Origin of the sequence: Halothiobacillus sp. (genome assembly GCF_028710545.1) — a bacterium.
Classification (GTDB): Bacteria; Pseudomonadota; Gammaproteobacteria; order Halothiobacillales; family Halothiobacillaceae; genus Halothiobacillus.
In genome coordinates this window covers 1-55,614 of sequence record NZ_JAQTTX010000016.1, presented here as the reverse complement: position 1 = coordinate 55,614, position 55,614 = coordinate 1, and the positions used below count along the sequence as shown (strand labels likewise).

Below are 55,614 nucleotides of genomic sequence, written 5' to 3'. Positions count from 1 at the left end.
TTTTGGAAAGAGTGGGCTGGATATGAGTTTCATCGTTTTTGGACCGGGTATAAGTGATCACCTGACGCTGAATCAGGCATTGTCGCCTTCTGCCATGCCCAGCCAGCCTCAGGCCGTTGTTCCAACGAACAGCACGCGGCGAGTCCAGGATACAGACGAAGATCACTCAGGTCATGATGCCTGGCGAGAAGAATTGCAGGGTGAAATGGCTGATGGCGCTGCGCCACGAACTTCGGCCATCGGTGCCTACGAGTCTGTGCGGCACGTTCAGAAAGAATTGGGGCCGGTGCAATTTGCCGAGCAGATCATGACATCGCCCGTTCTGAGCCTGATGCCTGATGCACCCATCTCTGAATTCCGTGCGCTCATTACCCGACGGAAAATCGGTTTGGTGCCGCTGATCGATGCACAAAAAAGGCTCGTCGGCATCGTGACCAAAGGCGATTTGACCCGGCAACGCGTACGCTACACCGATCTTGCACCAAGACCTGTGTCCACCATCGCGACGCCCAATGTATTGACAGCAACGACGAACACCAATATCCGCGAACTGGCCCGTGTGCTGCTGGCGCGGGATATTCGCGGCTTGCCGATTGTCAATGAAGTAGGCGAAGTTGTCGGTGTGGTGACGCGCGGCGATATTCTCCGCGCCCTCGTCAACTACGCGCCATTGGAACTGTGGCTGTAGCCTAGCAGCCTGTCGGACTTTAGGAATCGTAGCGAAAATCTAGCTGGGCGAGGGCAGATTTTGCCGCTTTTGCAGGGTAATAGCGGGTTCTATTGCCCAAAAAAGCGGTGAAATATGAGCCGTCCAGATGGATTTGCAGCCGATTCCCCCTAAAGTCCGACAGGCTGCTAGTGGCTCAATCAGCTCACAATATCCGCCATGCAGCGCAACAGCGCCGTGCCATCGGGTTCGGTTCCATCGCGTTGTGCACGCCAGAGCGCTTCACTCAAGCATTCCATAATCAGATGCTCAGCCCTCAGCAGGTCGCCAGTTTTGCGGCAAAGATCTTGGTACTTTTGCCGGAAACCGGGCGGTTGGTCTATTTCAACCATCTCCCGTATCGACAGATGAAATCCGAGATGAAGGAAGGGGTTGGTTTCTCCATTCTCGGGTAACCAGTCTTTTTCCAGCGCGCGTTCCGGGTCGCTCATCAGTTCATGGTATTCGGGATGTTGGCCAATCACTTCACTGATCTTGAGTTCTAGCGCTGTCATCGGCAGGCCTTCGCGCTGCTTTTTCCAGGCATCCAGAAAAGGTTGGCGCATCTGGCGGCGGTCATTGCTGTACATGGGCCGTTTCCGTGAAAAGTGAATCGGATGGGTTGTATTTGCCGGTGAACTCCGGGTTGCAGGCTTCCGATTTATGACGGTAATCACACAGGTCACAGACTATGCAGGCGCCGCAATCGGGCTTGCGTGCCTTGCAGGTATAACGACCATGCAGAATCAGCCAGTGATGGGCGTCGATCAGGTATTCTTTCGGCACATGTTTCATTAAGGCCTTTTCTACCGCGAGCACGGTTTTTCCCGGCGCAAGCCCGGTGCGATTGGCCACACGGAAGATATGCGTGTCCACCGCCATGACCGGTTCACGAAACAGGGTATTGAGGACGACATTCGCCGTCTTGCGGCCGACACCGGGCAGTGATTCCAGTGCTGCGCGATCGCGTGGTACCGCGCTGGCGTATTGCTCCAGCAGGATCTGGCAGGTGGCCAGAACATTGCGGGTTTTGGCACGATATAAACCCAATGTTTTCAGATAAGATTCCAGTTGTTCCTCACCCAGCGCCAATAGGGCTTCTGGCGTGTTGGCAACCGGATATAATCGGCGAGTGACTTTATTCACCGCCACATCCGTCGATTGCGCGGAGAGCATAACGGCGATCAGTAGCTCGAACCCGGTGTCGAATAACAGTTCAGTCGTCGGGTTCGGGCGTTGTGCGGCCAATCGCTCAAAAAAAATGCGGCGGGTATTTTTATTCATTGTGGAACTAATGGTTTCTCGCGCTATCTTCTTTAATGAAAGATCTGAATCCATCCACGATGGATTATTCTGATCAGTCTGGCTGCTTGTTTCCGTTTGATTGTAGAAGTCCGGGAATCATCTTACCCGTAAATATTGCATTCGTGGCGCCGAGCCGCGGATGATGATTGAGAGGCGATTATTATGCAGAAATTTTGGGGACGCGTCGGCGCGGCGTGGGGGGTTTTGGGGCTAACCGCACTGCTGGGTTGGGCGGTGTACCGGGTCTATCCCTTCGCACTTGAGGCCACACACGAACCATGGCGCTGGTACGAAATGGCTTTCTTCGTCTTCTGGATGGTGTTCATGCTCTATGGCGAGGGCTTCAAAGGGTTCCAGAAAGGTTTTTCGCCCCGGGTTGTCGCTCGTGCGGCTCATCTGGCTCAAAACCCGGTCTGGTGGCACGTCCTGCTGGCGCCGTTGTATTGCATGGGATACATCCACGCCACACGCAAGCGCCGTATTGTCGCCATTTCGGTGACGACGGGCATTGTTGTGTTGATTGTCGCTGTCCATTGGCTACCCCAGCCATGGCGTGGCATTGTTGATATGGGTGTTGTCGCAGGCCTGATTTACGGTCTTGGCGCCATGTGGGTTTACGCCATTCAGGCGCTGATCGGTCATGAAATCAATCACCCGACGGATGTGCCGACGAACGGCTCCATGCCCATGTCGCCACCATCAGCGTGAACGGGTCATTGATGAGCGATTCTACAGATTCCAAAAACCGCCTTTCCCGTATTGTGACGCGAACCGGAGATGGCGGGATGACCGGCATGGCGGATGGCGCGCGCCTTCCAAAAACACACCCGCGTGTCGTGGCTTTGGGTGAGCTGGATGAACTCAATGCACATATCGGCTTGCTTCGCAGTTACATGAAGCCCCTGGATAACAACCACCTCGATTCGTTTCTGGAAGTACAACAACACGCGCTGTTCGACTTGGGCGGCTTTATCGCCATGGCGAGTCTGGCCGATAGCTCCATGCTGCCGGATTTGGATGCGCTCGAACAATGGGTGGAGCAAAGCAATGCGGGTTTGCCGCCCCTCAAGGAATTCATTCTGCCGGGTGGATCAGTCACACTTGCCCAATCGCACATTGCCCGTGTAACGGCCCGGCGTGCCGAGCGGAATCTATGGGCGTTGGTGGCAGAAGATGCCTCCACCGAGCCCGTTGCGGTGTATCTCAATCGGCTTTCTGATGCGCTGTTTATTCTTGCCCGGATACTGGGTGAGGCAGACGGCAGCGTGGTCTACTGGCGCAAAGCATCTCGCTAAATGGCAGCTCTGAAATTCAAGCATTGTTTTTTTCGAGCATTGGGTGCAATTCTGCTAATCCGCCTAACCCCCCTTTTTCAAAGGGGGGAGTCAGCACTTTCTTTTGAATGGGTGCGCATCCCCCTTTGTAAAAGGGGGAACGAGGGGGATTTAAAGCGGCTATGGCATTTGTGCCGACCTTACTTACGTTCTTCCAGACAAAATCGCCGTTCGTAATTGGTCGAGTGAACGCGTCAGGGTGTCCGGCGGGCAGCCGATATTAAGCCGCATAAAACCGCTGCCCGCTTGACCGAAGCTGATGCCCGGATTGAGCCCCAACCCGGCCTGTTCGACAATAAAATCTGAAAGAGCCGCGTCATCATATAGCTTGCGTCTTTGCATCAGTTCACGGCAGTCCAGCCATAGCAGAAACGTCGCTTCGGGCGATGTGACGTTGATCCCCAGATCTTCCGCTGCAAAAAAACGGCATACCCGATCACGATTTGCTTCGAGTTGACGCATTAATCCGTTCAACCAGTCCGAGCCGAATTGGTAGGCCGCAATCAATGCGGTAATGCCAAAAACATTGCCGGAACCCAAACCCGCATTGATGACGTTTTCTTGTACCTGTAGGCGAAGCTCCTGGTTTTCAATCACGGCAAAAGCGGTGTTTAGACCTGCGATATTGAAGGTTTTGGAGGGTGCATTCAGTGTGATGCAGTTGGCGGCTATTTCGGGCGAGAGCGAGGCAATCGGGATATGCCGATTGGGTTCGTACACAAGATCGGCGTGAATCTCATCGACAAGAATCAAGACATCCGCATCGATACAAATTTGGGCCATTCGTGCCAATTCTTCGCGTCGCCAGACACGTCCAACAGGGTTGTGCGGCGAGCAGAGAATGAATAGTCGCGCCTGTCGCGCTTTTGCTGTGAAATCGTCCCAGTCGATTTCGTACCCTTCGGGTGTCCAGCGCAGTGTATTTTCCAGCAGGCGCCGATGATGGCTGACGGGCATTTGATGAATGGGCGGGTACACCGGTGTTTGTACGAGCACACCATCGCCCGGTTGACTGAACAAATGCACCAATAAACTCAAGGTAGGTACAACACCCGGCAAAGGCAGGATGGATTTGGTATCGACATCCCATCCATGACGGGTCGCTAACCAGCCCCCAATGGCAGAATAAAATTCGGGCGGGTAGATTGCATAACCATAGACGGGATGCGCTGCACGGGCTTCAAGCGCATCTTGTACGGCTGCCGGTGCCGCGAAATCCATATCCGCAACCCAAAGCGGAATGACATCAGCCCGACCGAACCTGGCCGCACGTGCATCATATTTGACGCAATCAGTACCGGCTCGGTCAACGCCCTGCGTGAAATCAGGTTTCGGCTCCGTGATCATTCTTTTGGGTCATTCTTTTTTTCCCAGATCGTCATCTCCGCGATGCTGTGCTGGAATTTACGCGCCGTTTCACGGATGACGAAGGGCACATCCTGCCGGGAAATCAGCCTGAATCCAGACTGCAGTCGCTGGGAAAGACCCTCGAAACTGGTAATCGATTCGCCGTCCTGACGAATACCACCCAACCACTGCGCCTTGGGTGTGTGTTCTTCCAGCCATGTGTAGGGTGAGGTCAGGATCAGCAGACCGCCGGGATTTAGGCGTTCTGCGGCATCGCGCAGGAATTTGCCCGGATCGTAGAGTCGATCGATCAAATTACCGGCAAAAATCAGATCGTAGCCGGTAAATTGTGGTTTAAGGTTGCAGGCATCGGCTTGCCAGAAGCTGACTTTTTCGGGTGTTGAGGCCAAATGGGCGGGCAGGGTGGCTTCGCGGAATTCAACCAACTCACCTTCCGTGGGTAAGGTGTAACGAATCCGGCCTTCGGTTTTCATCTGTTCGGCAACGCGCACGAAGCGGGCTGAGAAATCCAGACCCGTGACTTCATCAAAGACTCGCGCCAGCTCAAAGCTACTGCGACCGGTAGCACAGCCGATGTCGAGCGCACGGCGTGTGGGTTTGTCTGCCATCGCCTCAAGGCAAAGCCGCGCACATTCGGCAGGGAAATTGGGTACTTCAAAATAACGCGACCCCCAGCCGAATTCGGCGTATTGGCTCACCAATGCATCGGTTTCGTACACGCTGGCGTTAATGCGGTCGACATAATCGCTGTGCACATAGCGAAAACCGGCGTGTTGAAAGAAGTGCCGCCGAAAGGCATAACGGGCCGACTGGAGCGCCTCGTTGCCTGTGCTGATGAATGAACCACCTTTGATCAGATTGTGTTTGCCATCGAAAGTTGGCGTGGTGAAATCGTCATAAAGCGGATGAACCTCGAAGCCTTCGAAGGGATAAATCGGTGTGTTTGTCCACTGCCAGACATTACCGACCACATCGTAAAAGTCCCCCTGCCGGAAGCGGTTCACCGGGCAGGCGCTGGCCTCATAACCCAGCGCAATATTGCCCGGAGGAATGCCGTCCCAATCTCCTTGATCGGGGATATCTGTTTCATCCAGAAGCCGGTACCATTCGTCTTCGAACGGGAGGCGAATTGTTTTTCCGGTTTTAGCTGATAACCAGTTGCAGAAGGCTTCGGCTTCGAGCTGATTGACATCAACCGGCCAGTTCAGGGGCAGTGGGATTTCTGTTGCGAGTGTGCGGTAGCGGAATCCATCTGGTTGAGATGTATCTGCAATCCAGAATACGGGATGTTCGGCTTGGCGAAATTGCCGCCATGCCAAACCTTCTTCACCCCAATAAGAATCGTGGTGATAACCGCCATCCCGAACAAATTCAAGAAACTCACCGTTGCTGACCAAAAAACGGCTGGCAGAGAAGGCGGGAATTTGCGCCTCGTGGCGACCGTATTCATTATCCCAGCCGTAGAACTGATCGTGTTTCCCCAAGGTGACCTTTCCGGCAGGCACGGGAATCAGCTCGTTTGGATGATTCGGCCCCACGTCCTCGCAGACCGGCCAGTGGGCCGGTTGAGGCCGCACCGACTCGATGGGTGTCTGATGAATCAGAACAGAGGAGGTTTCCAGATGAATACGTTCATGCTCGATCCCCATCAGGATCGGCCAGAAAGGGGAATTCCAGTCGATAGGCAGGCTGAGCGGCAGTGTTCGGATGAGCTGATCGACGGCGGCCCTGACCTGCTGGCGGTAGGCTCTGGTTTCCTCGACGGTTGGCCAGTCGTAATGCGCGTCGTTCAGGTCATCCCAGCTCATCTCGTCCACACCAACAGCAAACACCGATTCCAGCCGGGGATTGATCCGTTCAGGTAGCAATTTTGCAAGAATCAGTTTATTGACGAAAAAGACCGCCGTATGGCCGAAATAGAAAATGTGCGGGTGACGCAGACGTTCCGGACGTTGATAGAACACACTGTCGTCAACGAACAGAGAGAACAACCGTTCGAAGGTATCCATTGTCGCATGCAAATAGGCGCGAATTTCTTCGCGCTTGGCTTCGACATTCGTTCCATCCAGTCGGGGAGGGCAGACAAAAGACATGCAAAAGCTCCGCGGGGCCAGAAAACCCTAAATTTATAAGAGCCTGGAGTTTAGTCGGCCCGAAGCGCCAAAACCACCGCAACCCCTGCAATATATTGGATGTTAAAAACAATGAACTTCAGTTTCATTTGTTAAATATCATTAAATTACAGATGCTTATATTTTAAAAGTGGAAGCACAGGGTTGGTGTCGATTACGGCGAATTTGAAAAATTTCTGTAGAATGCCCCTTCCGTTAGTATGTTGTTCAGCCCGAACAGTTGACTTGCCCAAGCTTCCACCAAATCACCGAATACCCACACGTCGCAAGACGACAACCATGCAGAAAGACCCCATACAACTTCAACGCTCACCTAATGTTCATGAAAAAAGCCCTTGGCGATGCTGCATCGCCCCGATGCTCGATTGGACCGATCGTCACTACCGGTATCTTGCACGGTTGATGACGCGTCACGCTCGGCTTTATACCGAGATGGTGACAACGGGCGCTTTGTTGCATGGTGATGTATCCCGTCATCTGCAATTCAACGAGTCTGAGCACCCGGTCGCTTTGCAGATTGGTGGCAGTAACCCGGTTGATCTGGCAGATTCTGCCATTTTGGGTGTCGAATTCGGTTATGACGAAATCAACCTGAATGTGGGCTGCCCCAGCGATCGGGTGCAGAACGGTTCGTTCGGCGCCTGTTTGATGGCGACTCCTGAGATAGTCGCCGAGGGTGTGCGGTCCATGCGGGAGGCTGTCGATGTGCCTGTGACCGTGAAAACACGGGTCGGTATTGACCGAAGCGACAGTTTTGAGGCGTTCTCAAGGTTTATCGACATTGTGGCTGGGCAGGGTGGTTGTGAGGTATTCATCATTCATGCCCGTAAAGCCTGGCTCGATGGGCTTTCTCCCAAAGAAAACCGGGAAATCCCGCCGCTGCGTCGGGATTTTGTCTATCGCATACAGGATGAGTATCCCGAGTTGACCTTCGTTTTGAACGGCAAACTCGAAACGCTTCCTGAAATGCAGACAGAGCTGGCGCAGGTGCCCGGTGGCATCATGGTCGGACGTGCCGCCTATGAACACATCGACTGGCTGCGGTTTGTCGATCAAACTTTATTCGATGCCGAAGCCATCGTTCCCGCTCGTTCAGTGGTGGTGCAGGCTTACAGGGCATATATGGTCGAGGCGCTTGAATCGGGTGTACCAATGCCGCCGTTACTCAAGCCGTTGCTGACCTTGTTCAATGGCTTGCCGGGCGCTCGCGCATTTCGTCGGCATGTGTCCGAGCAAGGCCCGAAGCGCAAAACCGATATCCACGTTTTGGATGAAGCGCTGGCTTTGATTCCCGATCTGGATGCCGCTGACAGCGCAGAGCTTGAATGGCGACGCTCCAGTCCCTATATCCCCGCAGACCAAAAAGCCGGTTGAAATACCGCTAACCACTTGAGATTATCAGGAAATCAATCCGGTTTTCTGCTATCTTTCGCACCCTTTTCAAGGTATTGGAGTTCTGCGTGAGCATAACCAGTTACGACGTTTTAGCCCAAAACGAGGCGCCCAACGTACCCGTTTCAACCCCGTCCATGTCCGGCCGCAAACTGCACATCAAGACGTGGGGCTGCCAGATGAACGAGTACGATTCATCGAAGATGGCGGACGTGCTGGGCGCCAATTCCGGCTTTATCGCCACCGATGATCCAGCCGAGGCGGATGTCTTGTTGCTCAATACCTGTTCGATCCGCGAAAAGGCACAGGAGAAAGTGTTCTCCCAATTGGGGCAATGGCGCCCCTTAAAAGAAAAAAATCCAAAATTAATCATTGGCGTCGGCGGTTGCGTTGCCAGTCAGGAAGGTGCTGCCATTCGCACGCGCGCACCGTATGTCGACATCGTATTCGGCCCACAAACCCTGCACCGCCTGCCTGAAATGGTCGCGGAAGTTGAGGCCAATCGAAAGCCTGTTGTTGACATTTCGTTCCCTGAAATCGAGAAATTCGACAATCTGCCCGCGCCGCGCGCGGAAGGCCCCACTGCGTTTGTATCCATTATGGAAGGCTGCTCGAAATACTGTTCGTTCTGCGTTGTCCCCTATACACGCGGCGAGGAGATTTCACGCCCGTTCGATGACGTGATTGCCGAAGTGGCTGAACTGGCGGAGCAGGGCGTGCGTGAAGTCAATCTCCTGGGCCAGAACGTCAACGCATATCGAGGCGTGATGCACGATGGGCAAATTGCCGATCTCGCCCTGCTGATCGAATACATTGCACGAATCGATTCCATCGGCCGGATTCGCTTTACCACCTCGCATCCGGTCGAGTTTACCGACCGACTAATCGAAGCCTATCGCAATGTGCCCAAATTGGCGGCGTTTCTGCACCTGCCGGTACAAGCCGGGTCGGATCGGATTCTGGCCTTGATGAAGCGGGGTCATACCGTCATCGAATACAAGGCGAAATTGCGCAAGCTCATGGCCGCCCGTCCGGGGATTTCATTGTCGTCGGACTTCATCATCGGTTTTCCTGGCGAAACCGAAGAAGATTTCGAGGCGACCATGAAGCTTGTGACCGATATGCATTTCGATCACTCGTTCAGCTTTATCTACAGTGCGCGCCCGGGAACACCGGCCGCCAGCCTGCCGGATGACCAACCCGAGGCAGTCAAGAAAGCCCGTCTGCATCGTTTGCAGGCGCAAATCACCGCGCAGGAGCAGGCCATTTCTCAAGCGATGCTCGATACGGTTCAGACCATTCTGGTGACCGGGCCATCCAAAAAGGATCCGGACGAACTGGTCGGCAAGACAGAGAACAACCGCAGCGTTATTTTCAAGGCCCGTCCGGAATTGGCCGGACTGTTCGTGGACGTGCGGATCACTGAAGTGAAGCCCAATTCGCTGCGCGCGGATTTCGTTGGTATCAACTCGATGGATTTGGCGCGCGCCAAAGCACGCAATCTGGTGGCTGCCTGATGGCCGATTCACAAATGGGCACCTCGAAAAACCGTCACGAGCATGTTCGAGTGCAAGGAGCCGCGGGCTTGCGCCAGCTGCGCATTCAGTGAACAACGAGACATATCAAGTAGATAGGCGAGGCGCGAACGAGCACGCGACGCAGCAATCGGACAGCGCAGTAGGTTTTTCGAGGTACCCAAATGACTGATTCAAAACCCGATTCTAGTATGTTGCCGATCGACCAACGTACGGCCCGGCTCGACTTCACCTTGTCCATCAATCCGGAAAGTGGCTTGGACAATGAACGATTGGTCAATCTTGCCGGTTCCTTTGATGCGCACCTGCGCGTGATCGAACGCCGCATGGGCGTGGAAATCAATCATCGCGGGGCGGATTTCTCCGTGATTGGCGAAATAAAGACCACTCAGCAGGTTGAGAAAGCGATTCGTGATTTATATGAACTCTCGGCTTCGGAAATCATCGATCTTGAACGGGTCAATCTGTTCCTGCAGGCTGCCGGCTTGCAGGACGATGCGCCCGCAGCCGCGGATGAAATTCAGATTCGAACGCAACGCGGTATCGTCCGTGGCCGGGGCGCACGGCAGATTCGTTATCTGCAATCCATTGCCCATTTCGATCTCAATTTCGGTATCGGCCCGGCGGGTACAGGCAAGACTTATCTCGCGGTAGCCAGCGCCGTTGATGCGCTTGAACGTGGTGCGGTGCAACGGATCGTGCTGGTTCGTCCCGCGGTTGAGGCAGGGGAGAAGCTGGGCTTTCTGCCGGGCGATCTGGCGCAGAAAATCGATCCGTACTTGCGACCGATGTACGACGCGCTCTATGAAATGCTGGGGTTCGACAAGGTTTCCAAACTGATCGAGCGGCAGGTCATCGAAGTGGCCCCCCTGGCGTTCATGCGCGGGCGTACCTTGAACGAATCGTTTGTCATTCTCGACGAGGCACAGAACACCACCATTGAGCAGATGAAAATGTTCCTGACCCGGATCGGCTTCGGCAGCAAGGCGGTTGTAACGGGTGATGTCACGCAAATCGATTTGCCCCGCGGTATTACCTCCGGCTTGCGGGATGCCATCGACGTGTTGAGTGAAGTGGATCCGGTTGCTTTTACGTTTTTCCAGGCCCGGGATGTGGTGCGCCACCCGTTGGTAATGCGCATCGTCAATGCCTACGAGGCGCGGGAACAGGCCAAATGAGCAATCGGGTCACGGTGATTCGTCAGAAGGCGAGTGCGCTTCGTTGCCCGACGGCCGCACGTATGCAACTTTGGGTAGAAGCGGCACTGGATGCGGCCAGTCATCAGGCGCCCGTTGCGCTGACGATCCGTCTGGTCGATGAAGAAGAAGGCTTGTCGCTGAATCAACACTATCGTCATAAAAAATATGCGACAAATGTGCTTTCATTCCCCTATGAAAAGCCAGAGCTTCCCGAAGATATGGCGGATTTAGACGAACCCAACTATCTTGGTGATCTCGTGGTTTGCATGCCGGTCGTGCTCAGTGAGGCGGTAACTCAACATAAACTGCCTGCCATTCATACGGCACATCTTGTCGTGCATGGCGTATTGCACCTGTTGGGCTACGATCACGAAACGGATGCCGAAGCCGAGCGGATGGAACAGATCGAGATTAATGCCATGCAACAACTCGGATTTGAAAACCCGTATGGCGCGGATTAGTCTGGCCGTTTGATTAGGCTTAAACGTTAACTCTCAGCTTATATTTTCAGAGGTACAAACAAGACCATGGACGAAGACTCGAGTCCTTCGCGCAGCGATGAACCTAGCTGGTTTGCTCGGCTGCGCCAACAGTGGTGCATCAATCAGATCAAGAGTTGCTCGGATATTCTGACCGTGGCCAAGGCTGCCGCAGAAAAGGAAATTATCCCGCACTCCACAGCAAGTCTGATTGATTCAGTACTCGAATTCCATGACTCGCGTGTGCGTGATGTCATGATCCCCCGGGGGCAGATGGATGTCATCAACGTGGGCTCCACTTTGCCGCAAATTCTTGCCGAAATTGCAGAAACCGGGCACTCGCGCTATCCCGTCATTCTTGAAAACCGGGATGAAATCACGGGCATTCTACTGGTAAAGGAGCTGCTGCATTTTTATGCGGGCATGCCTTCTGCCGAGGACATTGCCGGTTTCACCCTCAAAGACCACATTCGTTCCGCCTTGTATGTTCCTGAAAGCAAACGACTCGATGTGCTCCTCGCAGAGTTTCGTTTGACGCGCACCCATATGGCCATCGTGCTGGATGAATTCGGCGGCGTGGCGGGTCTGGTTACCATTGAAGATGTGCTTGAAGAAATCGTGGGCGACATCGACGATGAGTACGACACGGCCGAGCCAGTGCATATCCGGGAACAGTCTGCCAACCGATTTACAGTCCGTGCGTTGACCCCCATCGATGAGTTCAATGCCTTCTTCGGTACCGACTTCCCAGACGATGAATACGACACCATCGGCGGCTTCATTACGCATGAACTGGGACATCTGCCGCGTCGCGGAGAAGTGGTTTTTATCGGCGGATATGAGTTCAAGATTCTCGGAGCAGACAAGCGACGGCTGCATCTGCTGCTGGTCACCGTGATGACTCAAAATCAGATCGAAAATGAATCCACACCGGATCACAGCGAATGATTTCGATCGCGGCACTGCGCGACCGAATGAGTCTACGTCTTCGATTACTGACGGCCCTGATCGCAGGCGCGTTGTTGCCGCTGGCGTTCGCTCCCGTCGGCTTCTGGCCGCTCAGTATTCTTAGCCCTGCTTTATTGCTTTTGCTTCTGCCGGGGTTGTCCTTGCGCGGTGCCATTGGCTTGGGATTTGCCTACGGTTTGGGACAATTTGGCGTCGGCGTGAGTTGGCTATACGAAAGCTTTACGCTGTTCGGCGGTGCGGTGGCCCCACTGGCCGCTTTAATCACCGGTTTGTTCGTCGCCGCGATTTCCATCTACCCTGCATTGACGATGGCTTTGGTACGCTTATCGAGCGGAGAAACCGAACACCTGCTGCCCCGACACGTACTGGCTTTTGCCGGAAGCTGGATATTCCTCGAATGGTTGCGCGGATGGGTGTTCAGCGGTTTCCCGTGGCTCGATCTCGGAATCGCCCAAACGGCCGGCCCACTGAGCGGGTTCTTGCCTATTGTCGGTGAGTACGGCGTCGGCATGATCGCCCTGGTACTGGCCGGTCTGTTGGCGCTGTCGGCAGATCATCTGTTCGACAGTTCAAGGAAGTGTTTTAAGCCGATTTCGGCTTTGATCATCTCTTTAGTGCTTTTCCTTGGGGTCGGTCATTTTCTTGCGAAGGTGCAATGGACGCATCCAAGCGGAAAGCCTTTGTCCGTTGGCCTTGCGCAAGCCAATGTGCCGCAGATGCAGAAGTTCGACCCCGCTTTTCTGACCAAAACCCTGCAAACCTACGTGACCTTGACCGAAGAGATGGGCCATGTCGATCTGGTGATCTGGCCGGAAACGGCCATACCGGATGTGCTGGATGATCTCGACTGGTTCAAGAAACGTTTGCAGGCTCGTGCGGCGCAGCAGCATCAGGATTTTCTGGTTGGCACGTTTACCCAGGACAAGAGCGGGCATTACTTCAACAGTCTGGTCGGTATTCCAGAAACGGTCGGGCAACACAGCAAGGTGCATCTTGTGCCTTTCGGTGAGTACATGCCCCTGCGTCCAATTATCAATCTGTTTGCAGGACTGATCGATATCCCCATGTCCGATCTGACGCCGGGGTCGGTTGATCAGCCACTACCCGAAGTGCAAGGGGTCAAGGTTGGCGCCTCGATCTGCTACGAGGCCGATTTTGCGCGCGACATCCGCCATTCGCTGCCGCAGGCTGGTTTTCTGGTGAATGTCTCCAATGATTCCTGGTTCGGCAATAGCCTTGCACCGCATCAGAACTTACAAATGGCACAGGTGCGCGCACTGGAATTCGGTCGCCCCATGATTCGGGCAACCAACACCGGGATTTCGGCTTTCATCAATGTGCAAGGGCAGGTCACAAAGCGCATTGGTGTCGACGAGCAGGGCATTCTGGTCGGAAGCGTTCAGCCCTATGCGGGCGATACGCCGTTTTTCAGGTTACAGTCCTGGCCGATCATCGTTTTTAGTACGCTGCTGATGGGCTTAGCGTGGCTTGGAAGAAAACGTTGAGGGATCTATAGGGAGCCTCTGTACGAATCGATAGCGCCTCTGCGGGATCGCCAAGGGTGCAAATGCAAGGCGCGGCACGCAGGGAATGGCTGTCGCCATTCGCAAGTGGCGTAACGCCGCAGTTGGGGCCCTTGGCGACCCGCCCTGACGGGGCTGGCGGGTTTGTCCGCACTCGGCGTTACCGCCTCTCGCCATGCCCTGGCTTATGCGCTGGGCACGGCTTCGAGTCTCTGCCTTGATTGCGAACCCAAGCCATTTTTTGGGTGCCAGCCAGAGGTGCCATCGATTCGTGCAGAGGCTCCCTAGGGAACCTGAGCGGCTAACCTTGCTCAAAAGCGGCACTGCCCGCACGAATCATGTAAAGGAACACGATGCAACTCGATCCCAATGACCGCTCACCGGATGTACAGGCATTAGCCAAACAATCACGCCGTTTCAACCGGGCCTTTTTCGCTACCGTGTGGGCACTGGCCAAGCCATACTTTCTCCATTCGGAAGATCGCTGGAAGGCACGCGGATTTCTGCTGGCCATTATCGCAACCACATTGCTGCTGGTGTTCATCAATCTTCAGATCACCGATTGGTACAACCGCTTCTACAATGCCCTGCAAAATTACGATCAGGCCGGTTTCTGGAAGCTGCTGGGGGAATTTGCCTTACTGGCTTTCGGTGCCATTGCCCTGAGTGTGTACCAAACCTATCTTTCCCAGTTGCTGGACCTGCGTTGGCGGCGGTGGTTGACGGGAGATTATCTATCCCGCTATCTATCGGCGCAAACGTACTACCACATGGAAATTTTCCAGCGTGGGCAGGATAACCCCGATCAGCGGATCGCCGACGATCTGAACCTATTCTCGCAGTTAACGACCAGTCTGTTGACCGGTCTGTTGAGTTCGGTCGCCAATCTCGTAGCTTTTATCGGTTTGTTGTGGGTGTTGTCTTCGAAGGTGGTCATCCCTTGGGGCGGCGCCATGCACCATGTTCCCGGATTTCTTGTCTGGGTGGCCTTGATCTATGCAGTCGTCTGGACCTGGGTGGCGGCTAAAGTTGGCAACCCGCTGATCTGGCTTAATTTCAATCAGCAGCGCCTACAGGCGGATTTTCGTTTCAGCCTTGTTCGGCTGCGAGAAAACAGTGAGGCCGTGGCGTTTTACGGTGGTGAGAACAAGGAGCAGGCACAATTTCATACCCGATTCGACCGGGTGTTCGATAACTATAAACGTCTGATTTTGCGACAGAAGCGATTCAACTGGTTCAGCAGTTATTTCAGTCAGGTGGCTGTGATTTTGCCCTTTCTGGCCGCGGCGGCCGCCTACTTCAGTAAAGCGGTTCCACTGGGTTTTTTGATGCAGATCAGCTCGGCCTTCGGCAATGTGCAAAGCTCGTTCGCCTACATCGCGCAAAGTTATGACAATTTCGCCCAATGGCATGCGGTGGTCGACCGTTTGCATGGTTTCAGGAAACTGGTGCAGAAGGTCGAGTTGTTGCACGAGACCGAAGTCAAAATCGAGCATAGCCCGAGTTCGGGCGATGATGTCGTGCTCGGTGTTCATCAGTTGTCGATTAATCTGCCGGATGATCGTCGTTTGCTCAACCATGTCGATTTCACGCTGGGCGCGGGGGAGCGACTATTAATCATGGGCCGTTCGGGATCGGGCAAGAGCACCTTGTTGCGCGCCTTGGCCGGCATCTGGCCGTTCGGTGAGGGGCGAATTGAATTACCGGAAGGGAGCAAGACGTTGTTCCTGCCACAAAAGCCGTATTTGCCACTCGGCAGTCTGCGGGAAGCCGTGTTGTACCCGCAAGCGGCCCAGGATACGAGCGATGAAGTGCTGGGTGCGGTGCTGAAGGCAGTAGGATTGGGTACGCTTGTGCCCAGCCTGGATTCAATCGAGCCCTGGTCGATGATTTTGTCACTCGGTGAGCAACAGCGGCTTGCCTTCGCCCGAGTGCTGTTGCAGCAACCTCGGCTCGTGTTCCTGGATGAAGCGACCTCAGCGCTGGATGAATCCAGTGAAGCCGCGCTTTACGAATTATTGATTGCCCAGAATCCACAAATGACCGTGGTCAGCGTCGGTCACCGCTCCAGTTTGCGTCACCTGCACAGCAGGCGCTGGACGCTGGAAGGAGCCCAGTTCGTGGAGACCCGGGAAATCTGATCCTGAGAATGAGGCAGTTATTGCCGGGCTTGGCGGTTCGTCTCAAGCCACAATCCACTCGGGATTCAAGCGCGTACGTCGAGTAAGCTGCCGACACTGCCGGCTGATGGAACTGGTTTGGGACTGTTTTGAACAACGGCATCCAGCAGCGGCAGAATGCTCTGGGCCTGAATATCCTGTGACCTTTTCAGCATCGCAAACTGGGCCACTTGCTGCACCTGTGATTGGTTTGATGCTTGTGCATAGTTTTGAACCAATGCTGCAATGCTGGAAATAGTGCTACTCATAATGACTCCTGATATGTTGCTCCGTTCTTGGGAGAACTCAGATCGTGGGCGGTAGAAGGTTCTTCGTGTATCAATACATCGGCACCGGGGAATATTTCTTGAATCTTTTCTGCAACCTCGTCGCCGATAACGTGTGCGTGTGCGAGATCGAGATCATTTTGCAGGTAGATATAAAGCTGGATGATCATGGTGCGCCCGGCCATGCGTGTGCGTATATGATCGGCCGCTTCCACCCGCGGGTGACTGACCGCAATGGCGTGAATACGCGCCTCACTGCCGTCCAGCACTTCCCGATCCATTAATTGATCCAACGCCTTGCGACCGACAATCCAGGCGCTGAACAAGATAAACCCACCCACTGCTGCACCAAAAATCGGGTCAATCCAGTGCACCCCTTGCTGCGCCAACCACAAAGCCGCGATTGTGGCGGCATTGACCAGAAAATCCGATCCGTAATGCGCTGCATCGGCCTGGATGGCAGTGGATTGGGTGACACGAATGACGTGGCGCTGAAACAGAACCAGAAACCCGGTTGCCACCATCGACAGGAGCATCACGGCGATACCCAGGTCGACGGTTTCTACCGTTTGGGGCCGAATCAGGCGCTGAACGGCCTCAAGCAACAAGAATGCGCCTGAACCCGCAATGAACGTAGCTTGGGCCAATGCAGCCAATGGTTCAGCTTTGCCGTGACCGAAACGGTGATCTTCATCCGGGGGTTGCAGCGCGATTCGAACTGCGGTCAAGGTAACGAGAGAGGCGAAAAGATCCATTGTCGAGTCGATCAAGGACGCCATCATACTGATTGCGTTGGTACTGATCACCGCCACCAGTTTCAGCGTGATCAACAGGATCGCGACACCGACAGAGGCGAGGGTCACTCGTCTCAATAGCTTCTCTTCCCGAAGGGACATGGCATTACCTAAATAAAAAAATTAGATCGGTCTAAATAAATAGAACACAACCTGTTGATTTAATTGTATCATTCTTATTGTTGGTTTGTGGGTTCCGGGGTTATTTCCTACGATTTTTTCAGAAAAATACCGTCAGAGTACTTCCAAAAATTTTTCGAGGTGCCCGTATAAATAATGAGATCAAATACCCTCATCGTTATTCGCTGCGTGGAATACTTTCAGAAAGTTTGAGGTTTTGATTTTCTGAAAACCCCGATATGGCCTGTTTTTTGCTAATTTAGCCAAGTATTAATTCAATGAGGCTTTTATGTATCCCCGATTACAAACCATCACAGATGGGCAAGTTATCGCCCAATGTGAGCATTTCACTGTGCGTTCCGCATTTCAACCGATCGTCAGCGTAGCGCACCAGCGTATTGTCGGATACGAGGGTTTGGCACGGGTTTTTGATGCCGATGGTTCTCCACGTTCGCCAGCCGATTTGTTCCAATCCATCACGGATCTCGAATTTCTGGTTCGAGCAGATCGGGCGTGCCGGGAAGTGCACTTGAAGAACTTCATGCACGCCAATCTGGAGTCGCGCTGGTTGTTTCTGAATGTGCATCCGCTTGTAGCCATGCATGGACTTCAGTTCGGTTCTTTTTTTGCACAACTTCTGCAAACACTTAATGTAGAAGGCTGGCGCATTGTGATTGAAGTGGTCGAATCGGAGCTGCCCGATGAAACTCAACTGATGGATTCCATCGAGTTTTATCGTTCACTCGGGTGTCTGATCGCGCTTGATGATTTTGGAATAGGTGGCTCGCAGTTCACCCGCTTGTGGCGCATCAATGCGGATATCGTCAAACTGGACCGTAGTTTGATCGTCGAATCCGAGCACTCATATCGCGCGCAGCGCACGCTGCCCTCATTGGTCGCCATGATCCACGAAGCGGGCAGCATGGTGTTGCAGGAAGGGATCGAAACACCCAAACAGTTGGCCATTGCCCTGAACTCGGGGGCGGATCTGCTGCAGGGATTTGGCCTGGCCAAGCCTGCTCTGCTGGATCAAAAGGAAGCGTTTGATCGCGATTTCCTTGATCAGGGGTTGAAGGATAGTTCGCTTGAAATGGATCGAGCCGATTACAACCTTCATCAACAGATCGTTTCAGTCACCGAACGTTTTGAGGATATGCTGGTTGCACTGGAACGGGGCGAATCCCTCCAGAATGCTTCCCGTGCCTTATTGTCGATGGCGATCGTTGCGCGCGTATTCGTGCTCGATGCCAGAGGTTATCAGGTGGAAGAAACCATTCATGGTGCATTTGCACCGGCTTCGATCAAGAATCGCTTTCGCCCCCTGGCACAAGCCGAAGGGGCGTGCTGGGCCAAACGACCTTATTTCCGCCGCGCCATGATCGAGCCCAGCATGGTCCAGATCAGTCGACCTTATCTGTCGGTTGCAGGCGGGAACTTATGCCGCACGTTGTCGTACTGTCGTGGGCATGCACCCGATAATGGCATTAAAGTCGTTTGCTGTGATATCAATTGGTTGGACGATTAAAGCCCTTTTTTCTCAGGGCACGAATAGCTGGTTCCCGCCCATATCAAGTGAGTGTCGTAGAATGGGACTATTGGCGGCCTTGAACCTGTGTTGATGATTTGGACGATTATCGATTCTGCTTTCGAGGCCACTTGAGAAAATACGGGTAGCGACAGGCGGTATCGAAATTGAGTCCACTTCCATTTGCAAGCGCTACAACGACCCGGATTGGCATTACCGGCCTTTCTCAGGCGGGAAAATCCACCCTGATCACGTCGATCATCAATCATCTTGAAAATGCCCGCAGGGGTTCGCTCATCCAGCAAGCGGTTTTAACGGATGTTGCGCACGGTTTGTGGCGGCGGGATGCGCCACATGCCTTCGATTATGATGCGGGATTACAAGCGCTCACGCATCGCCCGCCATACTGGCCGGCTTCGACCACCGACTGGTCGATTGCTCGGATCGAACTCACGATGGCGCGCTCATGGTATTCCCCAAAACCACGTAAAAGAATTATCGAACTGTTCGATTACCCCGGTGAGTGGCTCATGGATCTTGCCCTGCTCAATTGGGATTTTCCCCAGTTTTGCCAAGCCCTGTGGGGATGGTGCAGCCAGTCGCCGCGGTTGGAACTGGGCGGAGTGCTTATTCAAGAGTTGTCTGCAATCGATCCAATGACACCCGTGGATCGAACCTATCTTTTGCAGTTGCAACAGCGCTGGGCAGAATTTCTTGCCGATTGCCGGTTACCGCCACATCAACTCAGCCGAAACCTTCCGGGCCGGTTTCTGTTGGCGGGTGCCGATTACAAACCCGGTGACAAACCCTTCGTGCCACTGTTTTCCACTAAGCTGGCAGGTGGCGCGGTGCCAGACAAATTCCCCGCCCAATCCTGGGGCGCCGTGTGTGCGGAGCATTACAAGGCGTATCGGGATCACGAAGCACGACCGTTTTTCGAACAGCATTTCAAGCAGCTTGACGCGCAGGTGATTCTCATCGATCTGTTGGGCGCCATGACTGCCGGGCAGGAAGCGCTCAAAGACATGCGTGCCGCGCTCGACAGCGTGTTACAGCCATTCCGCTACGGGCAGGATCATTGGCTTGGCCGGTTGTTCCGTCGCCGAATTCGGCGAGTCGCGGTTTGTGCGACCAAGATCGATCACCTGTTGCCCGAAGATCAGAAACGGATGCAGTCCCTGTTGGAGTCTTATCTCTACGAAACGGTACAGCGATTGGCGGCGGAAGATATTGATGTCAACGTGATGGCCATCGCTGCCGTTCAATCGGCCAAGCTGCATGAGCCTGCTGATCACGTGCAAAGCCTGATTGGTCGGGATAAACGTACGGGGGAGCGTATCCGCTTCACACCGCCGCATCTGCCCGACAATCTACCGCATGCGCTCAATCTCAAAATTGAGGATTTGCCACAACTTTCACCACCGGAAGGTCTCGATCGGGTGCAGGCTTTTCCCGCACGTCGCATCGATCAGTTACTTGCCTTTCTTCTGGCTGAATAAGAGTTTGATCAAACGATGAATGAACAAGACAACGATTTGCGCACGATCATACATGCCATGGGTGATGACGTACCCACAATCGATGCGGCTGACATTCGAAAGGATGCTATACCCGAAATTGAACCTGAGCCCCTTTTGCCCCCGGCCCGTAGCCATTGGCTGAGCCGATTGATCGCGACCGCTTTGCTCGTCTGGATGAGTGTGGTCTGGAGTCAGGCCGTGGTTTGGGGTTGGTCACTCAACCCGTGGGCGGGTGCGGCTCTGCTGGCGGCTGGAAGTGCAATCATCCTCGGGTTCCTGATACTGGCGTGGCAGGCTCACCGGGCCAGACGGCAGATCGATGAAATTGCCCGTATTCAAGCCTATTTCAAGCAGGCAATCAGCAATCCCTACGCGACTCAAGGCAGCTTGAATGAATGGCTGCAAAGAATCAAACACCTCTATCGGCGAAGTCCGCGCCGTGATGACCTATGGGAAGGGTTGGCCGAAGTGGATGAGAGTTGGAGCACCAAGGAACTTGCAGATCATCTCAGCCGCTGGTACGGGGCGCAGGATACCGAGGCCGCGCAACTAGTAAAGCGTGAATCGACGCGAACGGGGGTATTTATCGCCGCCAGTCCCTATCCCGCACTCGATCTGCTCCTGGTGGCCTGGAGAAATGCGGCCATGGTTGAACGTGTGGCGGCGATTTACGGGCTGAAATTATCCGCCACCGCACGCTGGCGCTTGTATCAGATGATTCTGAAAAACATTGCCTTTACCACGGTCACCGAGACAATGCTCGATTCGGTCAGCCAGAGCTGGCTATCGAATGTCCTGCTGCAAGTCGGCGTACGGGCAGGGCAGGGGGTGGGCGTCGCCTTGTACTCGATTCGTATCGGCCATCAGACAATGAAGCTATGTCGGGTCGTGCCTGAAGATCGACCTTTGGTTGATCGGAACATTGCCAAGATGGTTGTTGATGCGGTTCGAGGCAAGGCGTAATTGCGCACCAAAATGGACGATGCCCCAGGCCTGTGATCCAATATGGTGCAAATTGAATGGTTGTATGGAATGTGTTTTTCCAAGAAATCTTCGTTGGTAGATTAGCAACTACTTATCTAATTGATATTTTGATGGATGTATAGATACCGTCCATTTTGGTCTGTTTTTTGCTGATAACACAGGGTGAGCTGAAACCTTTGTGAGTGAGCAAAAATGTCATCCCTAAAAAGTGAATCCATGGCCTTGTCGTCCTCCGAGCGGCGTTGGTTGCCTTGGTTTGGTGCTAATAATTTATTCGGCCTGAAGTGGTCCTGTTTTCTTAATCGAAAAATGTATCCCGTGATCGAGCGTACCTTTGAGGGAATTGCCGCCACGCGGGTCAAACTAATCCAATCGTGGGCCGAAAGCCATTGGGCTCATTTGTCGCATTTGGCTGATGATCTAACGTATTCCCTGAACACAATTACTCCGCAGATTTTGCAGGAAAAAAGATTGGCAATGCCGGATTTCTCCGAGCTTTTCTTCATTGATACTGATGGTGCGGTCGTCGTTTCCAGTTATACCCCGCGTCTTGGCGTTCGTGATCTGGATTATCGAGCGGTCCAGAAGGGCCTGCGTTTGCCGTTCCTTCACGGGCCATATGCGGATCAGGCAACGAATTCCATCGGCGCATCAACCTCGCGGTTTCACGATGAAGTGACATTGATGTTCTACCAGCCCGTAAAACAAAACGGTGAGACCATCGGTTGTCTGTGTGGTCGCATACCCAACGATGTGCTCGGCGATTTGATCCAGCGTGAGGCCGGGCATATCTATCCTGAATCGGGTGACAACTATGTGTTCATGGTGGAGTCGAATTTCAACCCGACCGTTAGCGTCGGTACGGCACTATCCCGATCACGGTTCGAAGACGATACATTTGCCCACGGTGAAAATCTTAAAAGTGGTGTGCATACCCAGTGGGGGACGGTGAAGGTCCAAAAGCACACCGAGCTTGAGCTTCGCTTTACGGATCCGGCCACGGGGCAGCTCCATCCCGGTGTTCGAGAAACCATAAGGAAGGGGCAGAATCTCTTTGTCACTTACCCGGGGTACTCCGATTACCGCCACATCCCCGTGATCGGAAAGGGGGTTACGTTCCAGTTGCCAGGCTCTCCCGATCGTTGGGGGATGATGTGCGAAGCGGATCTGGCGGAAGTGTACCGGCGCCGATCAATCAGCTTCAAACTCATGAGCCTGTTTCTGCTCATTATGGGAGTGGTTGCAGGGGCCGGCGCGTTGATCGAAATGGCGGCTACGCAATTCATGCCTGATTTACCCCACTCGATAACGACAGGACTCAAGGTCTCGCTGTACCTTCTGGGCGCACTGGTTTTCTACCGTATGGGCCCTTCACGGACTTCAAAGAAAATAGATGAAATGACCGAAGTTATCCGTACGATTGCAGAAGGTGGTGGGAATCTACGGCAAAGATTGGAGTCGCAAAATCTTGCGAACGACCAAACCGGGGACATGGGGCGCTGGATTAACAGTTTTATTGATAATCTGGATGGCATCGTCGGGCACGTCATCAACGCAGCCGGAGAGGTCAAGCAGACCAATCAGCAGATGTTCGAAAGAAACAGCATGGTTTTGAGCACTTCGGCAGCCGTGTCTGAAACGGCCAAACAGATGTTGAATCTCATCGAGCAACAGCTTGGTGAAATCGAACTTTCCTCGCAGACGGCCGAACGAATGAAACAGACAATGGCCAAGGTCGTTGAGGATGCGCGATCCCAGTTCGAATCCGTGCGTACAGGCACGCAAACGATTCGAGATGTTGTGGAGACTTCCGCTCGCACCGTTCAGTCGCTTGATAGCCGCACGGTAGAAATTGGGAATATCGTGCAAGTCATTTCAGATATTGCCGATCAGACCAATCTGCTGGCCCTGAATGCGGCCATCGAAGCGGCCCGTGCAGGTGAGCATGGCCGCGGATTTACGGTCGTCGCTGAAGAGGTCAGAAATCTTGCCCTACGAACCGCAAATGCGACTCAGGACATTGGATCGATGATTCAGAGCATACAGAAGGAAACCCGGGATGCCGTTTCGTTCATGGAAGGTGGCGTTGGCGGCGTTGATAAGAGCTTGCGGTTGGCCGAGTCCGTATCGTCGGAAAACAGCGAATTGCAGGATGTTGTTGCCTGTTTGTTCGAGCGAATCGAGCGCATCGAGTCGGGCAGTCGCCAGTACGGGCAAACCATCCGTGATGTTTCTGCGATTACGGCGGATATGAATCAGTCCATTGTCGGCATGCAGGTGAGTGCGGATCAGGTGCGTCACACGGCAGACAAGTTGCATCGACTGGTTGGACAATTCCAAGTGAGTTGAGCGATGAAATGTCTTGTGATGGGCAATGATTGATTCAATAAAAAACCAGCCATCCGGCTGGTTTTTTGATTGGCGGACAATCCTGTAGAAAATCAGCCAATATCACCCACAGCCAGGTACTCTGCGACATCCAGTGCGGCATAGGTCAGAACGCCGTCCGCGCCCGCTCTACGGAAGCCCATCATGGTTTCCAGCAGACATTTGCGCCAATCGAGCCAGCCGTTGTCGGCCGCTGCGCGGAGCATGGCGTATTCCCCGGAGACATGGTACGCAAAGGTAGGCACTTTCAGTTCGGTCTTGATGCGCCGTACGATGTCGAGGTAGGGCATCCCCGGCTTGACCATGACCATATCCGCACCTTCGCTCAAATCCATCGCCACTTCATGCAGGGCTTCATCGGAATTGGCCGGGTCCATCTGGTAGGTTTTTTTATCGGCTTTACCCAGATTTCCGGCTGAACCGACGGCATCACGGAATGGACCGTAAAAGCTTGAAGCATACTTCGCACTGTAGGCCATGATGCGGGTATGGATGTACCCGGCGGATTCCAGATGTTGGCGGATTGCGCCAATGCGGCCGTCCATCATGTCTGAGGGGGCCACAATATCGGCACCTGCCGCGGCGTGTGACAGCGCCTGTTTGACCAGAACTTCCGTGGTTTCGTCATTCAGCACATAGCCATTGGCATCGGTGAGGCCATCCTGTCCATGCGTGGTGTACGGATCGAGCGCGACATCGGTCATGATGCCCAGATTCGGGAATGTGTTTTTTAGTTCACGGATTGTGCGTTGAACCAAGCCATCCGGGTCGTAGGCCGCTTCGGCATTGGGCGATTTGGCGCTCAATGGCGTGACCGGGAACAGGGCGAGGGCAGGGATGCCCAGGCTCTGTGCCCGATCGGCTGTATCCAGTAGCAGATCGATACTCTGCCGATACACGCCCGGTAAAGACCCAATCGGTTCCTGCGTCCCTTGCCCTTCGAGAACGAACACCGGGAGAATCAGGTCATTCGCCGAGAGGGTGTTTTCCTGCATCATGCGCCGACTGAAATCATCCCGACGCATACGACGCGGGCGGTGGGCGGGGAAAGTGCGATTAATCATTTTCGTTTGCTCCTGAAGTTTGATGTCACTCGGGCGGTGCGTATGCCGCCCGCGACATCGTTCCGAGACTGCGTGCCGATTAAGGTTTTCAGCATCCAGTTATGCTGGATCACACATTGAACAGGAAGTTCAGAATATCCCCATCCTTGACGACATATTCCTTGCCTTCCGCCCGCATTTTTCCGGCTTCCTTGGCGCCCTGTTCGCCCTTGTACTGGATGAAGTCTTCATAAGCGATGGTTTGAGCACGAATGAAGCCCCGTTCGAAATCGGTATGGATGACGCCCGCGGCCTGTGGGGCCGTGTCGCCTTTGTGGATGGTCCAGGCGCGCACTTCCTTGACCCCGGCCGTGAAATAGGTCTGCAGGCCGAGGAGGGCATAACCCGCGCGGATCACGCGGTTCAGGCCCGGCTCGGACTGGCCGATTTCGGAGAGAAACTCATCGCGGTCTTCGTCATCGAGTTGCATGATCTCGGCTTCGAGCGTGGCACATACCGGCACGACAGGTGCGTTCTCTTTAGCTGCGTGGGCTTCAACAGCTTCCAGGTAAGGGTTGTTGGTGAAGCCATCTTCGCTGACGTTGGCGATGTACATGATGGGTTTTACGGTCAGCAATTGCAGATCGCGAATGACTGCGAGTTCTTCACTGCTCAAGCCCAAGGCTCGAACGGGTTGGACTTCATTCAGTCCGACCATGACTTTTTCAAGCACGGCCTTGCGGGCGATGGCTTCCTTGTTGACGCCGGACTTGCTCGCCTTGATGGCCCTGTCCAGATTGCGCGTGACGATATCAAGATCGGCAAGCACGAGTTCGGTGTTGATGATGTCGATATCGCTCAAGGGGTCTACCTTGCCCGCGACATGGATGATGTCGTCGTTGTCAAAGCAGCGAACGACCTGGGCGATGGCATCTGTCTCGCGAATGTTGGTCAGGAACTGATTGCCCAGTCCTTCGCCCTTGGAAGCACCCTTGACCAACCCCGCAATATCGACGAATTCCATCGTTGTCGGCAGAACACGCTCTGGCTTGACGATTTTTGCCAGTGCATCAAGGCGAGGGTCGGGCATGGCGACAATGCCGACATTGGGTTCAATGGTGCAGAACGGGTAGTTTTCCGCCTGAATGTTGGCTTTTGTCAACGCGTTGAACAGTGTGGATTTGCCCACATTCGGCAGGCCGACGATGCCGCAATTAAAACCCATGGAGTCTCTCCGAGAACGGTAAAAAATAAAAAAGGTGGGCCATTATAGACGCCAGAGCCTTTATGCGGGTATTTAAGCTTCCGCGGTGAATGCGTTGATTCGTTGTGTTGATTTTGCCGGGTCGATATCCAGCAGGGCGTCGATCTCGTCCACGGCGTGGCGAATGCTGGCATCGATGAGCTTGCGTTCAGATGCGGGCGGATTGGTCAGTACGAAACCGATGACCTGATCCCGGTGGCCCGGGTGGCCAATGCCAAGCCGTAAACGCCAGAAGTCAGGAGTGCCCAACTGGGCCTGAATATCCTTAAGACCATTGTGCCCACCGTGGCTGCCGCCGATCTTTAACTTCATTTTTCCCGGCGGTAGATCCAGTTCGTCGTGAACGACCAGAATGGACTCTGCGGGAATCTTGTAGAAATTTGCAACCGCGGCGACAGATTTGCCAGAAAGGTTCATGAAGGTTTGCGGCTTGATCAATCGTCGATCGACCTGTTTTATTGAGACGCGGAGCATATCGCAGTGGAATTTGGTTTCTGAGCTGAGATGACCGCCCCAGTCTCTGGCCAGTTCATCAATGAACCAGAAACCCGCATTATGGCGGGTCGATTCATATTTGCTGCCAGGATTTCCCAGCCCCACAATAAGTTGAATCGTCATGAGGTCACCTGATGCGCTCTGATGAGCGCGTTGATGAATGAACAAGTTTAATAAAAAAAACCGCCGCATCTTTACTTCACCAAGTGAAGTCAGAGGCGGCGGTTTATGTCAGGGTTTAACCCGGATTATTCTTCTGATTCGGCTTCAGCAGACTTGTCCACTTTCGGCGCATGAATCGCAACAACACTAACGTCATGATCTTCACCCAGCATCAGGGTGTGGTTGCGAACGCCTGCTGGCATCTTGATCTGGCTCAGGTGAATTGAACCACCGATGTCCAGATCCTTCATGTCCACTTCGATGAACTCAGGCAGTTTGTCTGCGGTGCAGTCCACTTCAACTTCAGTCAGGATGATATTCACTATGCCGCCCGCTTTTGCACCCACGCAGGTTTCCTTGTTCAGGAAATGCAGGGGAACAGTGACACGCAGGGTCTCGTTGGCAGATACGCGCTGGAAGTCAGCATGCAGCACCAATGGCTTGTAGGGGTGGCGGTGCAGATCACGCAGGATAACCTTGCTGGTTTTGCCATCGATATTGAGATTCAGCACATGCGAATAGAACGCTTCATGTTCCAGGTGCTTGAGGATTTCGTTATGCAGGATAGTGACTGACTGAGGGGCTTCGCCACCGCCATACACAATGGCAGGAATTCGGCCTTCGCGACGCAGGCGGCGGCTCGCACCCTTCCCCTGATCGTCACGACGTACGGCGTCGAGCGCAAATGTTTCTTGAGACATGAAAATAACTCCAAAAAATAAAAAATCGTCGGGCCTGATTAATCGGTGTGTTTAACCCGGACCAACGCAATGGGGCTGTTCGCGACCAAACGGCCCCTCATCCCTGTTGAGCAAACGGCTGCAACAAGGCGCGAGATTATAAGGGAATGGACGGGTTAATTCCAGAGCGTTGTTTTTCGGTTCTGGAAAGAGATGCGAATTAATCGTTATACAGTGAACTGACAGATTCGTCGGTATGGATGCGGCGGATGGTTTCCGCCAACATGCCCGCGACTGAAAGCACGCGGATTTTCTCGCATTGTTCAGCTTCAGGCTTGAGTGGAATTGTATCGGTGACGACCAATTCATCCAGGTCTGAATTGTTGATATTGTCGATTGCCGCACCCGAGAGGATAGCGTGAGTCGCATAGGCTACGACTTTCCTGGCACCATGCTTTTTGAGCGCGCCTGCAGCCTTGCACAGTGTGCCGGCTGTATCGACCATGTCGTCGACAATCACGCAGGTCTTGTCATTTACTTCACCGATGATATGCATCACCTGAGATACGTTGGGGCGAGGGCGGCGCTTGTCGATAATGGCCAAATCGGAGTCGTCCAGGCGTTTGGCAACAGCACGGGCGCGAACAACACCGCCAACGTCTGGCGAGACGACGATCAGATCGTTGTATTTCTGGCGCCAGATATCGCCGAGCAGAATCGGGGAGGCATAGACGTTATCCACGGGGATATCGAAGAAGCCCTGAATCTGGTCTGCATGCAGGTCAACGGTGAGAATCCGGTCCACGCCCACGCTTTGCAGCATGTTGGCGACTACCTTGGCGCTGATCGGCACACGTGCGGAACGCACGCGACGATCTTGCCGGGAGTAACCGTAGTAGGGAATAACCGCCGTGATGCGATAAGCCGAAGCACGACGGAGTGCGTCCACCATCACCATGAGTTCCATGATGTTGTCGTTGGTGGGGTCGCAGGTTGGCTGAACGATGAAGATGTCACGTCCGCGAACATTTTCCAGGATTTCAACGTAGCTTTCGCCATCGCTGAAGCGGGAAACTGTGGCTTGCCCGAGTTGAATATCAAGACTTTCAACGACGCGCTCGGATAGTGCCCGATTAGCGTTGCCGGAAAATACCATCAGTGTTCTTTGGATTGTCATCGTTCTGCCGATTGTTTGGCTGGGCCGCAAGGATTCGAACCTTGGAATGCTGGGATCAAAACCCAGTGCCTTAACCAACTTGGCGACGGCCCAAACGAAAGAGGAGCGCATCTTAACGAAGCCCTTTGCCTTTGCCAAGTGCTTTCCTCGTTTTTTTTTATTTTCATGTTTCCCGGCCTGTTTGTCCGGCAGTGCCTGGGCGATGATCACTCGTTGAATCCGCGGTTGGTCACGAATCAATATATCAGCAACTTGCTGTGCTTCTGCCTGGTTTTCCATGAGCGAAAACAGGCAGGCACCACTACCTGTGAGACGAGAAAATCCGGCAGCATTACGAAGCGCCTTGTCGCAGGCAGCGATGGCTGGATCTTCAGCAAGTGCGACCGATTCGAACGCGTTGTAACCAGATTGCTGCCACTGATCGATCAGGTCTGCGGGTTCAAACTTCGCTTCGTTGCGAATGAGTTTCGGATGTGCAAACCCCCGGGCTGTAAGGGTACGTGTATCCGGCACGACAATCAGAAACCATTTCCCGGCTACAGGGCTGGGGTAGGGCAGGATTCGATCACCGATTCCCTCTGCCCAGGCATTGGTTTGATAGAGAAAGAATGGTACGTCAGCCCCAAGCTGGCGTGCGAGTGTTACCAGATTCGCTAACGGCAGATGAATGTCCCAGAGTTGATTGAGCGCCAGGAGCGTCGTCGCCGCTGCAGATGAGCCACCGCCGAGGCCACCACCCACCGGGGTGTTCTTCGTGAGTGTTATGTGCGTGCCTCGCCTGGGATGCCCCTTGGCGGCTGCGGCTTCCTGAAGCAGGGCGGCTGCTCGATAGATCAGATCATCATGATCGTGTACGGGTTTGAAAGCGATAGATTCGGCGCCTTCCTGCCACCGCACTGAGATATTGGGTTCATCGGTGGTTTCGAACGTCAATTCATCGCCGTAATCGAGTCGCTGGAAATAGGTTTGCAGCTCGTGATAACCACGAAATGCCCCTTCGGATATCTTGCCGTTGATATGCAGGAACAGATTGATTTTAACGGGCGCAAGCCAACAAGGTGGTGCGTCTGTAGTCATCGGGGCGGCTCAAGTGTTCCGTGAGTATTCATCTGCCATGATTCAACGATGAGTCGCAACCGGATGTCGTTGCGGCTGACGGAGATTTTCCTTGGCATATCCAGATCGAGTCCGGGCACGGGCATATAGGATTCGTAGTCGATCAGCCAGCCATCGTCACTTAATGTGCGCAACCGGCCAATCTCATTGAGTTGAATCATGGCGTTCTTGTCGTGCGGCAGTCCACGAATCCAGTCGGGCAGGGCGGTGATGGGGATTTTCCAGCCGGTAAGCTGTTCGATGCTTGCCTCAGGGTTTGAAGTCAACCGGCGATGACCGGCGGAATCGGTGATCAGCATCATGTCCGGGCGCCCGACCAATTCGACGGTACCTTGATTCAGAGGGGCATTCAGAACGATTTTCGCGGTTTCTCCCGCCTGCTGCCAGTTGAGGTTGACGGTTCCGCCTTGGTTTTCGGTGCGGATGGCTATTCGACCGATGCACTGCCAGTCAGCAACTTGGCGGACAGCTTCCTCGTGTGCCTGCCAGGCCGGGTTGAGCCGGTTTTGTATTGACGAGGCCTGATCAAGACTTATCGGTTGTTGAGCACATCCACCCAGTAATGTCGTTATGGCGATTCCAGCCATCAGCAGGCGAGATCGAAACGAGAATCTGGTCATCATGGTTGGTCTTGATTCTGCTGTGTCTCTGTGTCGTCATCGTCCATAAGGTCGGGGGCGTATTTCTGAATGGTCTGCGTCAGTACGGGGTGATCCCCATGTAGCAGCAGTGCGCGTTTCCACACATCCCTGGCTTCTTCATGTTTATCAAGGTGCCAGAGGACAGCGCCCCAATGTGCGCCCACTTCCGGGTCGGGGGCAAGTTTGTACGCCTGTTGAAGCGTTTTCTCTGCCTCTTTGAACTGACCCAATCGATATTGCACCCAGCCGAGACTGTCGAGATAAGCGGCATTTTCAGGATCGCTTTGCAGTGCTTTTCGAATCATTTTTTCCGCTTCGTCCAGATCCCGGTTTTCATCGGCAAGCGTGTAGCCCAGCGCATTGAGCGCTGTCGCATTTTCTGGATCTTCCTTAATGACCTGCCGAAGGACTTCTTCAGCCTCGAAGTTTCGGTTGAATTTGAACAAGATCATGGCGCGCTGCAACTGAAGATCATGGGCATTGGGCCAAATCGTAACCGCTTCGTTGAGCGTGGTCAGGGCTTCCTGATCAAGTCCTTGCGATTGCAGTAAGCCCGCTTTGACCAGAGTAAGACGCTGCTTGTCGGCCACGTCAATAGGTCGACTCAGGGCAATATCCAGACTCTGCAGCGCGCCGGTCATGTCGTCTGACTGAGCGTAAGCCGCCGCCATCAGGATTCGTGCCTGGGCATAGTGCTCGCTGTTTACCGATACCCGGTTGAAATGGCGGATGGCTTGTTGAAGTTCGTTCGACTGCGCTGCGAGGCGACCAAGCAGCAGTTGGGCAAGATCATGCTGATCGGGCAACTGATCCAGCTTAACTAAAGCCTTCTTCGCCAGGGTAGGGCGATTGATCTGCAGAGAAAACACCGCAAGATTACGCAGTTGACCCGGATCCTTCGGTGGCTTTTTAAGTGCGGCTTCAATTAGCTTGCCAGCCTCGATGTGATTACCTTCCCGAATGGTGGATTCAATCAAACCGGAAAGATAGCGATCCGTACCGGGAAACTGTGCATGGGCTGATTTCAATGCCTTCAAAAGCGCCGTGTTATTGCCGGCCTGACTCAGTGCAACGATGAGGATGTCTCGTGCGGTTTTACTCTGGGGTGCGATTCCAACCGCGCGATTGGCGGCATTGACCGCTGATTGAAGCCGGTTGAATTTAAGATCGAGTTTGGCGACCACGATCTGAGCCGTGAAGTTGTTTGGATAACGTTCCGCCAGATGATCGATGTAGGTTATGGCTTTATCTTTGGTTACGTTGTTTTCAAGATAGGCACCAAGCTCATTAAAGACTGCTTGATTATCTTGATTGACCTGCGTGAGCCAGTTCTCCAGAGCTTTGTCTGCCGCTGCTGTATTTCCCAGCTGGACCTCACTGACAGTCAAGGTGGCTGCGGCCTTGATGGACTTAGGTTCCAACGCTATCCAGCGTTTGGCCATGTTTCGAGCCATTTCGTACTTTTTGGCAATCAGTGCTATCTGGCTTGCACGTTTGATAACGGACAACTCATTGGTTTTTTCTGCCGCAGCATAATAGTAATCGGCCGCTTGGGGCAGATTGTTCGCCTGTCCTGCCAATTCACCGGCCATGACCAGGAATACCGGGTTTTGATCGATTTTCTGCAAACGAGCCTGTTCCTGCGCAGGCGTCAGGATGGAGACATTTGTGGTCTCGGTGGCATCTTTCACAGGTCCGGTTGGTTGGGCTGATACCGTTATGGCGCTGCAACCGGTTGTCGTGAGTGTAATGACCACGGCGATGGCTGAGACGAGGGCAGAAACAGTTGATTGAGGGGTAACCAAGGTGTTTGTCGATGAAATGGCCTTGATTTGCCCCAGATGTCGTCTGGGGTTCAGCGAAGATACACGCATGGCGTCACTGTCTCTGGAAATATAAATTGAGGTAATCGAAGACATTCAGTCTCAATGATCAGTGTAGCGTTTCGCGGCGGAATTCGCTTGCTCATCTAAATAAAATTGGAAAGACGAAAACGGAGCAGCCGGTGTGATTTTGCATTCTCACCATAGCCGCCCCGAAAGGATTTATTGATCGGTTTTAACCTGATTCTGACGATGCGTTCAGGTGGGTTGACCTGAGACCCGCGCCTTTTTCTGTTCCTTGATTTGAATATCCAGCTGCCAGAAATAGTACAGGATGGGAATGACCACCAGTGTCAGCAGTGTGGAGGCGAGCGTCCCGAAAATCAGGGAAACTGCCAGGCCACCAAAGACGGGATCGGTCACCATGACCGCAGAGCCGAACATAATCGCCAATGCCGTCAGGAGAATGGGGCGGAAGCGGACCGCACCTGCCGTGATAACGGATTCCTTGAGGTCAAACCCTTCTTTGCGGTATTCAAGAATGAAGTCGATCAAAAGAAGGGAGTTTCGAACAACCACGCCGGCAAGTGCGATGAAACCAATCATTGAGGTGGCGTTGAATGGCATGTCAAACAGCCAGTGGCCGGGGAAAATACCCACCAAGGTCAAAGGGATCGCCCCCATGACAATGACCGGAAGCATGAAGGACTGATAATAGGCCACCAGCAAGAGGTAGATGAATATCAGTGCAACGATGAATGCGGCACCGAGGTCACGGAAGACATCCAAAGTCAGACGCATATCACCGCCCCACAACAGTTGATATTTTTCGAGATCATCGGGTTGCGCATCGGTAAAACCGAGGTTGGCCGTGGTTAACGTCACATTACCATTTAGCTTCATGTCATCGAGCCACTTGTTCAGCGTCAAGGTGGCGTAGACGGGTGAGCTACCGAGCAAATCACCCTGTACATACACGACTTCGTGTTGATCCTGATCAAGAATCGGCTTGGCGACACTCGATTTCACGATGTTGACGAAGCTGCTGATCGGTATCTGTTTGCCGCCTGCTCCGATAATTGTCAGATCACGTACCTGTTGAATGGTTGCGCGATCGGCGATCGGAAGTTGCAGGACGATATTGATCGGTTCGGCCGAATTGGATTCGTGCAACGAGCCAACCGTGACTCCGCCTACATAACTGTGAATCAGCTGGGCGATTTGAGCGGGCATGACGCCGGACTGCATGGCCTTCTGGCGGTCGACCTCGATCAAGTATTCCGGTGCAGTCGCTGTAATACTGTCGTCGACGTTGATCATGCCGTAGACATCATTGAACTTGGCTTTGACATCATTGGCGATTGCGCGCAGCTCGGTGTAGTTCGGGCCATGGATACGCGCCAAAATCTGTGCGCGAACAGGGGGACCCGGCGGGGTGAGGAAGAGCTTGATCAGAGCAGGACGAGACATTTCACGTACGGTCTTAAGCTCCTTCCAGATGTCGGTAGCCACCACTTCGGTATCCGGCCGATCGTGCAAAGGCACGAGATTGACCCGGATCTGAGCGAGATTGCTGCCTTGGCGCATCATATCGCCGCGAACCATGCCTGCAAACGTGAGCGGGCCCGTGCGCCCCAGAAACGTCTGGTAGTTGGTCACATAAGGGCTTTGCGATAAAACATGGGTCACGTTATTGACAATGCGACCGGTCTCGTCCAGAGCTGTTCCCGCCGGTGTGTCCACTTCAATCAGGAACGTGCTGACGTTCCCTTCGGGCAGCATTTTAAGGCTGACGCCCGCAGGGCTTAGGGGGCCATTCATGCCGCTGGCTCGAATGAATTGCCATGCGGGCATCAGCATGGAAGCCACCATGAGAACGAGTACTAAAATCAGGAAGAACAACGAAAGTCCCCGACTGCCAAGCAGCGGGCGAATCACACGGGTATAGCCGCTTTGCAGCCAGTCCTGGCGATGAGAATCTTCGGGATGTGCGTCGTGTGCCGCCATCTCTTTTTGTGCCTTGCCACGCAACCAAAGGTTCGCCGTCCAGGGGACGACGATGTACGCCAGAATAAGAGAAGCGACCATCGCAATAGGAACGTTGATCGGGATGGGGAGCATGAACGGCCCCATCATGCCGGTAACAAACGCCATCGGCACGAACGCCAGAATGACGGCGATGGTGGCAATGTTGGTGGGGTTGCCGATTTCGTTGGTCGCGCGCACCAATAAATCAGCAAACGACTTTTCCTTGCCTTCGTGGATGTGACGGTGGATGTTCTCGATCACGACGATGGCAGCGTCAACCAACAAACCCAGCGACAGAATCAACGCGAACAACGATATTCGGTTGATGGTCTGCCCGATGACGTAACCGACACCCAGCACTACAAATAAAGTGAGCGGAACGGTGAGGGTGACGATGAGCGCTTCTCTCCAGCCGAGGAAGAAGAACAGAATGATGAGCACCACCAGAACGGCGATCATCAGGTGTTCCATCAGCAAGTTGACGGCATCGTCCGCTCGTTTGCCGTAGTCACGTGTCACGGTCACATGCACGTTCTGCGGCACCATTTGCTGCTCAACAACCTTGAGTTTAGCCAGAACGCGTTCGGTTACCGTTACCGCATTCGCGCCGGCCCGCTTGCCGATGTTCAGGACAACCGCAGGATCGGTGCCGCCAATCGCATAACCTTTGGGATTACCTTTGCCGTAGCCGAATTGCGAGTACTGCTCGTTTTCTTCCGGCGCCATTTTGATGTCTGCCACGTCACGCAGAAAAACCGGTCGTTGATCATGCGTGCCGATGATGATTTCACCGAGCTCCCCGGCATTGCTGAATGCGGCATTGACGCGCAGACTGGTCTGCTCGTTGTTGTTGACGATATGACCGCCAGGCATAACGACATTGGATGCTTTGAGTAAATCGAGCAGTTGACTGAGTGATACGCCTGAACTACTCAGCTTTTGCGGGTTAACTTGCACGGAAAGAATCTGACGGTGACCGCCGATGACCCCACTGTTGCCCACATCCGGCACACTTTGAAGCTGATCGAGCACACGCTGACCGAGTTCACGCAGTTCGACCCCGTTCATATCGGGTGAACTGAGCGTTATTGTCATGACGGGCACATCGGTAATGCCGATGCTTTTTACTAACGGCTGGCTCGTGCCGGGCGGCAGTTTGTCCATATTGCGCGAAAGCTGGTTGTAGAGCAGAAGCAGGCTCCGCTCTTCATCGCTGCCGACTTTAAACGCCACAGTAACGATGCCCATGTCATTAACGGCATAACCGTAGGTGTGATCGACACCCTTGATGCTGGCCATGATGGCTTCAAGGGGTTTGACGACCTGCTCCTGAATCTGTGCCGCACTGTTGCCGACGCGTTGCACCAGAATCTGCGCACCGGGCACCACGATTTCCGGGTTGTATAACCTGGGCGTGATGAAGAAGGCCATCAGGCCGAATAATGTTAGCGCCACCATGATCAAGGCCGTGATCTTGGAGTGCAGGAAGGCACGTGCCAGCTTGCCGGCCAGGTTGATATTGAGCACGGGTGCGTCTTTGGGCGTGTTCTTCAGTTCGCTCATGATGCAGGCTGTTCTTTGGCGGCAGGCGCATTGGTGATGACGATACCGTTTTGCAGGCGATCATCGGATTGAGTTACGAGTCGTTCTCCCGGTACGAGGCCGGACAGAATCACTTGCTTGCCATCGATAACGTGGCCGAGGCGCACCATCCGGAACCAGGCACGGTTCTGATCGTCGAGCACGAATACACCCCGAATGCCACCGCGGTCATGAATTGCCGTAAGCGGGACCAGCATACCTGTTTCGTGGGCCACCGCGATCTGGACAATTACGTAATTACCGCTGCGTACATTGACGTTTTCCGGCACACCGATCTTGACGGTATGCGTGTGTGTTACCGGGTCGGTGGCGTCGACCATCCGTTCAACCGTTCCTTGAAACTGATGTTGCTCACCCTGAAAGTCCGTGTAGCGGACGGTAACCGGGTCACCCAGTTTCAATGTGGCGAATGCCTGGCTGCTGAGTTGGACTTCAACTTGCTTTTGGCCACTGCCTTGCAAGGTCATCAGGGGTAATCCAGGCGTCGCCATTTGGCCTGGATCGACAGACCGGCTCGTGATCGTGCCGCTGAATGGGGCGGTAATCTTTACATAGGTCAGTTGTGACTTTGCCTGTTTTAATCCGGCAATTGCGGCGGAATAATTACTCTGCGCGACTTTATAGGCTGTCTGCATCTGTTCGAACATTTGCTTGGGCACAGCATTTTCTTTGTACAGATTGGCATACCGTTCATAGTTGTTTTTGGCGTCAGCCAATGCTGCCCAGGCCTTGTTTACGGCTGCCTGCGCCTGATTGATTGCGCCGGTAACGTCAGTAGAATCAATGGTGAGCAGAGTATCGCCTGATTTGACGGTCTGTCCTTCATGTACATCCACACTGCGCACATAGCCCATGACCCGGGATGAAATCGAAATCTGATCGGAGGTGATTACCGAGCCCGGGAACAGTGCGAACACAGGCAAGGACTGATTTTGCACCTTGAACAACTCAGCCTGTGTTTTCAGTTCGGGTTGTGATGAAGCCAAAGCCGGGTGCTCATCGTGCCCGCCGCAAGCGGAAAGTACGGATGCAATGGCGAGGAGGGCGGCAACACCAACTGTTTTTTTCGCGAAAGCACGATTATGGTCGGACATGTTATTGAGGCACCTTGGAAACAGAAAGAACGGCGGGCTGTGCATGGGCAGAACGCCGCGCGTCGGGCAGTGATGATTGGGTGGTCAGCGGTGTGGCTGAAATGGCGTCCGGTTCGAGTTGGCCGGTCGTCAATAGTAAGGTGGCACGTTGCAGGATCAACTCATACTGAGCCTGAACAAATTCAGCGCGTGATTTATCCAGCTCCGCTTGCGTTTGCAGCAAGTTGGTCATGGTGGAAATCCCTTGCGCATACCGCAGTTTTTCAAGGCGTGTAGCTTCTTCGCTCTGAGAAATCGCCAGTTTTTTCAACTCCAGCCGATACTCCGCCAGTTGCGCGGCTCGCCAGGTTTCACCCACTTGCGACATCAGTGTGTTGATCGCCATTTGTTGTTTCGACTGGGTAGCATTCAGCCCAGCGACGGCCCGATCAACCTGGCCTGAGCGGGCACCGAAATCGAGTATCTTCCAATTCAATACGGCACCTACCGTATAAGAATCGTTCTTGATTCCGAGGTTTTCGCTGTTCCAGTCCTGCTGTGCCATCAGGTTGACGTGCGGTTTGTAGACCGAGCGCGCAGAGGATACCCCGGAACGAGCGGCATCTATCTGTTGGTCCATGGCCAGAATCTGCGGATTGTTGCGCAGTGCTAAATTGCGCGCTTCTTCCAGGGTGCCGGACAGTTTATTAATGCGAATCAACTCATTGATTTCAAATTGTTGATTGCGTGGCACCCCCATGACGATGCGCAATGCGTCCTTGGCGTTGGCCAATTGATCCAGTGCTTGTTGGTGGCGGAGTCGAATATCACCCAGATTGACTTCTGATTTCAGTAGATCACTTTTGGAAACAACGCCCTGCAAATACATTTTATTGCTCAAATCACGGTAGGATTTCGCCGCTTCAACCGCCTGCTGTGTGACTTTTACAAAAGCGTGTGCCGCATCAATGCCCGCATAGGCGGTAACGACCTGCAAGATGAGTTGCTGTTTTGCCGCACGGTCACCGGATTGGGCCGCACGTAACAAGGCTTCTGCCTGTGCTTTCATCCCGCTTATTTTGCCGCCATTATAAATAGGCACCGACAGCTTCAGGCTGGTCTGAAAATTATGGTGCCAACCGGGGTGGTTGAGGCTGTCGGGTGGTGTGCTGTTGGCGGCTGCCAGCGCCTCTGGCGTGGGCGCGCCGGATAAAAACCCGGATTGCGCCAAATATTGCTCGACACCAAAATCATTGAATGTGGCCTGTCCCTGGTTCAGCTTCATGCCGAAGACATTCAGTGCATTGTTGGAAGCCATGCCTCCGAACGAAAGATCCAGTTGCGGCAGGCGATTTCCGCTGGCTTCCTGAATCGCACCCTGTGCCTGATCAATCATGGCCTGGGATTGCTGCATCATCGGGTTCTGCGTCAGCGCATTCTGGATTGCTTGCTGAATGCTCAGTCCTTGCGCATTCTGTGATTTTGTCTCGCTGGCTTGGCCGCCAAGAACAGGCAAGGTTTGGCAGAAGCCTGATGATTGCGCGGTGATCAGAAGGAATGCAGTCGTTGCCAGAACGGAGCTCTTCACCATAAACGGACCTCTTTTGCATTTGGCCTGAAGGGAATTTGTTGTTCTGATTCTATGGGTTGCCACGGATAGTTCACCTGTCGATCAAAATTCATCGTGCTGCGGGAAAGAGGTCGTCTGTGCGTCAATGATTCTACTAGGGAAGCGCTGATTTATTCAGTGCTTCCCGCTTGGGGCAGGATGCCCCAACACGAATAAAGACGTAAGTCTTTGATTCGTGTGAGCCATCGCGGGCGTGTACCGCGATGAGCGAGCTGATTTGTTCCATGGATGGAATAAATCAGCATTTACCTATGGCGCTTGATTGTAAATAAATTAAGTGCGCATACAAGTTATTTATTAGTATTTCCTAATATGCCTTTCGTTTGAAGTGTGATTGCCGGATACACATTGATGGTGTGTTGCATTCAGGTACATGATTCAGTGTTGATGCTGATCTTTGGGTAAGATGCGCGCTATTAAACGTATCAAACCATGCTGAAAATACCATGCCTCGCATCGCACTTACCCTTGAATATGACGGATCCCGCTATCATGGTTGGCAGCGCCAATCGGAGGTTGACTCAGTTCAGGCGCGACTTGAAACCGCGTTGTCTCGCGTGGCCGATTCGCCTGTGGAAGTGGTCTGTGCCGGGCGAACCGATGCGGGTGTGCATGCCAGCCATCAGGTTGTTCACTTTGATACAGAGGCGATTCGTTCCGAGCGGGCATGGCTGCTCGGTGTCACCCAGGCTCTGCCGTCAGACATCAGCATCTTGTCTGCCCAGGTTGTTGATTCTGAGTTTCATGCCCGATTCAGTGCAACCGCACGTAGCTATCGCTACATTATCTTGAATCGAATGACGCGCTCTGCACTGCAACGCGGACGGGTCACGTGGTGGCGCGGTTCGCTCGATGAGGGTGCCATGCACGAGGCAGGTCAATATTTACTGGGTGAGCATGATTTCAGCAGCTTCCGTGCGAAGGATTGTCAATCCGTCAGCCCTGTGCGCCATATTGAATCCTTAAGTTTTCGTCGTCAGGGCGAATACGTTTATATGGACATTACAGCCAACGCCTTCCTGCATCACATGGTGCGCACTATTGTGGGCACGCTGTTGCCGGTGGGGGCAGGGGAGCAGCCCGCTGATTCGCTTCGGGATATTCTTCTGGCCAAGCATCGTTCGGCCGCGGGTATGACAGCGCCCGCGGATGGACTGTATCTGGTCAATGTTCGTTATCCCGATTCGTTTGGCATCAAGCAAGCCGGGTCAAAACCGGTATTTTGGGCCTCTAGCTGCGAAATGCAGTCGGGTTGCTGCTAGAATCCTGCCTTTAATTGACGTATTGAGGATTAATTTCCCCATGGCCCTTAAGATGGCCCTATCCATACCGACGGCTCAATCGAGCACTAGATCAGCTCGCTTTGCAGAGGACGCCTCTTTCGTTCGGCAGGAGCGTACGCGGGTGAAAATTTGCGGGTTGACTCGGACGGAGGATGTGGATGCGGCCGTTCAGTATGGTGCGGATGCGGTCGGGTTCGTGTTTGTGCCTGCAAGCAAGCGGAATCTCGCGCCTGAAGCGGCTTTGGCGTTATTCGATCGTGTACCGCCGTTCGTGCAATCGGTAGCACTTTTCCTGGATGCCGACGAGTCGCTGGTCGAGACCGTCATCAGCAAGCTCTCGCCCGACCTGCTGCAATTCCATGGACATGAAACCGGTGCGTACTGCCGTCAGTTTGGCCGCCCGTATATCAAGGCGCTCGGCACGGATTTGTTTGTCGATCCATCAAGTGATTTGCTTGGCCATGCATTGGCAGATCACGCGACAGCGCGTGGTTTTCTGCTGGATAGCCATGCCACCGGCGCACTGGGCGGCACAGGCACGCGTTTCGATTGGCAACATTGGCCGCAAGGCCAATATCCATCGGTACCTTTCATATTGGCAGGAGGGCTTGATGCCACCAACATAGGCGAAGCGATCAAGAGCTTGCAGCCTTACGCGGTTGATGTTTCCAGCGGCGTTGAAACAGCACCCGGCATCAAGTCAGCTAAAAAAATTCAGGAATTTATGAACAAGGTGAACCCAATTGGATAACCCCGAAAATCGAAAAATCAACCCAACCATAGCGGCCTTTGATGCAGCTACCTTCAATTTCGCACAATATCCGGACGAGCATGGTCGCTTTGGTGAGTTTGGCGGCAAGTACGTCGCGGAAACACTGATGGAAGCGATTCAGGAACTTCAGGATGCGTATGCGAAATTTCGTAACGACCCCGAATTAATCCGTGAATTTGAAACCGACCTGAGAGATTATGTTGGCCGCCCTTCGGCCATGTATTACGCCGCACGCATGAGTGAGGCGTACGGTGCGCAAATCTGGTTGAAGCGAGAAGACTTGAACCACACCGGTGCACACAAGATCAACAACGCGATTGGTCAGGCACTGCTCGCCAAACGGCTGGGTAAAACGCGCATCATCGCGGAAACCGGCGCCGGTCAGCATGGGGTAGCCACTGCGACGGTAGCTGCACGCCTTGGCCTTGAGTGTGTGGTGTATATGGGCTCAGAGGATGTCGCCCGTCAGCAGCCCAACGTTTTCCGTATGAAATTACTGGGCGCGAAGGTGGTTCCTGTCGAATCAGGCACCCGCACACTTAAGGATGCGTTGAACGAAGCCATGCGTGACTGGGTTACGAATGTCGATAACACGTTCTACATTATCGGCACCGTGGCAGGGCCGCACCCCTACCCGCAGATGGTTCGGGATTTCCAGTCAGTTATCGGCAAAGAAGCGCGTGCACAGATGCTTGAGAAAACCGGACGTTTGCCGGACGCCATCGTTGCTTGTGTTGGCGGTGGCTCGAACGCCATCGGTATCTTCCACGCCTTCCTCAACGATAAGGATGTGGCTCTTTATGGCGCGGAAGCGGGGGGTGACGGTGTAGCAACCGGTCGTCATGCGGCGCCGTTGACGGCGGGACGCCCCGGTGTGCTGCACGGTAATCGCACCTATCTCATGGAAGACGAGAATGGCCAAATCATCGGTACACACTCCATTTCCGCAGGTTTGGATTATCCGGGCGTGGGGCCGGAACACAGCTGGCTCAAGGATCTTGGGCGGGTGACCTATGACGCGATCACAGACGCCGAAGCCATGAGCGCGTTCCATGATGTCATGCGTTATGAGGGAATCATTCCAGCGTTAGAATCTGCACATGCCGTTGCTTATGCCAAAAAACTTGCCCCCCAATACGGCAAGGACAAAATCATTCTGGTGAATTTGTCCGGTCGTGGTGACAAAGACATCAATACCGTGGCCAAGATGGAAGGGATCAACCTATGAGCCGTATCAGTCCGTTATTTGAACAACTGCGGCAGCAAAACCGTACCGCTCTGATCCCGTACATCACCGCGGGCGATCCCCATCCTGATGCCACGGTCGGCATCATGCACGCCCTGGTCGAAGGTGGTGCTGACATGATCGAGCTTGGTGTTCCATTTTCCGACCCGATGGCCGACGGCCCGGTGATTGCCGCAGCGCATGAGCGCGCATTGGCGCACCATGTGGGTCTGATCCATGTCCTTGATATGGTCAAATCATTCCGCGAGACCAATCTAAAGACACCGGTCATTCTGATGGGGTACCAGAACCCGATTGAGGCCATGGGAACGGATCGTTTTGCCGAGCTGGCACAAGCGGCCGGGCTCGATGGCGTGTTGACAGTCGATTTGCCTCCAGAGGAAGCCGAGCCCGCTTCCAAGGCCTATCGTGCCGTTGGCATCGATCCCATTTTTCTGATTGCGCCGACGACCCATGCCGAACGCGTGCGTCACATCGCGAAAGTGGCTAGTGGCTTTATTTATTATGTTTCACTCAAGGGTGTAACCGGTGCCAGCAACCTGGATACCGATGCGTTGGCCAGTCGATTGCAGGAAATCCGCAGCGATTGCGGCCTTCCTGTTGGCGTTGGGTTTGGTATCAGAAATGCAGAAACGGCTGCCGCTGTCGGCAAAGTGGCCGATGCCGTGATTATTGGCAGTGCGTTGGTGCAATTGATCGCTGATTCCGCAGCCGTTACCAACACGGATAATTGGGCCACGCTCCGCCAGAAACTCCAGGATTTCATGGCGCAGATTCGGATTGCGCTTGATAAAAAAACTCAAAATTAACAACAGTTTGGTGAATGGACTGAACTTGAGGCAAAGACTATGAGCTGGCTGGAAAAATTATTGCCATCACGTATTCGTATCCAAAGCGCAGAAAAACGCGGTGTACCGGAAGGACTATGGATCAAGTGCGAAGGCTGTGATGCCGTGCTGTACCGCGATGAGCTCAAGCGGAACCAGCAGGTATGCCCGAAGTGCGGACATCATATGCGGATTCCCATGCGGGAACGTCTGGATCATTTTCTGGACGAAGCGGGACGAGAAGAACTGTTCGCCAATATCTCTCCTGTGGATATGCTCAAATTCCGTGATCAGAAAAAATATCGCGACCGTATCTCTGCTAGCCAGAAAGCGACCGGAGAGCAGGACGCGCTGATTGTGATGCGCGGTCGGCTGAATGAATTGCCCGTTGTGGTAGCTGGATTCAATTTCGCCTTCATGGGCGGATCGATGGGTTCTGTGGTTGGCGAAAAATTCGTCCGGGCTGTTCAGACTGCAATCGAGCAAAAAACTGCGCTTGTGTGCTTTACAGCCTCCGGTGGCGCACGAATGCAGGAAGCACTGTTTTCATTGATGCAGATGGCAAAAACTTCGGCTGCACTGACCCGGCTCAGCAAGGAAGGTTTACCCTATATCGTGGTATTGACCGATCCGACCATGGGGGGCGTTTCCGCATCCCTGGCGATGCTGGGCGACATTCAAATCGCCGAACCGAACGCACTGATTGGTTTCGCAGGACCGCGGGTTATTGCACAAACCGTGCGTGAAAAACTGCCTGACGGATTCCAGCGCAGCGAGTTCCTGTTGGCGCACGGTGCGATCGACCTGATCGTTCCAAGGCAGCAACTCAAGGAAAAAATCGCTGATCTGGTCGCCATCATGCAGCATCGTGACGCGCCAGTCGCCAAAGCCTGACGTCATCATCAGTGAATCCTGCCCCCGCCCCAAAGGCGCCTTTAGCTGAGTGGTTGTCGTGGCTTGAGGCGAGAAATCCCGCACGGATCGAGCTGGGGCTCAATCGAGTCGCCGAAGTCTGGCGAACACTCAAACTGGAAGGCAATCTGGTTGTGCCGAAGGTGATAACCGTCGCCGGCACGAATGGCAAAGGTTCTTCCGTTGCCCTGCTCGAAGCCATTTTGCTGGCGGAAGGCTATCGCGTCGGCGCCTACACATCCCCGCATATCGAGCGCTTCAACGAGCGCATCCGCCTCATGGGTGCAGACATTACAGACCATCAACTGGTTGACGCCATGCACCAGCTCGCAGCCACGGAGGGTTCCGCGGCGCTTACCTACTACGAGTGGGCCACGCTGGCCGCCTTCCTTGCGTTCTGCTCTGCCAATCTGGATATATGGATACTGGAGGTTGGTCTGGGTGGGCGTCTTGATGCGGTCAATATTCTGGATGCTGATCTTGCTTTGATCACAAACATAGGACTCGACCATCAAGCTTATTTGGGCGATACACGCTCGCAAATCGGCTACGAGAAAGCGGGTGTGCTGCGAGCAGGGCGGGCGGCGGTCTATGCCGATCCCGACCCGATTGAGTCCGTTATCGAACATGCGAGAGCCATCGGTTGCCCTTTGCTCGTTCGAGGAAGGGACTTTATGGTCGAAGCTGATGCCACGGGATGGCGGCTAGTGCTGGGCAATCACACTTCCTACTGGCCACTGCCGGGTATGTTCGGTCGTGCTCAGGTCGATAACGCGGCAGGGGTTGTTGCCTTGCTACAACATCCCGAAAGCCCCCTTGGTATCAGCTCGTCTTCGATTGAAGAAGGGCTTCGGTCTGCAAAGAATCCGGGGCGGTTTGAGCAATGGTTGCACGAAGGGCGTCTGGTCATACTCGATGTGGCGCACAATCTGGAGTCTGTCAGAGCCCTGCTCGATAACCTGCATGCCGTGGCCACGCCATCAAAACGGTTTGCCGTTTTTGGTGCGCTTGATGATAAGCCGATAGAAGCGATGGCCTCACTTTGTCGCCCAGAATTCGATGACTGGTATGCCGGAAGGCTCGATTCTGTTCGCAGTGCATCGGTCGCCAGGCTGTCATCCGCGCTCGAACAACCCCTAATCCGTGAAACGAGTATCACAAGCGCGTATAATGCCGCCTTCGCACAAAGTGCAGTCGGCGATCAGATTATTGCTTTCGGTTCGTTTTATACCGTAAGCGCCATAAGACACGTTTTGAGTCAATCAGGTGCGCATCTTGTCTGAACATGAACAACAGCCCAAATCCACGAATCGACTCAGGCAACGGCTTGTGGGTGGTTTGGTCGTGCTGGCTCTGGCCGTGTTGCTTCTGCCTTTGTGGCTGGATGGTGGCGGACTGAAAACACCCAGTGTGCAGCCCGTGCCGAAAGCACCAACCATTTCTCAGCCTGCGCAAATTACTATTCCTACGCCACCGCCTGCCCAGCAGCAGATTCTGGAAAATCCGCCCGCTTCACCTGTTCCAGAGACAGAGCCGAAGCCAGCGGACACGCAGGCATCCTCTGGTGTAGCACAACAGCCGTCCAAGGTTCCCGCGACTTCTGCGGAATCGACTGCGCCGACCTCAACAAAGCAAACGCCAGAAGCATCTGTTCAAGGCGATCCTCCCAAAAAGCCCACGGCTCCGGCACCGGTGGCGCCGGCAACGCCAGTTGACAAAACACCTGCGCCCAATACCGATAAACCCGCAGCGCCCAGCCCTGCTGCGGTTGCCGGTAATCAGTTGTGGGTAGTCCAATTGGGTAGTTTCTCGGATGAGCTCAATGCCAAGGCATTGGCACGATCCGTTTCTGAATCAGGTTTCAAGGTGGAAATTACCCCGCTTTTCGCCAAGAAGGGGACGGTATGGCGGGTGCGGGTTGGGCCCTACGCAAGTCGCGAATCGGCGGTTAAGGCAACCACACAGCTCCGTGAAAAACTGGGTCGTGATGGCTTGGTAATGCCAAAGTAGTCTGCGGCCTTTTGAGCTGATTTTCTGAATGGATAGGTAATTTATGGTTGTTCTTGATTGGGTCATCGTTGCCGTCGTACTGGTTTCCACCCTGATTTCTCTGGTGCGTGGTTTCGTCAAGGAAGTTCTTTCCCTGTTGACCTGGATTGCGGCTTTCGGTATCGCGCTTGGGTTTTCTCAACCTGCCTCTGCCTATATTCCGCAGGCAGTGGATATTCCTTCCGCCCGAGTGGCACTTGCCTTCCTTGCCTTGTTCGTTCTGGTGCTGATTATTGGCGGAATCATTAACTGGGCGGTTTCTACCGCCGTCAATAAAACGGGATTAAGTGGCACGGATCGCTCTGTCGGTATGGTTTTTGGATTGGCTCGGGGTGTTTTCATCATTGCCATCCTGGTATTGCTCGCGCATTTGACCGCCATGCCGAAGGAGAGTTGGTGGCAGTCTTCAGTGCTTGTTCCACAATTCCAGATCGTATCTGACTGGATTCTGGCATTGCTGCCTGCCGACATTGCACAACATTTTCAGTCGTAACGCATTGATTTAAATAGTGCGTCTTGACGCTAAATTTTTCTATCGGGGTTGATCATTCATGTGTGGCATTATCGGAATCGTGGCCAATGGTCCAGTAAATCAGATGTTGTTTGATGGCTTGACGCTGCTGCAGCATCGGGGACAGGACGCCGCTGGCATTCTGACCTGTGAATCGGATCGGCTCTTCTTGCGCAAGGAAAATGGCCTCGTCAAAGATGTGTTCCATACCCGTCACATGCGTCAGTTGCATGGTCATATGGGTATCGGACATGTGCGCTACCCGACAGCAGGTTGTGATTCATCCGCAGAAGCGCAGCCGTTTTATGTGAATGCGCCTTTTGGGATTGCACTCGGCCACAACGGTAACTTGACCAATGTAGACGAGTTGCGGGCATCGGTGCAAAAGACCGATCACCGGCATATCAATACCAACTCCGATTCTGAAGTCCTGCTGAATGTGTTCGCACATGAACTCTCTGCGGTAGCAGGTGATGAGCCCAAGGTCGAAGATGTGTTTTCCGCCATAAGCGGTGTACACCGACGAGCCAAGGGCGCTTATGCCGTTATCGGCCTGATTGCGGGGCGCGGTATTTTTGCATTCCGTGACCCTTGGGGGATTCGCCCCGTATGTTACGGCCAACGCAAGCATGAATCGGGAAAGACCGAATACATGATCGCCTCCGAGTCAGTGGCAATTGAAGCGAGCGACTTTGAATTGGTCCGTGATCTGGCACCCGGTGAGGCCATCTTCATCAGCCCGGAAGGGGAGGTGAGTTTCAAGCAGTGCGCAGAGCACTCGCAATACACACCGTGCATTTTTGAATTCGTTTATCTTGCCCGCCCGGATTCCATCATAGATGACGTCTCCGTATACCGCGCCCGGATGCGCATGGGTGAAAAACTGGCAGCCAAAATCCTGCGCGAATGGCCAAACCACGATATCGATGTCGTGATTCCCATCCCCGATACCAGCCGGACTGCCGCCCTTGAGATTGCATTCAACTTGAATCTCAAATATCGCGAAGGTTTCGTCAAGAATCGCTATATCGCGCGCACCTTCATCATGCCGGGGCAGGAAATGCGCAAGCGTTCCGTCCGCCAGAAGCTCAACGCCATCGATCTCGAGTTCCGGGGTAAAAACGTGCTGCTTGTCGATGATTCGATCGTCCGTGGCACCACCTCGAGCGAGATCATCCGCATGGCGCGCGAAGCGGGTGCAAACAAGGTGTATCTGGCTTCTGCTGCGCCGCCGGTTCGATACCCCAATGTATATGGAATCGACATGCCGACCGCGAGTGAATTTGTAGCCCATGATCGAGATATAGAACAGATTCGCCAGGCTATTGGGGCAGATTATCTTATTTATCAGGATCTTGATGATCTGATCGAATCGGTTCGAGCGGGTAATCCTTCATTGAAATCATTCGATTGCTCCTGCTTCACCGGCGATTACATCACCGGCGATATCGATCAGAAGTATCTTGATTTACTGTCCAGCCGTCGCAGTGATCATTCCAAGAATCCAACGAGCCAGAAATCCAGAGATATTGTTGCCGTAGGTTTATACAATGTTCAGTGATCGGTTTAGTCGTGCGCTGCAACGCGTGTTGCTTGCGGGTTTGCTTCTATTAACTGCTGGCTTCGACGCACAGGCTCAGGCAATGAATCCAAGTACCGCAGTAATTCCCTCTTCGGTTGTTACAGCACAAAACCATGTGCATGGTCTGCTGATGAGCAGTGGGGCAGGGGATGCGCCTTTCATCATTGTTGACGCATCAGATCAGAGGCTATATCTGTTCGAACGCAATCAACTCAAATTTGAATTTCCCGTTTCAACCTCGGCTGTGGGTGTCGGTTCGGCAGAGGGCAGCAACCGAACCCCATTGGGGCTTCATCGAATTGCCGAAAAATTCGGTGATGGCGAACCCATCGGCATGATATTCAAGGCGCGCCAGCCGACAGGTAAATTGGCAGCCATACAAACCAAGCCCATCAAGGGCGATGGTGATGATGTAACCACGCGCATCATGTGGCTCCAGGGCATGCAACCGGGCGTCAACGAAGGGAAGGGCGTGGATTCCCACGCGCGCTATATTTATATTCACGGCACACCGGAGGAAGGGTTGATCGGCCGCCCCGAGTCTCATGGTTGTATTCGCATGAACAACACACAAGTGATTGAATTATTCAATCAGGTGCCGGTCGGCACGCTGGTTGATATTATTAAGTAAGCTCTGAATAATTCCATCCTGGAATTTTCAGAGGGCGGCACGTCCTTGTGCCGCACGGAATCTCAAATTAAGTCAAAGATTCCTTAAATAAACCAATTCATTCCCAGGAGGAATCCATGCCCGCTTACCGTTCCCGTACGACAACGCATGGCCGCAATATGGCAGGTGCCCGAGCCCTGTGGCGCGCCACCGGCATGAAAGAAGGCGATTTCGGCAAACCCATCATTGCAATCGCCAATTCGTTCACGCAGTTCGTTCCGGGGCACGTGCATCTGAAAGATATGGGGCAACTGGTTGCGCGTGAAATTGAAAAAGCGGGCGGTGTGGCCAAGGAATTCAACACGATTGCGGTAGATGATGGAATTGCCATGGGTCACGGTGGCATGCTCTACAGCCTGCCATCCCGCGATCTGATTGCCGATTCGGTCGAGTATATGGTCAATGCACACTGCGCCGATGCGCTGGTCTGTATTTCAAACTGCGACAAAATCACACCGGGCATGCTCAATGCGGCATTGCGTCTGAATATTCCCGTTGTCTTTGTTTCGGGTGGCCCGATGGAAGCGGGTAAGACCCGTTTGGCTGGAGAAATAGTCAAGCTGGATCTGGTCGATGCGATGGTTCAGGCAGCCGACGATTCTGTGAGCGATGCGGATGTAGAAGCCATTGAACGTTCCGCCTGCCCAACTTGCGGTTCGTGTTCCGGCATGTTCACTGCCAACTCCATGAATTGCTTGACTGAAGCTTTGGGGTTGTCACTTCCCGGTAATGGCTCACTGCTGGCCACCCATGCGGACAGAAAAGAACTGTTCCTGGGTGCAGGGCGCCTGATTGTTGAACTTGCCCGTCGATATTATGAGCAGGATGACGAATCGGTTTTGCCTCGCTCGATTGCCAGTTTCGGTGCATTCGAGAACGCCATGGCGCTTGATATCGCCATGGGTGGATCGACGAATACCGTCTTGCACCTGTTGGCGGCCGCCAATGAGGCCAAGGTCGAATTCACCATGAGTGATATCGACCGGATGAGTCGTCGCATTCCAAATTTGTGCAAAGTTGCCCCCAGTACGCCGCAATATCACATGGAAGATGTACATCGTGCCGGCGGTGTTATGGGTATTCTCGGTGAGCTGGACCGCGCTGGCCTGCTCAATAGCGATTTGCCAACGGTACACAGCGCGAGCATGGCCGCAGCGCTGGATGACTGGGATATAAAACGTCCGTCGGCAAAAGACTCGGTCAAGACATTTTATGCAGCGGGACCAGCGGGTATTCCCACGCAAACGGCATTCTCCCAGGATACACGCTGGCCCAGTCTGGACGAAGATCGTCAAAAGGGTTGCATCCGCAGCATTGAGCACGCCTATAGTCGGGAGGGTGGTCTGGCTGTCCTGTTCGGGAATATTGCCCGTGATGGCTGCATCGTCAAAACGGCGGGTGTTGATGAGTCCATTTGGCAATTCACCGGACGCGCCCGCGTGTTCGAATCACAGGAATCCGCTGTTGAAGCGATTCTCGGAGATCAGATCGTCGCCGGTGATGTGGTTGTTATCCGTTATGAAGGCCCCAAAGGTGGCCCAGGCATGCAGGAAATGCTGTACCCAACCAGCTACCTCAAGTCCAAAGGTCTTGGAAAACAGTGCGCTTTGCTCACTGACGGACGTTTTTCCGGTGGTACATCTGGTTTGTCGATCGGCCATGCGTCACCAGAAGCTGCCGCAGGCGGTGACATTGCACTCGTAGAAGAAGGTGATGTCATCGTGATTGATATCCCCAACCGAAGTATCAATGTTGCGTTGGATGAATCGGAACTGGCTACGCGCAGAATTAAAATGCATGAGCGCGGCGAACTGGCGTGGCACCCCGTGCACCGCGACCGGATCGTCAGTCAGGCGCTGAAAGCGTACGCACTGATGACCACTTCAGCCGATCGCGGTGCAGTTCGTGACCTGGATCAGATTACAAGCAAGGTGCATTCGAATTTCTAAATGTCGGATACGGTTGGAGATCAGGTGCAGACTGAGTGTATTTACTTCGAATGACAATAAGGAACTCGAGCGCGCGGCAAACGTTGCGGCTGTCGCTTTCCTACACGTTAAAAGCCCAACCTTGGGCGGCATCTGAAAGTGACAGGCCCGCATCAACGAACCGCAAGGCGTACACCGTGCCAGAACCGTTGAAGCCAGGTTTGACACTTTTGCAGCCAGCGAACGAAGCGGCCTCGGGCGAATCGGTGGAAAGTGTCGAAGTATCATCGGCTTGCCCTTTGGTGGCCGTATTTGCTGCTTCGCATAATAGATATTATGTTAAATAGGGCCGGTGAGTTTAGTGGTCCTCTTGTATGGTTCTTATGATCGGCGTACTCCGTTGCGTCGTTTCGAAGTAAACTTCTCATCACCCGCCAGATAGCCCGCCAGATAGTAATTATCATTGCAGCGACCATGTCAAATGGCGGCTCGCGATTAATTCGAGCTGAACTAATATCAAGGATTGGTGACGACGATGGACACACATTCATTCGATCATAGAACATCATCAGACGGACTGGACGCACAGCCAGTGAATTGGGAGCTCGCGGCGGCTTCAATGGAATCCGTTCTCTCCCAGTCCTCTGCTCATCGCAAAACCCGTCTTGTGGATTTGCTGGTTCAGGCCGAGAACATGCTCATGGATGCGCGTCGAATTCGTCAGCCGCAGTTGGCAAATGCTTTGGATCGCCTTTTGCACGCCATCCAGCAGGAATTGATTGCGCCCGCTGAGGATTTCAGTCGTCTGATTCGACTGATTCGGCACATTGATCGGATTATCAAGAACATGCTCCTTATCTCTCATAGAGATGCCCTGCCCGTTGCTTTGATTATCGGCACCCAGGAACCTTCCGATGTATTGAGGGACGCCTTGTCTCGATCTGGGTTTGCGCCTCGGACAATCAATGCCCAGGCGGTAGATCATGCCAAGGTTAAAGTACTTGCAGCTGAGGCTGAATTGATTATGCTCCTGGTTCAGGGTGATGAGTCTGTAGCCAGCCTAGATATCCCCTTTCAGTTGATCGAGAATGAACTTCGGCATAAGACATCGCTCCTGATTTCCAGCAAGGACTCTTTTCAGATCCGTGCCGCAGCCGCCAAGGCTGGTGTCTCGCATTTCCTTACAGAGCCGCTGGATGTGAGTCGTCTCAATACGTTACTGCAATCATCTCGCATTTTGGATGAAGATGATAAGCCACTGAAAGTGCTTATGGTTGATGACATGGTGACTGCCGGTGTCTATTGGGGGAAGCACTTCCAGAAGCAAAACATCAATTTCCGTTTTGAATCGAAGCCCGAGCAAGCCTATCGCAGTGCGGTCGAGATGCAGCCTGATATCATCCTGCTTGATCTTTATATGCCCGATATCGATGGAATCGATTTGGCGAAGATTTTTCGAGAGCACCCTCGTTTGCGCGATGTGCCGATTTTATTCATGTCGACCGAGGAAAATGATCGCCGACGCATGAACGCCAAGATTCAAGGCGGTGACGATTTCCTCAATAAAACGATTGCGATCGACGATCTGCTGAAAATGGTTCGTTATCGAGCTTTGCGCTATCGCCAGTCAATGGCTGAAAAGCGCAGCGATTCTCTGACCGGTTTGCTGAACCACAACGCCATCAAGGATCTGGTCGAGGCTGAAATCGATCGCGCTAACCGCCAGAATCAGCAGTTGTCTGTCGTTCTGATTGATATCGATCATTTCAAGAATGTGAACGATACCTATGGCCACCAAGCGGGCGACATCGTCATCAGAAAGCTATCGAATCTGTTGAATACGCGGCTGCGTCGGTACGATGGCGTCGGACGCTATGGTGGCGAAGAATTTATGGTCACCCTGCCAAACACAGACGAGCAAACAGCCGCGCATTTGATCAATCGGCTTAGAGTGCAATTCGGTCAGTCAGGCACGCTTACAGAGAACGGCAGCAACCTGTTCTGCACGTTCAGTGCCGGTATTGCGAGTTTTCCACGCTTTCTTGACCTGACATCTTTGATTGAAGCGGCAGATCAGCATTTGTACGTGGCCAAAGCAAATGGTAGAAATCGGGTTGTTTGTAGCGAAGAGGCGCTTGGCGCGTCTACCTTAGGTAAATGCTGATTTATTCCATCCTTGGAATAAATCAGCTCGCTCATCGCGGTACACGCCCGCGATGGCTCTCACGAATCAAAGGCTTATGTCCTTGTTCGTGTTGGGGCATCCTGCCCCAAGCGGGAAGCACTGAATAAATCAGTGCTCCCTTAGAGTCCGACTGAATTCGCAATGCCCCTATCATGGGTCTACAATGTTTAGAAATTTTCACACCGAGGTATCTATGGACGTTCTTGAGCGTATTGACCAGTTTGTTAAACAAAATCCCGTTATTATTTTTATGAAAGGCACACCGCAGTTTCCAAGCTGCGGTTTCTCCAGCCGCACAGCTGAAGCGTTAAAGGCCTGTCAGGTGCCATTTGGCTATGTCAATGTATTGGCTGACCCGGAGATCTTTGAAAACCTACCCCGTTACCGCGATTGGCCTACATTTCCGCAAGTTTATGTGAATGGCGAACTCATTGGTGGTTGCGACATTACGTTGGAAATGTTCGAGCGTGGAGAGTTGCAACCTCTGGTTGAAGCTGCCGTTAAAGCTCAAGAAGGTAATCAGGACTGAGTCAGTTCGATAATCTCCCGAAGCAAAGCGGTCGCATAGCTTCCTGATTCCAACGCAAACGACAGATTGAGGATGCGGCCGCCCTCCTCTGTCTTTTCTTCACACTGCAAACCGGTTACCGGTGCCATCAAAGCGCGTCGGTCATGATCAACACGCCAGTCATGCAAATGGCTTGACCAGTTTTCAGCGCCATAACGCGACAAAACCTCTGCCGCGATTCGGTTTTCCTCGGCCTGAACACACTCCCCGGCAGGACTCGGCCCCTTGCCCCAAAGTGGCCCCGTGAGCCAAATATCTTTAATATCAATTCGTTGCTGCGCGTTGTTCAATTCTTCATCAACAACCAAAAACCAACTATTCGTGCCCGCAAGGCGAGCCAGATCGCCAGCTTTGGCGGTGGCTTCCGTACTCCGGGACAGACGATCGGACAAGACCCGGTTGAAGATTTCAGCTCTGAGCGTCGAAATGCCCCAGTTTCGATCAGCGCGACTGATTGAACGGGCGTTCGATAATCGTCCCAGCTTTTCGAGCAACGCATAGTTGCCGCCAGCGTGCCCGAATCGCTGCTCGGCAAAGTAGTTGGGGAAACCTTGCTCTTCTAACCTGTCCAGCCGTTGCACAAATTCCGGGTCATCACCGATCACATTGCGAATCGTTATCGAAAAACGATTGCCTCTATGATTACCACGGCGCAACTTCTTGCGATGCAGGTTCCAGCGAAGTACTACCACGTGATCTGGTAATGCATCGATCCAGTCCGGCGGGTTCTCTGGTGAATGGGATGGCATCAGAGGCAGGCTTACCCACTGAGTGGTAACCGCGAGTTTGTCCTTCATGCCACAAAAACCGATGTCTCTCTCAGCCATTCCGGACAATTTGGACAGCGCACCCAGCATCTGCCCCGTGGTTATTCCCGTTTTCTCGATCAGAAACAGACCGTGAGTGCCTTCTCCATCCGGTTCAAATCCGAGGATTTCATCAACGCGGAAGTCTGCTGGAGACTGTTTCAACTGCCCTTTCAGAATGGGCGGAGCGTCGCGATACGACAACTGATCCAGTGGCCCGGAGCTGATACTCATTCGAGCAGCTCGAACCGCCAGGCGATTGACTCACCCGCGCGTAAGGGCACAAGGCGCTGATTGTCTTCTACAGGGAAGCTGTCGGGTACTTGTGTGGTGGTTCGCGTCAGCCGTACGCGTTTTTCATTGATGGGCAGCCGGTAAAAAAGCGGGCCATTCAGGCTGGTAAAGGCCTCCAGTTGATCCAATTTGCCTACTTCATCAAATGCTTCGGCATACAACTCCAAAGCAGCGTAACCGGTAAATGCACCGGCACAACCACAAGCAGATTCCTTGCTAGATTGCGTGTGTGGTGCCGTATCGGTACCCATGAAGAATTTTGGATTACCGGACGTGGCGGCATTCAGCAGGGATTGCCGATGCGTTTCGCGCTTGAGTATGGGCAAGCAGTAATAGTGTGGCCGGATGCCGCCGACAAGCATGGCATTGCGGTTGTACAGCAAATGATGTGCCGTGATGGTGGCCGCAACCCGCTCCGATTGGCTCATGACAAACTCGACCGCTTGGGTTGTCGTGATGTGCTCCATCACCAGTCGCAAATCAGGGAATCGATTCAGAATGGGGGTAAGTACACGGTCTATGAACACCGCTTCACGATCGAAAATATCGATGTTCGGATCAACCACTTCGCCATGAACCAGCAAGGGCAAACCGGAACGAGCCAATTCACCCAACAGGTGATCGATGCTCAATGGATCACGCACACCTCGGTCCGAGTTGGTTGTCGCCCCTGCCGGATACAATTTGACGGCATGAACATAAGGGCAGGCAGCTGCGGCGGCCAGTTCCTCAACGGTTGTCTGCTCGGTGAGATACAGCGTCATCAACGGCTCGAAAGATATTCCTTCCGGAATGGCAGCCAAGATGCGGTTTCGATAAGCCATGGCCTCGGCAACTGTTGTCACGGGCGGAACCAAATTGGGCATGATGATCGCCCGATGGCATTGTTTTGCGGTAAATGGTGCGACTGCTTTAAGCATTGCACCATCGCGCAGATGTACATGCCAATCGTCCGGTTGCCGGATCACAAGTTCATTCATAAGGGAGCTTCGGTCTTAAAGAAAATAAGTGGGCCATTTACCATGCAATGTACGCCCAGCCTTGCTCCTGATACTCCATCAGTGCAGCGGCACCGACCTGGCGAATCTTGGCGAAGGAGCGCATATCGCTATCCTTGTAGCCGACGGTGTGCATGGTGTTGCCACAGGCCACAAATTGCACGCCGTAGTTTTCTGCGAAGCCCTGAACCCGCTCGTAGATCAGCTTGTCCACCGGGCGTTTCGGGTCTTTGGCCAGAATGTGGATGCCCTTGGAAAAGGCAACTACGGCCAATTGGATATTGCCGCCGAACTCGGTGAGCAGCGCGCTCATGGAGTTGAGGATGTGGGTCTGGTACTCGGTATCGTCCTGATTCAACTGAAAGACAAGATGGTGCTGGGGCTTGTCTCCGGGGAATCTTAATTCATCAGCCGCCTGTGCGCTTTTCACGCCGAGGGCCAATGAACTGGCGCCTGCCATCGCCGTAATGAACTGACGACGATTTTTAAGAATATCCGACATACTGACACTCCTGATACTTCATTCTGAC

Annotated in this window: 46 protein-coding genes, 1 tRNA gene and 1 pseudogene; 27 read left to right on the top strand and 21 right to left on the bottom strand. The window is 53.6% G+C overall.

Annotation, left to right across the window (positions count from 1 at the left end; genetic code table 11):
* The coding region (locus PHD44_RS04900; protein WP_300188667.1) for a CBS domain-containing protein at positions 1–688 on the top strand (688 nt) is incomplete at its 5' end.
* A gap of 179 nt (positions 689–867) precedes the next feature.
* On the opposite strand, the gene PHD44_RS04895 is transcribed toward PHD44_RS04900, so the two are convergent.
* Both PHD44_RS04895 and nth read right to left on the bottom strand, forming a co-directional pair.
* Positions 868–1,296 (bottom strand): DUF1841 family protein, encoded by a 429-nt coding sequence (locus PHD44_RS04895; RefSeq protein ID WP_300188665.1) that lies wholly within the window; start codon positions 1,294–1,296, stop codon positions 868–870.
* On the bottom strand, positions 1,283–1,990 hold the full coding sequence (gene nth / locus PHD44_RS04890; RefSeq protein WP_300188662.1) for an endonuclease III: 708 nt from the start codon (positions 1,988–1,990) through the stop codon (positions 1,283–1,285). Before nth ends, PHD44_RS04895 begins: the two co-directional genes overlap by 14 nt.
* 183 nt (positions 1,991–2,173) lie before the next feature.
* Here nth and PHD44_RS04885 point away from each other — a divergent pair, with 183 nt between their 5' ends.
* The gene (locus PHD44_RS04885) at positions 2,174–2,719 is read left to right on the top strand and encodes a hypothetical protein (protein WP_298220798.1); all 546 of its coding nucleotides are present in this window, start codon (positions 2,174–2,176) and stop codon (positions 2,717–2,719) included.
* An 11-nt stretch (positions 2,720–2,730) separates the two neighbouring features.
* Entirely contained in the window at positions 2,731–3,306 is a 576-nt protein-coding gene (locus PHD44_RS04880; RefSeq protein WP_300188660.1) for a cob(I)yrinic acid a,c-diamide adenosyltransferase, read from the top strand.
* Positions 3,307–3,489: 183 nt separating this feature from the next.
* Here PHD44_RS04880 and PHD44_RS04875 read toward each other — a convergent pair whose 3' ends face one another.
* The gene (locus tag PHD44_RS04875) at positions 3,490–4,692 is read right to left on the bottom strand and encodes a pyridoxal phosphate-dependent aminotransferase (protein WP_300188657.1); all 1,203 of its coding nucleotides are present in this window, start codon (positions 4,690–4,692) and stop codon (positions 3,490–3,492) included.
* On the bottom strand, positions 4,689–6,806 hold the full coding sequence (gene ovoA, locus PHD44_RS04870) for a 5-histidylcysteine sulfoxide synthase (RefSeq protein WP_300188654.1): 2,118 nt from the start codon (positions 6,804–6,806) through the stop codon (positions 4,689–4,691). Before ovoA ends, PHD44_RS04875 begins: the two co-directional genes overlap by 4 nt.
* A 222-nt stretch (positions 6,807–7,028) precedes the next feature.
* Between ovoA and dusA the strand changes: the two genes are divergently transcribed.
* From dusA to PHD44_RS04835, 7 genes are all read left to right on the top strand, one after another.
* Positions 7,029–8,219: a tRNA dihydrouridine(20/20a) synthase DusA gene (gene dusA / locus PHD44_RS04865; protein WP_367182005.1), complete on the top strand. Its 1,191-nt coding sequence runs from the start codon at positions 7,029–7,031 to the stop codon at positions 8,217–8,219.
* Positions 8,220–8,374: 155 nt separating this feature from the next.
* On the top strand, positions 8,375–9,754 hold the full coding sequence (miaB, locus tag PHD44_RS04860) for a tRNA (N6-isopentenyl adenosine(37)-C2)-methylthiotransferase MiaB (protein ID WP_300188672.1): 1,380 nt from the start codon (positions 8,375–8,377) through the stop codon (positions 9,752–9,754).
* 182 nt (positions 9,755–9,936) lie between these two features.
* A complete protein-coding gene (locus PHD44_RS04855) occupies positions 9,937–10,950 on the top strand; it encodes a PhoH family protein (RefSeq protein ID WP_298219737.1) in 1,014 nt (337 codons plus the stop codon).
* Positions 10,947–11,432: an rRNA maturation RNase YbeY gene (gene ybeY, locus PHD44_RS04850; protein WP_300188650.1), complete on the top strand. Its 486-nt coding sequence runs from the start codon at positions 10,947–10,949 to the stop codon at positions 11,430–11,432. Before PHD44_RS04855 ends, ybeY begins: the two co-directional genes overlap by 4 nt.
* Positions 11,433–11,498: 66 nt before the next feature.
* Positions 11,499–12,398: an HlyC/CorC family transporter gene (locus PHD44_RS04845; protein ID WP_300188648.1), complete on the top strand. Its 900-nt coding sequence runs from the start codon at positions 11,499–11,501 to the stop codon at positions 12,396–12,398.
* A 26-nt stretch (positions 12,399–12,424) separates the two neighbouring features.
* Entirely contained in the window at positions 12,425–13,924 is a 1,500-nt protein-coding gene (lnt, locus tag PHD44_RS04840) for an apolipoprotein N-acyltransferase (protein ID WP_300188645.1), read from the top strand.
* 371 nt (positions 13,925–14,295) lie between these two features.
* Positions 14,296–16,083, top strand: a complete 1,788-nt coding sequence (locus PHD44_RS04835) for an ABC transporter ATP-binding protein/permease (protein WP_300188642.1) — start codon at positions 14,296–14,298, stop codon at positions 16,081–16,083.
* Between the two features lie 65 nt (positions 16,084–16,148).
* On the opposite strand, the gene PHD44_RS04830 is transcribed toward PHD44_RS04835, so the two are convergent.
* Both PHD44_RS04830 and PHD44_RS04825 read right to left on the bottom strand, forming a co-directional pair.
* A complete protein-coding gene (locus tag PHD44_RS04830) occupies positions 16,149–16,370 on the bottom strand; it encodes a putative motility protein (RefSeq protein WP_300188640.1) in 222 nt (73 codons plus the stop codon).
* Complete coding sequence (locus tag PHD44_RS04825) at positions 16,367–17,284, bottom strand: cation diffusion facilitator family transporter (RefSeq protein WP_300188637.1); 918 nt, start codon at positions 17,282–17,284, stop codon at positions 16,367–16,369. The genes PHD44_RS04830 and PHD44_RS04825 overlap by 4 nt, the downstream gene beginning before the upstream one ends.
* A 307-nt stretch (positions 17,285–17,591) precedes the next feature.
* On the opposite strand from PHD44_RS04825, the gene PHD44_RS04820 reads away from it, so the two are divergent.
* From PHD44_RS04820 to PHD44_RS04805, 4 genes are all read left to right on the top strand, one after another.
* Positions 17,592–18,827: an EAL domain-containing protein gene (locus PHD44_RS04820; protein ID WP_300188634.1), complete on the top strand. Its 1,236-nt coding sequence runs from the start codon at positions 17,592–17,594 to the stop codon at positions 18,825–18,827.
* A gap of 167 nt (positions 18,828–18,994) precedes the next feature.
* The gene (locus PHD44_RS04815; RefSeq protein ID WP_300188631.1) at positions 18,995–20,326 is read left to right on the top strand and encodes a YcjX family protein; all 1,332 of its coding nucleotides are present in this window, start codon (positions 18,995–18,997) and stop codon (positions 20,324–20,326) included.
* Between the two features lie 15 nt (positions 20,327–20,341).
* The gene (locus tag PHD44_RS04810; protein ID WP_300188630.1) at positions 20,342–21,310 is read left to right on the top strand and encodes a DUF697 domain-containing protein; all 969 of its coding nucleotides are present in this window, start codon (positions 20,342–20,344) and stop codon (positions 21,308–21,310) included.
* 498 nt (positions 21,311–21,808) lie between these two features.
* Complete coding sequence (locus tag PHD44_RS04805; RefSeq protein WP_300188628.1) at positions 21,809–23,680, top strand: methyl-accepting chemotaxis protein; 1,872 nt, start codon at positions 21,809–21,811, stop codon at positions 23,678–23,680.
* Positions 23,681–23,772: 92 nt separating this feature from the next.
* Here the strand turns inward: PHD44_RS04805 and hemB are convergent, their stop codons facing one another.
* The 12 genes and pseudogenes from hemB to PHD44_RS04750 form a co-directional block, all read right to left on the bottom strand.
* A complete protein-coding gene (gene hemB, locus PHD44_RS04800) occupies positions 23,773–24,783 on the bottom strand; it encodes a porphobilinogen synthase (protein ID WP_300188625.1) in 1,011 nt (336 codons plus the stop codon).
* Positions 24,784–24,892: 109 nt separating this feature from the next.
* Positions 24,893–25,987, bottom strand: coding sequence for a redox-regulated ATPase YchF (gene ychF, locus PHD44_RS04795; protein WP_300188622.1), 1,095 nt, complete (start codon positions 25,985–25,987; stop codon positions 24,893–24,895).
* Between the two features lie 72 nt (positions 25,988–26,059).
* Positions 26,060–26,644: an aminoacyl-tRNA hydrolase gene (gene pth, locus PHD44_RS04790; RefSeq protein WP_300188619.1), complete on the bottom strand. Its 585-nt coding sequence runs from the start codon at positions 26,642–26,644 to the stop codon at positions 26,060–26,062.
* 125 nt (positions 26,645–26,769) lie between these two features.
* The gene (locus PHD44_RS04785) at positions 26,770–27,384 is read right to left on the bottom strand and encodes a 50S ribosomal protein L25/general stress protein Ctc (RefSeq protein WP_300188617.1); all 615 of its coding nucleotides are present in this window, start codon (positions 27,382–27,384) and stop codon (positions 26,770–26,772) included.
* 199 nt (positions 27,385–27,583) lie between these two features.
* On the bottom strand, positions 27,584–28,540 hold the full coding sequence (locus tag PHD44_RS04780; protein ID WP_300188615.1) for a ribose-phosphate diphosphokinase: 957 nt from the start codon (positions 28,538–28,540) through the stop codon (positions 27,584–27,586).
* A gap of 16 nt (positions 28,541–28,556) precedes the next feature.
* A tRNA-Gln gene (locus PHD44_RS04775) sits at positions 28,557–28,633 on the bottom strand.
* Positions 28,634–28,789: 156 nt separating this feature from the next.
* Positions 28,790–29,617: pseudogene (ispE, locus tag PHD44_RS12720) on the bottom strand (4-(cytidine 5'-diphospho)-2-C-methyl-D-erythritol kinase); the annotation flags it as partial.
* On the bottom strand, positions 29,614–30,279 hold the full coding sequence (gene lolB, locus PHD44_RS04770; RefSeq protein ID WP_300188613.1) for a lipoprotein insertase outer membrane protein LolB: 666 nt from the start codon (positions 30,277–30,279) through the stop codon (positions 29,614–29,616). The pseudogene ispE and the gene lolB, both read right to left, overlap by 4 nt.
* A complete protein-coding gene (locus tag PHD44_RS04765) occupies positions 30,276–32,216 on the bottom strand; it encodes a tetratricopeptide repeat protein (protein ID WP_300188611.1) in 1,941 nt (646 codons plus the stop codon). The genes lolB and PHD44_RS04765 overlap by 4 nt, the downstream gene beginning before the upstream one ends.
* A 162-nt stretch (positions 32,217–32,378) precedes the next feature.
* Positions 32,379–35,711, bottom strand: a complete 3,333-nt coding sequence (locus PHD44_RS04760) for an efflux RND transporter permease subunit (protein ID WP_300188608.1) — start codon at positions 35,709–35,711, stop codon at positions 32,379–32,381.
* Entirely contained in the window at positions 35,708–36,844 is a 1,137-nt protein-coding gene (locus PHD44_RS04755; protein WP_300188606.1) for an efflux RND transporter periplasmic adaptor subunit, read from the bottom strand. The genes PHD44_RS04760 and PHD44_RS04755 overlap by 4 nt, the downstream gene beginning before the upstream one ends.
* Position 36,845: 1 nt before the next feature.
* Entirely contained in the window at positions 36,846–38,414 is a 1,569-nt protein-coding gene (locus PHD44_RS04750; RefSeq protein ID WP_300188603.1) for a TolC family protein, read from the bottom strand.
* A 485-nt stretch (positions 38,415–38,899) separates the two neighbouring features.
* On the opposite strand from PHD44_RS04750, the gene truA reads away from it, so the two are divergent.
* The 13 genes from truA (at position 38,900) to grxD (ending at position 52,947) form a co-directional block, all read left to right on the top strand.
* Positions 38,900–39,715 (top strand): tRNA pseudouridine(38-40) synthase TruA, encoded by an 816-nt coding sequence (gene truA / locus PHD44_RS04745; protein WP_300188601.1) that lies wholly within the window; start codon positions 38,900–38,902, stop codon positions 39,713–39,715.
* A gap of 142 nt (positions 39,716–39,857) precedes the next feature.
* Positions 39,858–40,487, top strand: a complete 630-nt coding sequence (locus PHD44_RS04740; protein WP_300188599.1) for a phosphoribosylanthranilate isomerase — start codon at positions 39,858–39,860, stop codon at positions 40,485–40,487.
* A 28-nt stretch (positions 40,488–40,515) separates the two neighbouring features.
* Positions 40,516–41,736, top strand: coding sequence for a tryptophan synthase subunit beta (trpB, locus tag PHD44_RS04735; protein ID WP_300188670.1), 1,221 nt, complete (start codon positions 40,516–40,518; stop codon positions 41,734–41,736).
* The gene (gene trpA, locus PHD44_RS04730; protein ID WP_300188597.1) at positions 41,733–42,563 is read left to right on the top strand and encodes a tryptophan synthase subunit alpha; all 831 of its coding nucleotides are present in this window, start codon (positions 41,733–41,735) and stop codon (positions 42,561–42,563) included. Before trpB ends, trpA begins: the two co-directional genes overlap by 4 nt.
* Positions 42,564–42,602: 39 nt before the next feature.
* Entirely contained in the window at positions 42,603–43,475 is an 873-nt protein-coding gene (gene accD / locus PHD44_RS04725; protein WP_300188596.1) for an acetyl-CoA carboxylase, carboxyltransferase subunit beta, read from the top strand.
* Between the two features lie 11 nt (positions 43,476–43,486).
* On the top strand, positions 43,487–44,776 hold the full coding sequence (locus PHD44_RS04720) for a folylpolyglutamate synthase/dihydrofolate synthase family protein (RefSeq protein WP_300188594.1): 1,290 nt from the start codon (positions 43,487–43,489) through the stop codon (positions 44,774–44,776).
* Positions 44,769–45,503 carry an SPOR domain-containing protein gene (locus PHD44_RS04715; RefSeq protein ID WP_300188591.1) on the top strand — a complete coding sequence of 245 codons (735 nt, stop codon included), beginning with the start codon at positions 44,769–44,771 and terminating at the stop codon, positions 45,501–45,503. Before PHD44_RS04720 ends, PHD44_RS04715 begins: the two co-directional genes overlap by 8 nt.
* A 43-nt stretch (positions 45,504–45,546) precedes the next feature.
* On the top strand, positions 45,547–46,035 hold the full coding sequence (locus tag PHD44_RS04710; protein ID WP_300188588.1) for a CvpA family protein: 489 nt from the start codon (positions 45,547–45,549) through the stop codon (positions 46,033–46,035).
* A gap of 58 nt (positions 46,036–46,093) precedes the next feature.
* A complete protein-coding gene (gene purF, locus PHD44_RS04705; protein ID WP_300188585.1) occupies positions 46,094–47,614 on the top strand; it encodes an amidophosphoribosyltransferase in 1,521 nt (506 codons plus the stop codon).
* Entirely contained in the window at positions 47,604–48,266 is a 663-nt protein-coding gene (locus PHD44_RS04700; RefSeq protein ID WP_300188583.1) for a L,D-transpeptidase, read from the top strand. Before purF ends, PHD44_RS04700 begins: the two co-directional genes overlap by 11 nt.
* A gap of 116 nt (positions 48,267–48,382) precedes the next feature.
* Entirely contained in the window at positions 48,383–50,254 is a 1,872-nt protein-coding gene (gene ilvD / locus PHD44_RS04695) for a dihydroxy-acid dehydratase (protein WP_300188580.1), read from the top strand.
* Positions 50,255–50,768: 514 nt separating this feature from the next.
* Positions 50,769–52,397, top strand: a complete 1,629-nt coding sequence (locus tag PHD44_RS04690) for a diguanylate cyclase (RefSeq protein ID WP_300188577.1) — start codon at positions 50,769–50,771, stop codon at positions 52,395–52,397.
* A 214-nt stretch (positions 52,398–52,611) separates the two neighbouring features.
* Positions 52,612–52,947: a Grx4 family monothiol glutaredoxin gene (gene grxD, locus PHD44_RS04685; RefSeq protein ID WP_300188574.1), complete on the top strand. Its 336-nt coding sequence runs from the start codon at positions 52,612–52,614 to the stop codon at positions 52,945–52,947.
* On the opposite strand, the gene truD is transcribed toward grxD, so the two are convergent.
* From truD to PHD44_RS04670, 3 genes are read right to left on the bottom strand one after another with little or no spacing between them, the layout of a single operon-like run.
* Positions 52,938–54,026: a tRNA pseudouridine(13) synthase TruD gene (truD, locus tag PHD44_RS04680; protein ID WP_300188571.1), complete on the bottom strand. Its 1,089-nt coding sequence runs from the start codon at positions 54,024–54,026 to the stop codon at positions 52,938–52,940. The two genes, grxD and truD, sit on opposite strands and share 10 nt — an antisense overlap.
* Entirely contained in the window at positions 54,023–55,066 is a 1,044-nt protein-coding gene (pyrC, locus tag PHD44_RS04675; protein ID WP_300188568.1) for a dihydroorotase, read from the bottom strand. The genes truD and pyrC overlap by 4 nt, the downstream gene beginning before the upstream one ends.
* A 37-nt stretch (positions 55,067–55,103) precedes the next feature.
* Positions 55,104–55,586: a DsrE family protein gene (locus tag PHD44_RS04670; protein ID WP_300188566.1), complete on the bottom strand. Its 483-nt coding sequence runs from the start codon at positions 55,584–55,586 to the stop codon at positions 55,104–55,106.
* Positions 55,587–55,614: the final 28 nt, after the last annotated feature.

Excerpts from the sequence above, each read along its gene's own strand:
- PHD44_RS04880 (WP_300188660.1), top strand. The coding sequence starts at position 2,731 with ATGAGCGATTCTACAGATTCCAAAAACCGCCTTTCCCGTATTGTGACG.
- hemB (WP_300188625.1), bottom strand. The coding sequence starts at position 24,783 with ATGATTAATCGCACTTTCCCCGCCCACCGCCCGCGTCGTATGCGTCGG.
- dusA (WP_367182005.1), top strand. The coding sequence starts at position 7,029 with ATGCCCCTTCCGTTAGTATGTTGTTCAGCCCGAACAGTTGACTTGCCC.
- PHD44_RS04690 (WP_300188577.1), top strand. The coding sequence starts at position 50,769 with ATGGACACACATTCATTCGATCATAGAACATCATCAGACGGACTGGAC.
- PHD44_RS04765 (WP_300188611.1), bottom strand. The coding sequence starts at position 32,216 with ATGTCTTCGATTACCTCAATTTATATTTCCAGAGACAGTGACGCCATG.
- PHD44_RS04835 (WP_300188642.1), top strand. The coding sequence starts at position 14,296 with ATGCAACTCGATCCCAATGACCGCTCACCGGATGTACAGGCATTAGCC.
- PHD44_RS04755 (WP_300188606.1), bottom strand. The coding sequence starts at position 36,844 with ATGTCCGACCATAATCGTGCTTTCGCGAAAAAAACAGTTGGTGTTGCC.
- PHD44_RS04845 (WP_300188648.1), top strand. The coding sequence starts at position 11,499 with ATGGACGAAGACTCGAGTCCTTCGCGCAGCGATGAACCTAGCTGGTTT.
- PHD44_RS04820 (WP_300188634.1), top strand. The coding sequence starts at position 17,592 with ATGTATCCCCGATTACAAACCATCACAGATGGGCAAGTTATCGCCCAA.
- purF (WP_300188585.1), top strand. The coding sequence starts at position 46,094 with ATGTGTGGCATTATCGGAATCGTGGCCAATGGTCCAGTAAATCAGATG.
- PHD44_RS04750 (WP_300188603.1), bottom strand. The coding sequence starts at position 38,414 with ATGGTGAAGAGCTCCGTTCTGGCAACGACTGCATTCCTTCTGATCACC.
- pth (WP_300188619.1), bottom strand. The coding sequence starts at position 26,644 with ATGACGATTCAACTTATTGTGGGGCTGGGAAATCCTGGCAGCAAATAT.
- ychF (WP_300188622.1), bottom strand. The coding sequence starts at position 25,987 with ATGGGTTTTAATTGCGGCATCGTCGGCCTGCCGAATGTGGGCAAATCC.
- PHD44_RS04805 (WP_300188628.1), top strand. The coding sequence starts at position 21,809 with ATGCCGGATTTCTCCGAGCTTTTCTTCATTGATACTGATGGTGCGGTC.
- PHD44_RS04810 (WP_300188630.1), top strand. The coding sequence starts at position 20,342 with ATGAATGAACAAGACAACGATTTGCGCACGATCATACATGCCATGGGT.
- grxD (WP_300188574.1), top strand. The coding sequence starts at position 52,612 with ATGGACGTTCTTGAGCGTATTGACCAGTTTGTTAAACAAAATCCCGTT.
- miaB (WP_300188672.1), top strand. The coding sequence starts at position 8,375 with ATGTCCGGCCGCAAACTGCACATCAAGACGTGGGGCTGCCAGATGAAC.
- PHD44_RS04760 (WP_300188608.1), bottom strand. The coding sequence starts at position 35,711 with ATGAGCGAACTGAAGAACACGCCCAAAGACGCACCCGTGCTCAATATC.
- accD (WP_300188596.1), top strand. The coding sequence starts at position 42,603 with ATGAGCTGGCTGGAAAAATTATTGCCATCACGTATTCGTATCCAAAGC.
- PHD44_RS04710 (WP_300188588.1), top strand. The coding sequence starts at position 45,547 with ATGGTTGTTCTTGATTGGGTCATCGTTGCCGTCGTACTGGTTTCCACC.
- ovoA (WP_300188654.1), bottom strand. The coding sequence starts at position 6,806 with ATGTCTTTTGTCTGCCCTCCCCGACTGGATGGAACGAATGTCGAAGCC.
- nth (WP_300188662.1), bottom strand. The coding sequence starts at position 1,990 with ATGAATAAAAATACCCGCCGCATTTTTTTTGAGCGATTGGCCGCACAA.
- trpA (WP_300188597.1), top strand. The coding sequence starts at position 41,733 with ATGAGCCGTATCAGTCCGTTATTTGAACAACTGCGGCAGCAAAACCGT.
- truA (WP_300188601.1), top strand. The coding sequence starts at position 38,900 with ATGCCTCGCATCGCACTTACCCTTGAATATGACGGATCCCGCTATCAT.
- PHD44_RS04875 (WP_300188657.1), bottom strand. The coding sequence starts at position 4,692 with ATGATCACGGAGCCGAAACCTGATTTCACGCAGGGCGTTGACCGAGCC.
- PHD44_RS04700 (WP_300188583.1), top strand. The coding sequence starts at position 47,604 with ATGTTCAGTGATCGGTTTAGTCGTGCGCTGCAACGCGTGTTGCTTGCG.
- PHD44_RS04895 (WP_300188665.1), bottom strand. The coding sequence starts at position 1,296 with ATGTACAGCAATGACCGCCGCCAGATGCGCCAACCTTTTCTGGATGCC.
- lnt (WP_300188645.1), top strand. The coding sequence starts at position 12,425 with ATGAGTCTACGTCTTCGATTACTGACGGCCCTGATCGCAGGCGCGTTG.
- PHD44_RS04855 (WP_298219737.1), top strand. The coding sequence starts at position 9,937 with ATGACTGATTCAAAACCCGATTCTAGTATGTTGCCGATCGACCAACGT.
- PHD44_RS04785 (WP_300188617.1), bottom strand. The coding sequence starts at position 27,384 with ATGTCTCAAGAAACATTTGCGCTCGACGCCGTACGTCGTGACGATCAG.
- PHD44_RS04885 (WP_298220798.1), top strand. The coding sequence starts at position 2,174 with ATGCAGAAATTTTGGGGACGCGTCGGCGCGGCGTGGGGGGTTTTGGGG.
- PHD44_RS04780 (WP_300188615.1), bottom strand. The coding sequence starts at position 28,540 with ATGACAATCCAAAGAACACTGATGGTATTTTCCGGCAACGCTAATCGG.
- ilvD (WP_300188580.1), top strand. The coding sequence starts at position 48,383 with ATGCCCGCTTACCGTTCCCGTACGACAACGCATGGCCGCAATATGGCA.
- lolB (WP_300188613.1), bottom strand. The coding sequence starts at position 30,279 with ATGATGACCAGATTCTCGTTTCGATCTCGCCTGCTGATGGCTGGAATC.
- truD (WP_300188571.1), bottom strand. The coding sequence starts at position 54,026 with ATGAGTATCAGCTCCGGGCCACTGGATCAGTTGTCGTATCGCGACGCT.
- ybeY (WP_300188650.1), top strand. The coding sequence starts at position 10,947 with ATGAGCAATCGGGTCACGGTGATTCGTCAGAAGGCGAGTGCGCTTCGT.
- PHD44_RS04825 (WP_300188637.1), bottom strand. The coding sequence starts at position 17,284 with ATGTCCCTTCGGGAAGAGAAGCTATTGAGACGAGTGACCCTCGCCTCT.
- PHD44_RS04670 (WP_300188566.1), bottom strand. The coding sequence starts at position 55,586 with ATGTCGGATATTCTTAAAAATCGTCGTCAGTTCATTACGGCGATGGCA.
- PHD44_RS04830 (WP_300188640.1), bottom strand. The coding sequence starts at position 16,370 with ATGAGTAGCACTATTTCCAGCATTGCAGCATTGGTTCAAAACTATGCA.
- pyrC (WP_300188568.1), bottom strand. The coding sequence starts at position 55,066 with ATGAATGAACTTGTGATCCGGCAACCGGACGATTGGCATGTACATCTG.